This is a genomic window from Enterobacter cloacae complex sp. P1B (assembly GCF_014982345.1).
Taxonomy (GTDB): Bacteria; Pseudomonadota; Gammaproteobacteria; order Enterobacterales; family Enterobacteriaceae; genus Enterobacter; species Enterobacter bugandensis.
The window spans coordinates 1-57,671 of record NZ_JADCLF010000012.1 but is presented as its reverse complement, the minus strand read 5'-3'; the positions used below and the strand labels follow the sequence as shown (position 1 = coordinate 57,671).

46 protein-coding genes are annotated in these 57,671 nt (G+C 55.8%); 24 read left to right on the top strand and 22 right to left on the bottom strand.

Going from position 1 to position 57,671, the window contains the following annotated elements; all coding sequences use genetic code 11:
- Positions 1-56: 56 nt before the first annotated feature.
- Both INF77_RS12320 and INF77_RS12315 read left to right on the top strand, forming a co-directional pair.
- Positions 57-938 (top strand): LysR family transcriptional regulator, encoded by an 882-nt coding sequence (locus INF77_RS12320; RefSeq protein WP_063155485.1) that lies wholly within the window; start codon positions 57-59, stop codon positions 936-938.
- A gap of 32 nt (positions 939-970) precedes the next feature.
- On the top strand, positions 971-1,765 hold the full coding sequence (locus INF77_RS12315; RefSeq protein ID WP_193532573.1) for an SDR family NAD(P)-dependent oxidoreductase: 795 nt from the start codon (positions 971-973) through the stop codon (positions 1,763-1,765).
- 5 nt (positions 1,766-1,770) lie between these two features.
- On the opposite strand, the gene INF77_RS12310 is transcribed toward INF77_RS12315, so the two are convergent.
- On the bottom strand, positions 1,771-2,298 hold the full coding sequence (locus INF77_RS12310; RefSeq protein ID WP_028014725.1) for an NlpC/P60 family protein: 528 nt from the start codon (positions 2,296-2,298) through the stop codon (positions 1,771-1,773).
- 240 nt (positions 2,299-2,538) lie between these two features.
- On the opposite strand from INF77_RS12310, the gene INF77_RS12305 reads away from it, so the two are divergent.
- Positions 2,539-3,201: an HAD family hydrolase gene (locus INF77_RS12305; protein ID WP_028014726.1), complete on the top strand. Its 663-nt coding sequence runs from the start codon at positions 2,539-2,541 to the stop codon at positions 3,199-3,201.
- A gap of 60 nt (positions 3,202-3,261) precedes the next feature.
- On the opposite strand, the gene INF77_RS12300 is transcribed toward INF77_RS12305, so the two are convergent.
- A complete protein-coding gene (locus INF77_RS12300) occupies positions 3,262-4,287 on the bottom strand; it encodes a TerC/Alx family metal homeostasis membrane protein (protein WP_045259396.1) in 1,026 nt (341 codons plus the stop codon).
- Between the two features lie 576 nt (positions 4,288-4,863).
- On the opposite strand from INF77_RS12300, the gene INF77_RS12295 reads away from it, so the two are divergent.
- The 5 genes from INF77_RS12295 to INF77_RS12275 all read left to right on the top strand — a co-directional run bounded on the left by INF77_RS12295 (position 4,864) and on the right by INF77_RS12275 (position 11,688).
- On the top strand, positions 4,864-5,418 hold the full coding sequence (locus INF77_RS12295) for a fimbrial protein (RefSeq protein ID WP_045259397.1): 555 nt from the start codon (positions 4,864-4,866) through the stop codon (positions 5,416-5,418).
- Positions 5,419-5,473: 55 nt separating this feature from the next.
- The gene (locus INF77_RS12290) at positions 5,474-6,157 is read left to right on the top strand and encodes a molecular chaperone (RefSeq protein WP_041911869.1); all 684 of its coding nucleotides are present in this window, start codon (positions 5,474-5,476) and stop codon (positions 6,155-6,157) included.
- Between the two features lie 37 nt (positions 6,158-6,194).
- Positions 6,195-8,702, top strand: coding sequence for a fimbria/pilus outer membrane usher protein (locus INF77_RS12285; RefSeq protein WP_193532562.1), 2,508 nt, complete (start codon positions 6,195-6,197; stop codon positions 8,700-8,702).
- Positions 8,703-8,713: 11 nt separating this feature from the next.
- Positions 8,714-9,757 (top strand): fimbrial protein, encoded by a 1,044-nt coding sequence (locus INF77_RS12280; RefSeq protein WP_048960800.1) that lies wholly within the window; start codon positions 8,714-8,716, stop codon positions 9,755-9,757.
- Positions 9,758-9,864: 107 nt separating this feature from the next.
- Complete coding sequence (locus INF77_RS12275; RefSeq protein WP_193532563.1) at positions 9,865-11,688, top strand: integrin alpha; 1,824 nt, start codon at positions 9,865-9,867, stop codon at positions 11,686-11,688.
- Between the two features lie 53 nt (positions 11,689-11,741).
- On the opposite strand, the gene INF77_RS12270 is transcribed toward INF77_RS12275, so the two are convergent.
- Entirely contained in the window at positions 11,742-12,938 is a 1,197-nt protein-coding gene (locus tag INF77_RS12270; RefSeq protein WP_193532564.1) for an NAD(P)/FAD-dependent oxidoreductase, read from the bottom strand.
- A 228-nt stretch (positions 12,939-13,166) separates the two neighbouring features.
- Between INF77_RS12270 and pitA the strand changes: the two genes are divergently transcribed.
- The 3 genes from pitA to INF77_RS12255 all read left to right on the top strand — a co-directional run bounded on the left by pitA (position 13,167) and on the right by INF77_RS12255 (position 15,614).
- Positions 13,167-14,666, top strand: a complete 1,500-nt coding sequence (gene pitA / locus INF77_RS12265; RefSeq protein WP_028014734.1) for an inorganic phosphate transporter PitA — start codon at positions 13,167-13,169, stop codon at positions 14,664-14,666.
- Positions 14,667-14,839: 173 nt separating this feature from the next.
- The gene (locus INF77_RS12260; protein ID WP_059354438.1) at positions 14,840-15,229 is read left to right on the top strand and encodes a polymorphic toxin type 44 domain-containing protein; all 390 of its coding nucleotides are present in this window, start codon (positions 14,840-14,842) and stop codon (positions 15,227-15,229) included.
- Entirely contained in the window at positions 15,207-15,614 is a 408-nt protein-coding gene (locus INF77_RS12255; protein ID WP_028014736.1) for a hypothetical protein, read from the top strand. Before INF77_RS12260 ends, INF77_RS12255 begins: the two co-directional genes overlap by 23 nt.
- A gap of 43 nt (positions 15,615-15,657) precedes the next feature.
- Here the strand turns inward: INF77_RS12255 and uspB are convergent, their stop codons facing one another.
- Positions 15,658-15,993, bottom strand: a complete 336-nt coding sequence (gene uspB, locus INF77_RS12250) for a universal stress protein UspB (RefSeq protein ID WP_003861224.1) — start codon at positions 15,991-15,993, stop codon at positions 15,658-15,660.
- A 283-nt stretch (positions 15,994-16,276) separates the two neighbouring features.
- Between uspB and uspA the strand changes: the two genes are divergently transcribed.
- Positions 16,277-16,714 carry a universal stress protein UspA gene (uspA, locus tag INF77_RS12245; protein ID WP_003861223.1) on the top strand — a complete coding sequence of 146 codons (438 nt, stop codon included), beginning with the start codon at positions 16,277-16,279 and terminating at the stop codon, positions 16,712-16,714.
- A 61-nt stretch (positions 16,715-16,775) separates the two neighbouring features.
- Here uspA and rsmJ read toward each other — a convergent pair whose 3' ends face one another.
- Together rsmJ and prlC are read right to left on the bottom strand one after the other, a co-directional pair.
- Positions 16,776-17,528 (bottom strand): 16S rRNA (guanine(1516)-N(2))-methyltransferase RsmJ, encoded by a 753-nt coding sequence (rsmJ, locus tag INF77_RS12240; RefSeq protein ID WP_045259400.1) that lies wholly within the window; start codon positions 17,526-17,528, stop codon positions 16,776-16,778.
- Between the two features lie 7 nt (positions 17,529-17,535).
- Entirely contained in the window at positions 17,536-19,578 is a 2,043-nt protein-coding gene (gene prlC / locus INF77_RS12235; protein ID WP_193532565.1) for an oligopeptidase A, read from the bottom strand.
- A 179-nt stretch (positions 19,579-19,757) separates the two neighbouring features.
- Between prlC and INF77_RS12230 the strand changes: the two genes are divergently transcribed.
- From INF77_RS12230 to INF77_RS12220, 3 genes are all read left to right on the top strand, one after another.
- The gene (locus tag INF77_RS12230) at positions 19,758-20,600 is read left to right on the top strand and encodes a 23S rRNA (adenine(2030)-N(6))-methyltransferase RlmJ (protein ID WP_193532566.1); all 843 of its coding nucleotides are present in this window, start codon (positions 19,758-19,760) and stop codon (positions 20,598-20,600) included.
- 71 nt (positions 20,601-20,671) lie between these two features.
- The gene (gorA, locus tag INF77_RS12225) at positions 20,672-22,024 is read left to right on the top strand and encodes a glutathione-disulfide reductase (protein ID WP_069733657.1); all 1,353 of its coding nucleotides are present in this window, start codon (positions 20,672-20,674) and stop codon (positions 22,022-22,024) included.
- Between the two features lie 183 nt (positions 22,025-22,207).
- Positions 22,208-23,857, top strand: coding sequence for an alpha,alpha-trehalase (locus INF77_RS12220; protein WP_028014741.1), 1,650 nt, complete (start codon positions 22,208-22,210; stop codon positions 23,855-23,857).
- Between the two features lie 48 nt (positions 23,858-23,905).
- On the opposite strand, the gene INF77_RS12215 is transcribed toward INF77_RS12220, so the two are convergent.
- Positions 23,906-25,498, bottom strand: a complete 1,593-nt coding sequence (locus INF77_RS12215) for an STY4199 family HEPN domain-containing protein (RefSeq protein WP_041911859.1) — start codon at positions 25,496-25,498, stop codon at positions 23,906-23,908.
- Between the two features lie 147 nt (positions 25,499-25,645).
- Between INF77_RS12215 and INF77_RS12210 the strand changes: the two genes are divergently transcribed.
- Both INF77_RS12210 and INF77_RS12205 read left to right on the top strand, forming a co-directional pair.
- On the top strand, positions 25,646-26,185 hold the full coding sequence (locus INF77_RS12210) for a GNAT family N-acetyltransferase (RefSeq protein ID WP_193532567.1): 540 nt from the start codon (positions 25,646-25,648) through the stop codon (positions 26,183-26,185).
- A 71-nt stretch (positions 26,186-26,256) separates the two neighbouring features.
- Complete coding sequence (locus tag INF77_RS12205; protein WP_028014744.1) at positions 26,257-26,595, top strand: lysozyme; 339 nt, start codon at positions 26,257-26,259, stop codon at positions 26,593-26,595.
- Here INF77_RS12205 and INF77_RS12200 read toward each other — a convergent pair.
- Together INF77_RS12200 and INF77_RS12195 are read right to left on the bottom strand one after the other, a co-directional pair.
- Positions 26,574-27,176: a response regulator transcription factor gene (locus INF77_RS12200; RefSeq protein ID WP_028014745.1), complete on the bottom strand. Its 603-nt coding sequence runs from the start codon at positions 27,174-27,176 to the stop codon at positions 26,574-26,576. The genes INF77_RS12205 and INF77_RS12200 overlap by 22 nt on opposite strands.
- Positions 27,177-27,349: 173 nt before the next feature.
- A complete protein-coding gene (locus INF77_RS12195; protein WP_028014746.1) occupies positions 27,350-28,108 on the bottom strand; it encodes an SDR family NAD(P)-dependent oxidoreductase in 759 nt (252 codons plus the stop codon).
- Between the two features lie 119 nt (positions 28,109-28,227).
- On the opposite strand from INF77_RS12195, the gene INF77_RS12190 reads away from it, so the two are divergent.
- From INF77_RS12190 to INF77_RS12180, 3 genes are all read left to right on the top strand, one after another.
- Positions 28,228-29,127, top strand: a complete 900-nt coding sequence (locus INF77_RS12190) for a LysR family transcriptional regulator (RefSeq protein WP_028014747.1) — start codon at positions 28,228-28,230, stop codon at positions 29,125-29,127.
- A gap of 51 nt (positions 29,128-29,178) precedes the next feature.
- Complete coding sequence (gene yhjD / locus INF77_RS12185; RefSeq protein ID WP_193050686.1) at positions 29,179-30,204, top strand: inner membrane protein YhjD; 1,026 nt, start codon at positions 29,179-29,181, stop codon at positions 30,202-30,204.
- Between the two features lie 261 nt (positions 30,205-30,465).
- Positions 30,466-31,788, top strand: coding sequence for an MFS transporter (locus tag INF77_RS12180; RefSeq protein ID WP_028014749.1), 1,323 nt, complete (start codon positions 30,466-30,468; stop codon positions 31,786-31,788).
- 50 nt (positions 31,789-31,838) lie between these two features.
- Here INF77_RS12180 and INF77_RS12175 read toward each other — a convergent pair whose 3' ends face one another.
- Both INF77_RS12175 and pdeH read right to left on the bottom strand, forming a co-directional pair.
- A complete protein-coding gene (locus tag INF77_RS12175; RefSeq protein WP_047367228.1) occupies positions 31,839-33,881 on the bottom strand; it encodes an AsmA family protein in 2,043 nt (680 codons plus the stop codon).
- 65 nt (positions 33,882-33,946) lie between these two features.
- Entirely contained in the window at positions 33,947-34,720 is a 774-nt protein-coding gene (gene pdeH / locus INF77_RS12170) for a cyclic-guanylate-specific phosphodiesterase (protein WP_041911854.1), read from the bottom strand.
- A gap of 229 nt (positions 34,721-34,949) precedes the next feature.
- On the opposite strand from pdeH, the gene INF77_RS12165 reads away from it, so the two are divergent.
- The gene (locus tag INF77_RS12165) at positions 34,950-35,879 is read left to right on the top strand and encodes a sugar kinase (RefSeq protein ID WP_193532568.1); all 930 of its coding nucleotides are present in this window, start codon (positions 34,950-34,952) and stop codon (positions 35,877-35,879) included.
- A 47-nt stretch (positions 35,880-35,926) separates the two neighbouring features.
- Here the strand turns inward: INF77_RS12165 and INF77_RS12160 are convergent, their stop codons facing one another.
- The 9 genes from INF77_RS12160 to bcsR form a co-directional block, all read right to left on the bottom strand.
- On the bottom strand, positions 35,927-37,420 hold the full coding sequence (locus INF77_RS12160; protein ID WP_041911852.1) for a pitrilysin family protein: 1,494 nt from the start codon (positions 37,418-37,420) through the stop codon (positions 35,927-35,929).
- Positions 37,421-37,646: 226 nt separating this feature from the next.
- The gene (locus INF77_RS12155) at positions 37,647-38,933 is read right to left on the bottom strand and encodes a dicarboxylate/amino acid:cation symporter (protein ID WP_028014754.1); all 1,287 of its coding nucleotides are present in this window, start codon (positions 38,931-38,933) and stop codon (positions 37,647-37,649) included.
- A gap of 159 nt (positions 38,934-39,092) precedes the next feature.
- Entirely contained in the window at positions 39,093-41,099 is a 2,007-nt protein-coding gene (hmsP, locus tag INF77_RS12150) for a biofilm formation regulator HmsP (protein ID WP_028014755.1), read from the bottom strand.
- Positions 41,100-41,218: 119 nt separating this feature from the next.
- Positions 41,219-44,701 carry a cellulose synthase complex outer membrane protein BcsC gene (bcsC, locus tag INF77_RS12145; RefSeq protein WP_193532569.1) on the bottom strand — a complete coding sequence of 1,161 codons (3,483 nt, stop codon included), beginning with the start codon at positions 44,699-44,701 and terminating at the stop codon, positions 41,219-41,221.
- Entirely contained in the window at positions 44,683-45,789 is a 1,107-nt protein-coding gene (gene bcsZ / locus INF77_RS12140) for a cellulose synthase complex periplasmic endoglucanase BcsZ (RefSeq protein ID WP_193532574.1), read from the bottom strand. The genes bcsC and bcsZ overlap by 19 nt, the downstream gene beginning before the upstream one ends.
- 6 nt (positions 45,790-45,795) lie before the next feature.
- The gene (gene bcsB, locus INF77_RS12135) at positions 45,796-48,216 is read right to left on the bottom strand and encodes a cellulose biosynthesis cyclic di-GMP-binding regulatory protein BcsB (RefSeq protein WP_049000466.1); all 2,421 of its coding nucleotides are present in this window, start codon (positions 48,214-48,216) and stop codon (positions 45,796-45,798) included.
- Positions 48,217-48,226: 10 nt separating this feature from the next.
- On the bottom strand, positions 48,227-50,842 hold the full coding sequence (gene bcsA, locus INF77_RS12130) for a UDP-forming cellulose synthase catalytic subunit (RefSeq protein WP_028014759.1): 2,616 nt from the start codon (positions 50,840-50,842) through the stop codon (positions 48,227-48,229).
- Positions 50,839-51,591 (bottom strand): cellulose biosynthesis protein BcsQ, encoded by a 753-nt coding sequence (bcsQ, locus tag INF77_RS12125; protein ID WP_028014760.1) that lies wholly within the window; start codon positions 51,589-51,591, stop codon positions 50,839-50,841. Before bcsQ ends, bcsA begins: the two co-directional genes overlap by 4 nt.
- Before the next feature lie 11 nt (positions 51,592-51,602).
- Positions 51,603-51,791 (bottom strand): cellulose biosynthesis protein BcsR, encoded by a 189-nt coding sequence (bcsR, locus tag INF77_RS12120; RefSeq protein WP_028014761.1) that lies wholly within the window; start codon positions 51,789-51,791, stop codon positions 51,603-51,605.
- Between the two features lie 174 nt (positions 51,792-51,965).
- On the opposite strand from bcsR, the gene bcsE reads away from it, so the two are divergent.
- Genes bcsE through bcsG form a run of 3 tightly spaced genes read left to right on the top strand, consistent with a single transcriptional unit; the run spans position 51,966 to position 55,391 of the window.
- On the top strand, positions 51,966-53,528 hold the full coding sequence (bcsE, locus tag INF77_RS12115) for a cellulose biosynthesis c-di-GMP-binding protein BcsE (protein WP_048960024.1): 1,563 nt from the start codon (positions 51,966-51,968) through the stop codon (positions 53,526-53,528).
- A complete protein-coding gene (gene bcsF / locus INF77_RS12110; RefSeq protein ID WP_072201618.1) occupies positions 53,525-53,719 on the top strand; it encodes a cellulose biosynthesis protein BcsF in 195 nt (64 codons plus the stop codon). Before bcsE ends, bcsF begins: the two co-directional genes overlap by 4 nt.
- The gene (bcsG, locus tag INF77_RS12105; protein WP_028014764.1) at positions 53,712-55,391 is read left to right on the top strand and encodes a cellulose biosynthesis protein BcsG; all 1,680 of its coding nucleotides are present in this window, start codon (positions 53,712-53,714) and stop codon (positions 55,389-55,391) included. The genes bcsF and bcsG overlap by 8 nt, the downstream gene beginning before the upstream one ends.
- A 194-nt stretch (positions 55,392-55,585) precedes the next feature.
- Here bcsG and birA read toward each other — a convergent pair whose 3' ends face one another.
- Positions 55,586-56,548, bottom strand: a complete 963-nt coding sequence (birA, locus tag INF77_RS12100; RefSeq protein ID WP_047363553.1) for a bifunctional biotin--[acetyl-CoA-carboxylase] ligase/biotin operon repressor BirA — start codon at positions 56,546-56,548, stop codon at positions 55,586-55,588.
- On the bottom strand, positions 56,545-57,573 hold the full coding sequence (gene murB, locus INF77_RS12095) for a UDP-N-acetylmuramate dehydrogenase (protein ID WP_193532570.1): 1,029 nt from the start codon (positions 57,571-57,573) through the stop codon (positions 56,545-56,547). Before murB ends, birA begins: the two co-directional genes overlap by 4 nt.
- Positions 57,574-57,671 lie beyond the last annotated feature (98 nt).

Below are 57,671 nucleotides of genomic sequence, written 5' to 3'. Positions count from 1 at the left end.
AAAATGAATGAATAACGCTATGTTTTAATCAAATTCATCCAAATTTTAGATAAATTATGCACAAGACGACGCTGGAACAGTGGGCCTTACTGGAAAAAGTGGTGGATGCGGGCAGCTTTGCCAAAGCTGCGGAAGAAACCCACCGCAGTCAGTCCTCGGTGAGCTATAACCTGTCGCTGCTGCAGGAGCGGCTGGGCGTGGCGCTGCTGGCGCCGGAGGGGCGCAGGGCGGTGTTGACCCCGGCCGGTGAACTGCTTCTCGGCCAGGTGAAACCGCTGCTGAAAGCGTTTTCGTATGTCGAGACGCGCGCGGCGACCCTTCGTAACGGGATGCGCACGCGGCTGGACCTGGTGGTGGACTCGATTTTCCCACGCCGCCGCCTGTTCGCCATTCTGCGTCAGTTCCAGCAGCAGTATCCGCAAACTCAGGTCCGCCTCACGGAGGTGCTGGAAAATACCCGCGCCGATGCCATGAACAACGAGGCCGATGTGATGGTTTTAACCCGCCGCCAGGACATTACCGGGCTCGGCGAATGGCTGATGAACATTGACTTTGTCGCCGTGGCGCATCACCGGCATCCCCTCTTTAGCCTCGACGCGCCGCTGAATGATGAGATGCTGCGCCCGTGGCCGCTAATCCAGATTGCGGACAGCCAGAACGCCGCGCGGGCTGCCGGCGAGTCGTGGACGTTCTCGACCATCGACGCTGCCATAGAGGCGGTCGTCTCGCAGGTCGGCTACGGCTGGCTGCCAGAGGAACGCATTCAGCCCCAGCTGGAGCAAGGCGTACTAAAAATCCTCCCGCTGAGCCACGGCGTTCGTCGGGCCACGCCGCTGCATCTGATCGTGAAGCGCACCCTCGCCCCGCTGGATGAGCAGGTTGAAACCCTGCTGCGCCTTTTTAGCCAGGAGCCGTCATCATCACCTGCTACGCTTTAAGGTCCGAACGTTAAAACGATAAGGAGCTGATGATGAAAATCGACTTTGCGGGGAAAGTGGCCCTGGTCACCGCCTCAACCGGCGGGATCGGGTTTGCCATTGCCAGAGGCCTGGCAGAAAGCGGCGCGGAAGTGATCGTTAATGGCCGCAGCACCGACTCGGTGAACAAAGGTATTCAGCAGCTGCAGCAGGTTGTGCCTCGCGTGCAGGTGCGTGCAGCCATTGCCGATCTCAGCACCGCGGAAAGGGTTGAGTCGCTGCTGAAGGTCGCGAGCGACGTCGATATTCTGGTGAACAACGCCGGGATTTACGGCCCACAGGATTTCTATGGCACCGACGATGAAACCTGGGAGCGCTACTGGCAGACCAACGTGATGTCCGGCGTGCGCCTCTCCCGCGCCCTGCTGCCGGGCATGGTGAAAAAAGGCTGGGGCCGCGTGGTGTTTATCTCCTCCGAGTCAGCCTGCAATATCCCGGCAGACATGATCCACTACGGGGTGACCAAAACGGCCCAGCTCTCGCTGGCGCGCGGGCTGGCGAAGTTCGTGGCGGGAAGCGGCGTGACGGTGAACAGCGTGCTGCCGGGCCCGACGATGTCCGACGGTTTCGCTGAAATGATGAAAGATGAGATCGAGAAAACCGGTAAATCGCTGGAGCAGCTGGCGAAAGAATTTGTCATGACCAACCGCCCCAGCTCGGTTATCCAGCGCGCCGCCACCGTTGAAGAGGTGGCTAATATGGTGATTTATGTCTGTTCGCCGCAGGCCTCCGCCACCTCGGGCGCGGCATTGCGCGTCGATGGTGGCGTGGTGGACGACATTATTTAATGTCGTCAGGCGGCGCTGCCCGCGACACGACGGGCGGTAATGTAACGATCCTGCCAGTAGTCATCAGTCAGGGTTGAGACCGTTACGCCCTGGCTGCTGGAGGCATGAATAAACTGGCTGTTACCGATATACACGCCAACGTGCCTGCGGTTCGGTCCCGTCTGGAAGAAGACCAAATCTCCCGCCTTCAGACGGTATTGCGCTACCTGTACACCGCGATGGATCTGCTCGCTCGTCGTGCGCGGCAGATAAAGATGCGCCGCATCGCTGAACAGATGCTGCATAAGCGCGGAGCAATCCACTCCGCGGTGTGTGGTGCCGCCCCACTGATAGTGAGTCCCTTTCCATTTCTGGTATTGATCCAGTATCCGGGAGCGGAGTGGGCCTGTCTCCTGGTGAAGCAGGGCCGACTTCACCGGCGATTCCGCAAATGTGCTATCGGCGGAGATCATCGATGCGGGCAGCTGAAAACTCAGTGCGGAAAACGAAGCAAAACTTAACGTGAGGATTGAAATAAGCGATCTGAATGTCATATCTAAACAGGAGCTAAGAGTGAATTTATCCTTACCTGTGGGGGCCAACGTTCCCCCGAAATATCTTTCGATGTGGCGATAATATAGACTGCTCACTTTTTCACCAATCATTATTGAGGCCAAAATTGGACTCACTTTCAGATCGCAAGATTGAGAAAAAAAAGGGTGGTGATGTAAGGACTGTTCAGATAAAGCAGGTAAACTGATCGACAGAATGTGTAATTCAGCTAAGACGTATTTATGACCAATATGATTGCCGACGAGACGGTGGCGAAATCCAGCGTGCTCTCTGTCTTTGACTTTGACGGGACGCTCACGCACCACGACAGCTTTATCCCTTTCCTGCGTTTTGCCTTTGGGAAACGCTACTTTGCGGGTCGTCTGGTGCGCATGGCGCTGCCCACGCTCCACTGCGTGCGCCGCAAGCTGACGCGTGATGAGCTGAAGGAAGTGCTGATTAAAACGTTCCTGACGGGCGTGGACGAACACTGGCTACGCCAGCAGGCGGAAGCCTTTTGCGAAAAATACTGGAACAAGCTGATGCGCCCCGAAGGGGTTCTGGCGGTGGCGGCTGAGGTAAATTCCGGCGCGGAAGTGACGATCTGCTCTGCGTCGCCGGCGCTGGTGCTCCAGCCGTGGGCGGACAGGCTCGGCATTAAGCTGATTGGCACGCAGCTGGAAGTGAAGGACGGCAAGCTGACGGGACGCATTACGGGCAATAACTGCCGCTGCGCCCAGAAAGTGGCGAGGCTGGAGAAGGTGTATGGCGATCTGAACGACTATCATCTGCGAGCCTGGGGCGACACCCGCGGCGACCACGAACTGCTGGCCGCGGCGCAGGATCCACACTGGCGGCACTTCCATCACCCGCGCAAGCGCCGGAATTCACCGATTAAGGGTTAGGTGCGGTCTGTTGCCCTCACCCCAGCCCTCTCCCACAGGGAGAGGGAGAAAAGCGGTGCATCAGGCCTCACGTTTCCCCGGGAACAACACGCTCGCAATAATCCCCAGCGCCAGCACACCTAACACCACAAACAGGCTGGCCGTCGCGCCAATGCTGTAACCGTGGTGCCAGAAGTGATCGGTCGCATTCAGACCCAGCTTGAACGCCACGAAGAACAGCAGCAGCACCACCGCTTTCTCCAGGTGCACCAGATACTGCTTGAGTGCTTCCAGCACAAAGTAGAGGGTACGCAGGCCGAGAATGGCGAACATCATGGCGCTGTAGATAATCAGCGGCTCGCGGCTTACCGCAATAATCGCCGGTACGGAGTCAAACGCGAACATTACGTCAGAGAGTTCCACCACCGCCACGCAGAGCAGCAGCGGCGTTGCATAGCGCTTCGCCTTCTTCACGCGGCCAACCGTTACGTCCTGGTTTTCCGGCTTTTCAAGCTCCGCATCCACCTCTTTCTGCGTCAGGATAAACGCGTTGCTGCTGATTTTGGGCCAGACGGGATAGAAGCGTTTCACCAGGCGATAGGCAAGGTGACCCGAGTAATCTTCCACTTCGTCACTCTCTTCATTGCGCTTGAGCATCATCACCGCCGTCCAGCCGACGACCAGCGCAAAAATAACCTCCACGTAAGGCCCCAGGCTCAGCAGGCTGGTGCCGATCGCCACGAAAATACCGCGGAAGACAATCGCCCCAAGCACGCCCCAGTAGAGCACACGGTGACGGTACTTATCCGGCACGCCGAACCAGGCAAAGATCGCCATCATCACGAACAGGTTATCAATGGAGAGCACCTCTTCCAGCGCGTAACCGGTGAGGAACAGGCTCGCCATCTCGGCGCCGTGGTGGATGTACAGAAAACCGGCGAAGGCCATCGCCATCGAGAACCAGAAAACGGACCACATGGCCGCACTTTTCAGCGAAACAGGTTTATCGTGACGGTGCATGAAGAGGTCGATAAACATCGCCCCAACGGCCATCACCACAAAGACAACAACGGTTTCAGTCGGGAAACCGAGATGAGCAGAAGCCATGAATCTATCCTTAACCTTCATCTGCGCGCTGGCAGAGGCAACGTTTGCAACAAAAAAAAGAAAACGCCCGTATCACCGGGCAAGAGAATAATAATAACACTTCTTCGCGCCAGCCCGGCAATGTAAATGTGATGTTAAAAGTGCCTGGATTTCTCTTACGTCTTCCGGGAAGGCAACGTGTTCTTCCGGAGATTATTCTTTCATTATTATGAAAGTTTTATTATCTGAGCTGAACCTGACATACGGCAAGTAGTAAATAAGCCGTAAAATTCTCACACTGAATTGCTGATAAAACCCTGATAAAAACAACCTAACTCATTGATTTTAAAACAACCAAAGACAAATCATGACGTTCTCACTTTATTTTTTTTAAACGCTTGTTAACCTGACCCAGAAAAATATTCAGACTTCTTGTGATGGAAGTTTTTCACATGGACTGGTAAGCGATGATGAATATCCACCTTAATGTTTCATATTAACGGAATATCCACATCCCGTGACCACAACAACGCTTTCGAGTGACTAACCCGAAATAATACTGTTCTACCTTTTACACACTGAGGAATATTTTAAAAAATGAATAAATCCGTTATTACCATGGGATTTTTATTGGCTGCAATTGCCAGTCCTTCCAGCCATGCAGCGCCAGGTAAAGGCGCAGGGACGATTGAATTCACGGGTATGATTACCGCGAGCACCTGTGATGTCGATATTAACGGTCAGGGCGGGAACCCAACGATCGATATGGGTACCATCTCGTCTTCAGCATTTAAAGAAAAAGGTGACGTTGCGGGTATTCACCGTATCCAGATAGAACTGTCTAACTGCGATACCGCCGTCCTTAAATCAGCCGGAGCACGATTTGGCGGTGCCTATGATGCTAATGATAATAATCTGCTCGCGCTTAAAACCGGTGGCGACGCCGCAACGGGTTTGGGTATTGAATTCCTGAATGAAGATGGAACATCGTTAAAACTGGGCGACAACCCGAATAAGTTTGTTCCTATTACCGGTGATGGCACCACGGGGGCAGCCACCCTGCTGTATTCAGCCCGTTATAAAGCATCCCTGGATGCTGTGACCGCCGGTAAGGCAGATGCGGTTGCGGATTACACCATTATCTATAAATAAATCATTCAACTCAGTTCCGGGCAATGAATAACAGCCCGGAACGCAAGGACGTTTTATGTTAAGGAAACGCTATCTGACGCTGCTGGCTCTGCTCTTTGGCTCTTGTATGTCACACGCCAGTGTGACCTTATCCAATACGCGGGTGGTATATCATGCGGACAAGAAAGAGAGCAATATTACAGTCAGAAATAATACTGCCAGCCCGTTCCTGGTACAGAGCTGGGTACAGGGCAAAGATTCACAGGGCACCAAAGCCCCGTTTATTGTGACGCCACCGCTTTTTCGCATGGATGCAGGTAAGTCCAACGCGCTACGTATTATCTATAACGGCGCGCCTTTACCGCAGGATCGCGAGTCGCTTTTCTGGATCAACGTAAAATCGATCCCCTCCTCTTCCAGAGAGGATATTAATAAACTGCAGATAGCGGTAAATACCCGGATCAAATTATTTTATCGTCCGTCAAATTTAATGGATGAACCCACGGATATTAGTAAGAATGTGCAATGGTCTGTTAAAAATAACGAACTCATTGTACGCAACAACTCCTCTTATTACATTTCCTTTGCGGAGGTGAAGATCAATAACAAAGCATGGTCAGAGATTGACATGCTCGCGCCTAAAAGCAGCACAACATTCACGCTCAGGAACACGCTTTTGAAAAACAATGCCACCGTACAATGGAAATATATCAATGATTATGGCGGCAACAGCCAGTTAATCACACAAAAAATAGAATAACGATTTTAAAACAATAACCTCACAGGGGTATTTTTTCATGACTATATTTTGGGGCATTCGTCCAGCGCTTTGCTTTGCCTGGATATTACCCAGCGCATTATACGCCAGTGATTACTTCGACCCGGCCTTTCTGGAAACGGGTGGCGCGCCGCGTACCGCCGTCGATCTTTCTCTCTTTGAGAACAAAGAGAGCCAGACACCCGGCGTTTATCGTGTTGACCTGTTTCTTAACAATAAAATGTACGACACGCGCGATATCACGTTTCGACTCGAAGAGAACGCGCAGCATAAAAATATCCTCGCACCGTGCCTCAGCGAGGAGACGCTCCAGTCGTTTGGTGTTAAAACGGCGGCATTCCCGTTGCTCCGGGACGATACCCAGGGCTGCGCGAATCTGTCGGCGATCCCTCTCGCAAGCAGCGAATTTGACTTCAGCGAGCAGGCGTTAAGGCTCAGCATTCCCCAGGCGGCCCTGGACAGCCACGCTCACGGCTACATCGATCCTGCGCGTCGGGAACAGGGTATTCCGGGCCTGATGCTCAGCTACAACTACAGCGGCGCCACGTGGACCTCGCACAACGGGACGGGAACCGATAGCCAGTACCTCAGCCTGCGTCCGGGACTGAACGTTGGACCCTGGCGTTTACGCAATTTCTCGACCTGGAGTAACAGCCAGGGGCAAGCTGGGCGCTGGGAATCGGTTTATACCTATCTGCAGCGTGATATCAGCGCCCTGAATAGCCAGCTGATTGTCGGGGATAACAGTTCTACCGCAGAAGTCTTTGATAGCACCCCGTTTCGCGGCGTTCAGCTTTACTCGGATGAACAGATGCTTCCGGGCAGCCTGCGAGGCTATGCGCCGGTGATCCGCGGTATTGCTCGTACTAATGCCCAGATCACTATTTTTCAGAACGGCTACAGCATTTATCAAAGCTATGTCCCGCCCGGTGAATTTGTCATCAACGATCTTTACCTCGGCAGCAGCGGCGAGCTGAAAGTTGTGGTGAAAGAGGCGGATGGCAGCGAACAAGTCTCTTTAGTGCCTTACGCGTCGTTAGCGGTTATGCAGCGGGAAGGGCAATACAAATATGAAGTCATTAGCGGCAGCTATCGTTCCAGCAGCAGCGATGCTGAGAATGCCCTGTTTTCACAAGGGAGCCTGATTTACGGTCTGCCGTGGGAAACCTCGATATACGGAGGCATGCAGGCTGCCAGCCAATATCAGTCCCTGCTTTTTGGCATGGGTAAAAACATGGGCGATTTTGGTGCACTGTCATTTGATATTACCCAGGCCTGGGCCACCACTAAACAGGCAGAAAAAAACCGGGGACAGTCGCTACGCCTGCGCTATAACAAAAATTTGCTGTCTACCGGCACTAACGTTGCGATTGCGGGCTATCGCTACTCGACGTCCGATTTCTACACGCTCGGTGAAACCCTGAGCAGCTATCACTCGCAACCCTCGCGCCTGGATCGACGCCGTAGCCGTACAGAACTGACGCTAAACCAAAACCTGGGAGAAAACCTCGGCTATCTCTCCGCCATGCTGGTCAGCGAGGACTACCACACGAGCCAAAAACGCACGACCTCCGCCACGCTGGGCTATGGCAACAGCTGGAACGGGATCAGCTATAGCCTGAATTACAACCACTATCTGAACGTGACAAAAGAGGATAACCAGCGTCTCTATAATCAGGACAATCTGTTCAGCCTGAGCGTGAGCGTCCCTCTGGACAAATGGCTCCGCTCCACGCGTGCCGGTTACACCTTCTCTGCGGCGGAAAAACGCTCGCCAGGCCACAGTGTTTCCCTGAGCGGCAGCGCCCTTGAGGACAATAACCTGAACTGGAGCGTACAGCAGAATATCAACCCAGGGAGCCAGGCAAACAGCAGCGATGCCTCGCTTAGCTATAACGGACGCTATGCGCAGGTTGGCGCCGGGTATGGCTATAGCCGGGACGCGCAGCGGCTGAATTACAGCCTGCGCGGGGGCGTGCTGGTTCATCCTCATGGCGTCACGCTGGCGCAGTCGCTGGGTGAAACGGTCGCTCTGGTTGAAGCGCCGGATGCCGCAGGTGTCAGCGTCCGTAACCACACTGGCGTGCGCACCGACCCCTGGGGCTATGCGGTGGTGCCTTACCTGACACCTTATCAGGAGAGCAATATCCAGCTGCGTCCCGATACATTACCTGACGATGTCGAGCTGGAAAGTAACAGCCATAAAGTCGTTCCTACCCGGGGGGCTATCGTTCGGGCACGTTTCACCACGGCGGTGGGTAAACGCCTGATGATGACGCTGAAAGATGCGCAGGGCAAACCCGTTCCGTTCGGTGCCATTGTTTCTCAGAATACCACCAGCAGCATTGTGGGTGATGAAGGCAGCGTATTCCTCACCGGGATGGCAGAAAAAGGGACGTTAGACGTGAGCTGGGGTAAGAAACCCGATCAGCGTTGCCAGGTTCACTATCAGCTTTCTGGCCAGGAACCCACGATTAGCGGAATTGTGCAGTTAACGCAGACATGCAAATCATCCGTTAATAAATAAAGGAATTAAAAATGAAAAAATTAACGTTACTCGCGTGCCTGGCAGCAGGGGGATTGATGGGCGCGCCAGCTTATGCTGATGTTGTAGGAAGCTGCTGGCCGACATCAACCGTATCTGGCCAGGCGCACAAGTTTGATATTATCGAAAACCTTACTGCTGACGACGTACCCGGCACAACCCAATCCACATGGAATAATAAAGGTAATTTTAATGGTATCTGCCTCTGTCAGGACTCCAGCGTGCCAGAAAGTATCTTATTTCGATTTACCAGTACGAAACTGGGCACAGGAGGCGGCAAACGTAACGCAGACTTTATCTATTATCCTCTGGATGCGGAAAAGGGTATTAATATCGGTATAAATGTCGTTCTCGGTGGCGAGGATGAATTGCGGTATATCCCGGTTGATTTGAGTAATACCGCCGGTGTTGATAATGGACGTCCTGCGACAAATAACTGTGATGATAAAAACGACCATACTCTGTTCGCAACCGGCTCCAGCGGGACTGTCTCTCTGGAATTAACTAAACCGCTTCCTTCAGGCCGCATTGATATTCCTATGCAGGAATTAGTGACCATTTTTGCTAAAAAACAGACGGGGAGTTATGACACCTCCAGACCTTTTGTCACACTTAATTTCCAACTGTCAATTGATATTCCACCACAATGCATGATTAATGACGGGCAAACCATCAAGGTTCCGTTTGGCAGTATTACCGCGAATGAATTTAAGCCCGAGGCCACCAGTAAGCAAAAAAACGTGGATATTCGTGTGACTTGCAAAAATCCTGAAGATGAAAGCAAGGTGAGTATTAAGTTCCGCGCGTCCGATTTTAATGGCTCTGGTTTTATCAAGACCCATAATGATGAAGGTGAGCGCAATGATTTAGGGATAAAACTTGAACACAACGGGAATAAAATTGATGGCAGCAGTTCGGCCGTACCAACGCAGGAGGGGAATGTCACTATTATAGCAACACCTGTCCAACAAGGAGAAAAGTCTCCACAACCGGGAAAATTCGAAGCCACATCCACGCTGGATTTCGAGTTTAAATAAAGAAAAAACTTAATACAGCGTAGAAACCTCTTATTTCCCGGCAACACATAGCGCTATACAAATGAGTTGCCGGGTATGAAAAATGGATTTGTATAAGGATATATACTATGAAACTCAAAACGAAAACGCGTGTAGCGCTTTGCGTTGCAGCTTTATCAGGTACTGGCATCACGGCATCACAGGTTATCGCCAGCGATATCGAGCCTTATTCTGTCCCTGTATCTATTAAGGGTGAAAAACAAAAAGACTATTTCGGTATGACGATGACCACGATCGGTAAGTTTTCCGATAAGGACAATGGTTCGCATATCGCGGGTGAAGATATTGTCATTACGGCCCCCTGGGGGGATGGCGCAAAAGGGATCGCGTACGTCATTTTCGGGACTTCCGGTGGGAAACCCATGCAGCAAGTCAATAACGTAGGTGAATTCGATCCGCAAAACGCGCTTAAAATTATCCACAGCAATAAAGCGAATAAGCCTGGCTCAGTGACGACAAAATGGATGGGCGTCGCGGTACGTAAAATAGGTGATATTAACGGCGATGGATATGATGATTTAGTCATCGCCTCCCACTGGCATGATCAGGTCTATATTATCTGGGGCGGACCGCATCACCGTACCGGCGCGCGTCTTTCTAATCAGATTGACCTCAATGATATCGACAACGGCGACGCTCGCCTGGGTATTCGCATCCGTACGGTGAATTCTTCAGTCAATGCGAATACCGGCGGCTGGTTTGGCGCCGCGGTAGGCCCAATTAAATATAAAAATTCTGCAGTGGCTAACAAGATGGTCGATCTTGCTATCGGCGATATCGAAGGCACGGGAGGACGCGGCGGCGCCGTCATTATCTACGGCGCTCAAAAGCCAGGCGATCAGTGGCAGAACATTGATATTAAGCGCAACAACTTGGGCGACTGGGAGATCCCTGCCGCGACCGGCGCCTATATTCGTCCGCAGATGACCGCCACCAACGGCCCGGATAAACCCCTTAACTACAACCTTGGGCAGCAGATCAGCGATGTCGGGGATATTAACGGCGACGGCTTCAGTGATTACCTGATCGTCGACCCGGAATCGGTCAATGAAGGCCGTAAATCAGAGGACAGCGGCACTGATGGCCGCGGCACGGCCTATCTCGTCTACGGCAGCAGCTTCAACCAGGGGAATCTCGACATCGCCTCGCTAAACGCGACGCAGGCAACCCGCATTCACGGTATGGGGGCGGCTTTCTTGGGTGGTCAGTCCGGCGGAGGTGAAGGAAGTAACGATCATAGCGCGTATACGCAGGATAAGCCCAATAACGGCACTATTACGCCATTAGGTAACTTCCTGAATGCTCACGCTAACGCTTTTGCGATTAGCGCCCCTGCCGACATGGGTATTGATAAAAAACGTTCCGGGCTGGTCTGGATTATTAAAGGTAAGGCCGACGGCAGTAAGCTGCCATCGTCTCTGTTCCTCGATGCGGCGCACACCCGGCTGAACTACAACAAAACATTTAGCGTACACAATGGCTATGCTATTTACGCCGACAGGCCTGGCAGCAAGCTGGCAGGGTTCGGGAACAGCATTCTCGGTAATGTGGACTTGAACGGCGACGGTAAAAAAGACCTGGTGATCGGCGATCCGAATGCGGTGAACGGCAGCGGCACGCAGGTGGGCGCCGTGTACGTCATCAACGGCGGTAAAAGCCTGGATGACTACGCTGACGATGAAGAAGGCATGATCAATATTAATACGCTGGTGAGAGAAGGCGTTGCGAAAGTCTACTGGGGTAAAAATCAGTATGAAAAATTCGGCGCGTCCATTGCGGCCGGGAGCTTCAATGGCTTCACTCAGGACAGTCTCGCCATTGGTTCTTACCGTGATAACACCTGGACGGGTAAGGTCACCTTCCGCATTGCGGATTACGCTATACCGGATTAATGCTTACATCATCTGAATGGGCAACACCGCCGGGGAGGAGACTCCCCGGCAATTTATTGCGCATTTTGCAGCGCCTGCGCGCACGCCCAGGCGCTCGACCACGCCCACTGGAAATTATATCCGCCGAGCCAGCCGGTTACGTCCATTACTTCGCCAATAAAGTAGAGCCCCGGTACGTTGCGCGCTTCCATCGTGCGTGAAGAAAGCTCATTCGTATCAACGCCGCCCAGCGTCACTTCCGCCGTGCGATACCCCTCGGTACCGTTTGGCTGAACGCGCCAGTTCGTTAGCGTATCCACCAACGTCTCCTGCTCGCGGCTGTTAAGCTGCTTGAGCGACACATCCGGGATCTGCCCCAGCCCCTGCAAACACTCCACCAGACGCTTCGGCAGCTGCATCGCCAGGGTATTTTTCAGGCTCTGATTCGGGTGTGCGGCGCGCTGTTCGTTGAGGAACGCGTCCAGATCGCTGTCCGGCAGCAGATTCACCGTGACAAATTCCCCCGGCTGCCAGTAGCTGGAGATTTGCAGGACCGCCGGGCCGGAGAGACCGCGGTGGGTAAAGAGCAGGTTTTCGCGGAACACCGTCCCGTCTTCGGCAGTAATAACGGAGGGAACAGAGACGCCGGACAGCGTCTGAAGCTGTTCCAGCAGCGGCTTATGCAGCGTGAACGGCACCAGCCCGGCGCGGGTTGGCAGCACCTTCAGGCCAAACTGCTCGGCAATCTTGTAGCCGAACGGTGACGCGCCCAGCCCCGGCATCGACAGACCGCCGCTGGCGATCACCAGGTTATCGGCGCTGACGGTGTCACCGTTCAGCTGCAGCGTGTACCCCTGCTCGTCGCGGGCCACCTCCAGCACTTCAGTGCGCAGGCGCATGACCACGCCGCCCTTCTCGCACTCGGCCACCAGCATATCGACAATCTGCTGCGCGGAGTCGTCGCAGAACAGTTGCCCGAGCGTCTTTTCATGCCACGCGATGCCATGCTTACCCACCAGGTCGATAAAGTCCCACTGGGTGTAACGCGCCAGCGCTGATTTGCAAAAATGGCGGTTCTGGCTCAAATAGGCCGCGGGTTCCACATAAAGATTGGTGAAGTTGCAGCGCCCGCCGCCTGACATCAGGATCTTGCGGCCTGGCTTTTTCCCGTTGTCCAGCAACAGCACGCGACGACCCGCCTGTCCGGCCATCGCCGCACAAAACATACCCGCCGCACCGGCGCCAATAACCACGGCATCAAACCTTTCCACGTCAAAACCCTCTTCGTTAACTGCCGCGGATTGTAAAGTTTCCTCTGTGGTCACACCAGCGTAAAAAGATATTACAAAGCCATTCCATTGAAATTTAACGATTATCCTTTCAGGCACTTTTCCCAAATCAGGTGGTATGTCAAAAAAAGTCTATATTTCACTTTGCCCGTTGCGCATTTGTCCTGGATAATGCGCCGCGTTCATGTCCTCAAAATGGCGTAACGTCCTATGCTACATTTGTTTGCCGGCCTGGATTTACATACCGGGCTTTTACTATTGCTTGCTCTGGTTTTTGTACTGTTTTACGAAGCGATCAACGGCTTCCACGACACTGCAAACGCAGTAGCAACGGTTATCTACACTCGCGCAATGCGATCGCAGCTTGCGGTTGTTATGGCGGCGGTATTTAACTTTTTTGGTGTCCTCCTGGGCGGACTGAGCGTTGCGTATGCGATCGTGCATATGCTGCCAACGGATCTGCTGCTTAACGTGAGTTCCGGTCATGGCCTCGCCATGGTGTTCTCAATGCTGCTTGCTGCCATTATCTGGAACCTCGGTACCTGGTATTTTGGCCTGCCTGCATCCAGCTCTCACACCCTCATCGGCGCGATTATCGGTATCGGGTTAACCAACGCCCTGATGACCGGGACATCGGTTGTTGATGCGCTGAATCTGCCTAAAGTACTGGGCATTTTCGCTTCTCTCATCGTCTCCCCTATCGTGGGTCTGGTGGTTGCGGGTGGATTGATTTTCATCCTGCGTCGCTACTGGAGCAACACGAAGAAACGTGCGCGTATCCACCTAACGCCAGCAGAGCGTGAGAAGAAAGACGGCAAGAAAAAGCCGCCGTTCTGGACGCGTATCGCCCTGATCATTTCCGCTATCGGCGTGGCCTTCTCTCATGGCGCGAACGACGGGCAGAAAGGCATTGGTCTGGTGATGCTGGTTCTGATCGGTGTCGCACCGGCGGGCTTCGTGGTGAATATGAACGCCTCGGGTTACGAAATCACCCGTACCCGTGATGCGGTCAACAACGTTGAAACCTATTTCCAGCAGCACCCTGAGCTGCTGAAAAAAGCGACCGGCGTTGACCAGCTGATCCCTTCTCCGGAAGCCGGTGCCACCACCGCGCCTGGCGAATTCCACTGCCATCCGGCTAACGCGATTAACGCGCTGGAACGTGCCAAAGGTATGCTGGGCAACATCGAAAGCTACGATAAACTGGCCGTTGAACAGCGTGGTCAGCTGCGTCGTATCATGCTCTGTATCTCCGACGTGACCGATAAAGTCGCGAAGCTGCCAGAGGTGAATGGTGACGACAAGCGTCTGCTGAAGAAACTGAAAAGCGATATGCTCAATACCATTGAGTACGCGCCAATCTGGATCATCATGGCGGTCGCGCTGGCGCTGGGTATCGGTACGATGATTGGCTGGCGCCGTGTGGCGACCACCATCGGCGAGAAGATCGGTAAGAAAGGCATGACCTATGCGCAGGGTATGTCCGCGCAGATGACGGCAGCAGTGTCTATCGGTCTGGCGAGCTACACCGGTATGCCGGTATCCACCACCCACGTACTCTCCTCGTCCGTGGCAGGTACCATGATTGTTGACGGCGGCGGTCTGCAGCGCAAAACCGTGACCAACATTCTGATGGCCTGGGTGTTTACCCTTCCGGCTTCTATCCTGCTGTCAGGCGGGTTGTACTGGATTTCGCTGAAGCTGATTTGATTGGCTGAAGGCGACAAAAAGCGGGTCAGGAAACTGACCCGCTTTTTTTATGGCTGTTATTTGCAATCCAACAGTTTATAACATTAGGATTTTCTGAACATTTTTTGCTCAAAAGAGTTGCGAAAATAACACTATGATGACGGCCAGAAGAAAAACCAGGCAAAGGAGAATGTATGGCTTCTGTCCCAATTTCAGGACCTGGCTCAATAGTTATAGCAAATAATATGCGTGAAGCACGTCTCCATGGCATGTCGCGTAACATGGCCACTCCCTCAACGTATTACTGGTTCTACCAAAAAGTCCGAAATGGTGGTCCCTGGGATTACAAAAAATTCGACCCTTATTTTGCTGCATTTGGTAATTTCAACTTCGGAGCCGCCGGAACTGCAGCAGGCATACCTGCAAACATCCTTCTTATGGGCGCTGGTTGGGCTCAAGGCCGTGCTGGCACGTCAAAACCTGAATGGGGAAAATGGCACGAAAAGCCGCCTTACGGGGACGATCCAACGGACCAACGCAATATCAGAGAAGGAATAGAGTATGCCATTCAAAACGGCTACTAAATGGATTCATCGCCTTGTTACTGTTTCGCTTCTGGCTCTGGTCATTGGATTTGTGTGGCTCAACCACCAGCCCAACCAGCAAGAGGGCGATAAACTTCAACGCGTTTATAAATTATCTGACAGCGTCTGGCTCTATATGACCGTGAACAATCAGGGTGGCGCCACCGTACCCACAATCTACCGTTACTATCTCTCGGAAAAGATAACAGGAAAAGACACCGACATTATCCATCAGTTGGCAATGAAGCATCCTGTCATTGAAGGTACGGGTACAATCACTGCGGCCAGCATTGATACAAACGGACACGTTAATATCGCCTATAGCGGGAAGGTTATTTCGATTGAGACCAATATCTCCAATCTGCGGTTCTCAGTGAAGCCCTGAACCAGAGGAAAGCAGGCGGGGTTATCCCCGCCTGCTGAGGTACTCAGTGCCAAATCATCAACGCAATCATACTGACCACGACCAGTCCACACAGGGCGCTGGTTAAAATGAACTGACGACGCAGACGCTCGCAGCGACGGATAAACTCTTCATCGTGATGATCGCGGTAGCGCTGGTAGTAGATATACCCCACCAGACGCATCTGCTTGCTGGGCTGTCCATGCGAGGTGAAGAACCCTCCACCGTCCACATACTGATACAGCAACGGATCGCAACCACGAAGTACCACTAACAGCGCACGTAACGATGAGAAGTAGCGCGCCATATTCACTATGCAAACTACGCATAACGCCCAAAACAATGCGACGGTGCTAATCATACATCCTCCCCGGCGTCCGCCCACGAAGCAAGGCTCCTGAGCTACCGCACCCCAATGCCCTGACAGACAGTTCAGTGAAAGAATGACTAAAAGTCGATCCGGTTCGCGTTTTAATATCCGAACGGCTCATTAAATAGTGTAGGAGATCCGTTAATTTTTTTGCCACAAGGTTAATCGTTATCAACACCAAAGCTTGAAAAATATGTTTAACTGGGCCGTAATGAAAGCATCAGACGACGGCTTTCCCATTTAGTCATCGATAACTTAAGGAAGGAGTAACACTATGGCTTACAAACACATTCTTATCGCGGTAGATCTCTCCCCGGAGAGCAAAGTGCTGGTTGATAAAGCGGTATCTATGGCACGTCCCTACAACGCGAAAGTCTCCCTGATTCACGTTGATGTGAATTACTCCGACCTCTACACCGGTCTGATCGACGTCAATCTGGGCGATATGCAGAAACGCATCTCTGAAGAAACGCATCACGCGCTGAGCGAGCTCTCCACCAACGCGGGCTATCCGATCACCGAAACCCTGAGCGGCAGCGGCGACCTGGGTCAGGTGCTTGTTGATGCGATTAAGAAATACGATATGGATCTGGTGGTATGCGGTCACCATCAGGACTTCTGGAGCAAGCTGATGTCTTCAGCACGCCAGCTGATTAACACCGTTCACGTGGACATGCTGATTGTTCCGCTGCGCGACGAAGAAGACGAGTAAGTGCAAAAAAAAGCGGCACTGAAAGTAGGCCGGGTAAGGCGAAGCCGCCACCCGGCTTTTTTTATTCCGGCGTCCCCGAATAAATATCAAACCGATGCCCTTTCGTGGTCACCGCGTTGGTCGTAGCAACGTCCGCCAGCGGCGGCGCGTAGTCCGGGCGCTTCACCACCACCCGCTTCGTCGCGAGCTGACGAGCAGGCTCCAGCAGGCCATCTGCGTCTAAATCCGGCCCCACCAGCGACTGAAATACCCGCATCTCTTTCTTCACCAGCGCGCTTTTCTGCTTATGCGGGAACATCGGGTCGAGGTAGACCACCTGCGGACGCGGGGTGATGTCCGTCAGCGCCGTCAGGCTTGACGCGTGGATAAGCTGCAAACGCTCCTGCAGCCACGGGCCGATTTCCGGGTCCGCATAGCCTCGCGTAAGCCCGTCGTCGAGCAGCGCGGCGACAACCGGATTACGCTCCAGCATCCGCACATGACAGCCCACCGACGCCAGCACAAACGCATCGCGTCCCAGCCCCGCCGTGGCGTCCACCACGTCCGGGAGATAGCTCCCCTTAATGCCGACCGCTTTGGCCACCGCTTCGCCGCGACCGCCGCCGAACTTACGCCGGTGCGCCATCGCGCCGCCAACGAAGTCGACAAAAATCCCGCCGAGCTTCGGTTCATCGCGCTTGCGTAATTCGAGATGTGCTGATGTCATTACCAGCGCCATCAGGTTCTCTTCATCGTGCTCCAGCCCCCAGCGGGCCGCCAGAACAGATAAGGCGCCGTCTCCGGCGCCCGTTTCATCCACTAAGCAGATCTTCACGTAACAATCAGCCTTTGATCCCGTAATGCTCAAGCATCGCATCCAGCTGCGGCTCGCGGCCACGGAAGCGTTTGAACAGCACCATTGGCTCTTCAGAACCGCCGCGGGTCAGGATGTTGTCAAGGAACGACTGGCCGGTTTCGCGGTTGAAAATCCCCTCTTCCTCGAAGCGAGAGAAGGCATCCGCCGCCAGCACGTCGGCCCACAGGTAGCTGTAATAGCCCGCCGCGTAGCCGCCCGCGAAAATGTGGCTGAACGCGTGCGGGAATCGGCCCCAGGTTGGCCCTGGAATAACGGCAACCTGCTTTTTAATCTCGGCCAGCGTTTCGAGGATTTTCGCCCCCTGCTCCGGGCTGAACTCGGCGTGCAGGCGGAAATCGAACAGGCCGAACTCCAGCTGACGCAGAATGAACATCGCCGCCTGGTAGTTCTTCGCCGCCAGCATTTTATCCAGCAGCTCTTTCGGCAGCGGTTCGCCGGTCTCGTAGTGGCCGGAGATAAACGCCAGCGCGTCCGGCTCCCAGCACCAGTTTTCCATAAACTGGCTTGGCAGCTCGACCGCATCCCATGGCACCCCGCTGATACCGGCGACGCCGGCGGTTTCGATGCGGGTCAGCATGTGGTGCAGGCCGTGACCGAACTCGTGGAACAGGGTGATCACTTCGTCGTGGGTGAACAGCGCAGGTTTGCCGCTTACCGGACGGTTGAAGTTACAGGTCAGATAGGCGACCGGTTTTTGCAGGGAACCGTCTGCTTTACGCATCTGGCCCACGCAGTCGTCCATCCACGCCCCGCCGCGCTTGTTCTCACGCGCGTAGAGATCGAGGTAGAAGCTGCCGCGCAGTTCGTTTTTCTCGTCATACAGTTCAAAGAAGCGCACGTCCGGATGCCAGACGTCGATATCGGTACGCTCTTTAGCGGTAATGCCGTAAATGCGTTTAACCACTTCAAACAGGCCGTTGACGGCTTTGTTTTCCGGGAAGTACGGGCGCAGCTGCTCGTCGCTGATGCTGTAGAGGTGCTGCTTCTGTTTTTCGCTGTAGTAAGCAATATCCCACGGCTGCAGCTCGTCCACGCCAAACTCCGCTTTCGCGAAGGCGCGCAGCTGGGCCAGCTCTTTCTCACCCTGAGGACGAGCACGTTTGGCCAGATCGGTCAGGAAATCGAGCACCTGCTGCGGGTTCTCGGCCATTTTGGTGGCGAGGGATTTATCCGCGTAGCTGTCGAAGCCCAGCAGCTGAGCCAGCTCGTGACGGAGGGCGAGGATTTCCGCCATCACCGGACTGTTGTCCCATTTACCCGCGTTCGGCCCCTGATCGGAGGCGCGGGTGCTGTAGGCGCGGTACATCTCTTCACGCAGGGCCTGGTTGTCGCAGTAGGTCATCACCGGCAGATAGCTCGGGATATCCAGCGTTAACAGGAAGCCTTCCTGCTCTTTCGCTTCGGCCTGGGCTTTCGCCGCCGCCAGGGCGCTTTCCGGCATTCCCGCCAGCTCGGCTTCGTTGGTAATCAGCTTCGTCCAGCCCATGGTGGCGTCAAGGACGTTATTGCTGTACTGGTTACCCAGTTCGGACAGTCGCGCGGCGATTTCACCGTAGCGGGTCTGCTTCTCTTTTGGCAGACCGATACCGGACAGCTCAAAATCACGCAGGGCGTTATCAACCGATTTTTTCTGCGCCGTGTTCAGTTCGGCATAATGGTCGCCGTCGCGCAGGTCGCGGTAGGCTTTGTAGAGCCCTTCGTGCTGGCCGACCCAGGTGCTGTACTCAGAGAGCAGCGGCAGGGTCTGTTCGTAGGCTTCGCGCAGTTCCGGGCTGTTTTTTACCGAGTTCAGGTGGCTTACCGGAGAGAAGATACGCCCCAGCACGTCGTCCACTTCGGCCAGCGGCTGACACAGATTTTCCCAGGTGTACGGCCCGCCCTGCGCGACCACGCTTTCTACCGCCGCGCGGCAGTTGTCCAGCGATTGCGTAACGGCTGGGACTACATGCTCGGGGAGGATTTTAGAAAACGGCGGCAACGAAAAAGGCGTCAGTAATGGATTGGTCATAAACGCTGTCCTGTTGAAATAGGTGAATGAAGCGCGCATCCGGCGCTGTGCATATTGTTTTCAGTAATGGGGTTAAGTGTAGAGGATTTCAATAGCTGCGCTTACCGGGCCTGCGGGTAATCTGTGCCGTTCTGCTGTAAACTGTGGCAAATCGTCAATTCAGCGGAATACCATTACCCATGCTCAGTTATCGCCACAGCTTCCACGCTGGCAACCATGCCGACGTCCTCAAACACACCGTTCAGAGCCTGATCATTGAATCGCTTAAAGAGAAAGAGAAGCCGTTTCTCTATCTGGACACCCATGCGGGCGCGGGCCGTTATCAGCTGAGCAGCGAGCATGCCGAGCGTACCGGCGAATACCTTGAGGGCATCGCCCGCATCTGGCAGCAGGACGACCTGCCCGCCGAGCTGGAGCCGTACATTGGCGTGGTGAATCACTTCAACCGCAACGGCCAGCTGCGCTACTACCCTGGCTCACCGCTGATTGCCCGCCAGCTACTGCGCGAGCAGGACAGCCTCCAGCTGACCGAACTGCACCCGAGCGACTTCCCGCTGCTGCGTTCGGAATTTCAGAAAGACAGCCGCGCCCGCGTCGACAAAGCCGACGGCTACCAGCAACTGAAAGCCAAGCTGCCGCCGGTTTCCCGTCGCGGCCTGGTGCTGATCGATCCACCGTACGAAATCAAAACCGACTATCAGGCGGTAGTGACCGGCATTCACGAAGGCTACAAACGTTTTGCGACCGGAACCTATGCCCTGTGGTACCCGGTGGTGCTGCGCGCTCAGATCAAGCGCATGATCAAAGACCTTGAGGCGACCGGCATTCGTAAAATCCTGCAGATTGAGCTGGCGGTACGCCCGGACAGCGACCAGCGCGGCATGACCGCTTCCGGCATGATCGTCATTAACCCGCCGTGGAAGCTGGAAGCGCAGATGAACAACGTGCTGCCGTGGCTGCACAAAACGCTGGTGCCAGCCGGAACGGGCCACGCCACCGTCAGCTGGATCGTGCCGGAGTAATTGCAGCCATCGGTGGAAACTATTGATTTCAGGTATACAATCGCGGCAATTCACGATTAAGGACAAAAGCTATGACTAAGCATTATGACTACATCGCAATCGGCGGCGGCAGCGGCGGCATCGCCTCCATCAACCGCGCGGCCATGTACGGCCAGAAATGTGCGCTGATTGAAGCCAAAGCGCTGGGCGGCACCTGCGTGAACGTGGGTTGTGTACCGAAAAAGGTGATGTGGCACGCGGCGCAAATTCGTGAAGCGATCCATATGTACGGTCCGGACTACGGCTTTGACACCACCATCAACAATTTCGACTGGGACAAGCTGATCGCCAGCCGTACCGCCTACATCGACCGCATTCACACCTCGTACGACAACGTGCTGGGCAAAAATAACGTCGACGTGATTCACGGCTTCGCCCGCTTTGTGGACGCGAAAACGATCGAAGTGAACGGCGAGACGATCACCGCCGATCATATCCTGATCGCCACCGGCGGCCGCCCGAGCCACCCGAATATTCCGGGCGCGGAATACGGCATCGACTCTGACGGCTTCTTCGAGCTGCCTGCTCTGCCTGATCGCGTGGCCATTGTGGGCGCAGGTTACATCGCGGTTGAGCTGGCTGGCGTGATTAACGGCCTGGGTGCAGAAGCGCACCTGTTCGTGCGTAAACACGCACCGCTGCGCAGCTTTGACCCGCTGATCGTCGATACGCTGGTTGAAGTGATGAACACCGAAGGCCCAACCCTGCACACCAACGCCGTGCCTAAAGCGGTCGTTAAAAACGCGGACGGCAGCCTGACCCTTGAGCTGGAAGATGGCCGCAGCCAAACCGTTGATTGCCTGATCTGGGCGATTGGCCGTGAACCGGCGAACGACAGCTTTAACCTGGCGGTGACCGGCGTGAAAACCGACGAAAAAGGCTACATCGTCGTCGATAAGTTCCAGAACACCAGCGTACCGGGCATTTACGCCGTCGGTGATAACACCGGTGCGGTTGAACTGACGCCGGTGGCCGTTGCGGCGGGCCGTCGTCTCTCCGAGCGTCTGTTCAACAACAAGCCGGACGAGCATCTGGACTACAGCAACATCCCGACCGTGGTCTTTAGCCACCCGCCAATCGGCACCGTCGGCTTAACCGAGCCGCAGGCGCGCGAGCAGTACGGCGATGACCAGGTGAAAGTGTATAAATCCGCGTTCACCGCGATGTATACCGCCGTCACCTCTCACCGTCAGCCGTGCCGCATGAAGCTGGTCTGCGTGGGCCCGGAAGAGAAGATTGTCGGTATCCACGGCATCGGCTTCGGCATGGATGAGATCCTGCAGGGCTTTGCGGTGGCGCTGAAGATGGGTGCGACCAAGAAAGACTTCGACAACACCGTGGCTATCCACCCAACGGCGGCGGAAGAGTTTGTCACCATGCGATAATGCAGAAGCCCCTCTCCGGAGGGGCTTTTTTTATTCACATACATAAATCGTTGCAAAACGAATGCTCCGAAAAGAGTGATCTACCGCACATATCCCTCCACATCTACCGAAGCGAATGTCTACGCTTATAGGACGCCCGGAGAAACCTGTCTTCAGAATACACAACCGGAGGTCCCTATCACCATGTTCAACCAGAAACTACAGGCTACCGAGAACATCGAATTCGAGATTGCAGAAGAGCTGCGCTACGAGACCGATCCCTGCGAGTTAAAACTGGATGAGATGATTGAGGCGGAGCCGGAACCCGAAATGATCGAGGGGCTACCCGCCTCCGATGCCCTGACGCCCGCCGATCGCTACCTTGAACTGTTCGAGCACGTCCAGTCGACGCGGCTGTTTGCGGACAGCAAAACCTTCCCCGACTGCGCGCCGAAGATGGATCCGCTGGATATTCTGATCCGCTACCGTAAGGTCAGACGGCACCGGGATTTCGACCTGCGCCAGTTCGTTGAGAACCACTTTTGGCTGCCTGAAACCTACAGCACGGAATATGTCTCCGACCCCGGACTGTCGCTGAAAGAGCACATTGATAGCCTGTGGCCCGTCCTGACGCGCGAACCGCAGGACCATATTCCCTGGTCGTCCCTGCTGGCGCTGCCGCAGGCCTATATCGTGCCCGGCGGGCGATTCAGCGAGACCTACTACTGGGATTCTTACTTCTCCATGCTGGGGCTGGCGGAAAGTGGCCGTAACGATCTGCTGAAGTGCATGGCGGATAACTTCGCGTGGCTGATCGAACGCTACGGCCATATCCCTAACGGCAACCGCACCTATTATCTCAGCCGCTCGCAGCCGCCGGTCTTTGCCCTGATGGTGGAGCTGTTTGAAGAGGACGGCGTGCGCGGCGCGAAGCGCTACCTCGACCACCTTAAAATGGAGCATGCCTTCTGGATGGACGGCGCGGAGTCGCTGCTGCTTAATCAGGCCTACCGCAGCGCGGTGCGCATGCCGGACGGCTCGCTGCTGAACCGATACTGGGACGACCGTGACACCCCGCGCGACGAATCGTGGATTGAGGACGTGGAAACCGCCCGCCACTCGGGCCGTCCGCCGAATGAGGTCTATCGCGATCTGCGTGCGGGGGCAGCGTCTGGCTGGGATTACTCCTCCCGCTGGCTGCGCGATCCGGCGCGGCTCGCCAGCATTCGCACGACGCAGTTTATCCCCATCGATTTGAACGCCTTCCTGTTTAAGCTGGAGAGCGCGATTGCCAATATCTCGGCGTCGAAAGGGGATAAAGAGACGGCCGAGCTGTTCCGCCAGAAGGCCACCGATCGCCGCGCGGCGGTGAACCGCTATCTGTGGGACGAGGAGAGTGGCTGTTACCGCGATTACGACTGGCGACGCGAGCAGATGGCGCTGTTTTCTGCCGCCAGCATTGTGCCGCTGTATGTTGGAATGGCGACGCACGAGCAGGCAGAACGTTTATCTGACGCGGTAAAAGCGCGTCTGCTGACGCCGGGTGGGATTCTGGCAACCGAATACGAAACCGGCGAGCAGTGGGATAAACCCAACGGCTGGGCGCCGCTGCAGTGGATGGCGATTCAGGGGTTCAAGCAGTACGGCAACGACTCGCTGGGGGATGAAATCGCCTGGAGCTGGCTGCATACGGTGAACCACTTCTACAAGACGCACCACAAGCTGATTGAGAAGTACCACATCGCCAGCAGTACGCCGCGCGAAGGGGGCGGCGGGGAGTATCCGCTACAGGATGGCTTCGGCTGGACGAACGGCGTGGTGCGACGGTTGATTGGGTTGTATGGGGAGCCTTGAGAAGGGTGCGATCTGGCCCCTCTCCCCTCTGGGGAGAGGGTGAAAACTTTAACGAATCACCTCATAAATGGCGGTCTGAATAGACTGCCATTTTTTCGTGGTGGCATCCGGCTGTGACTGCGCGCGTCGCGTTGCCATCTCAAGATCGTGCTTCTGGCGCTTCACCACGGCCGGCACGGTACAGAAGGCTTTCAGATACTCTTTACGTATTGACGTCAGGGACTCGCCGTTTGACATGGCGTGGCTGAGCGTATTGATGAAACGACGACACGGCTTCTCTTCTGCCATGTTCTGCCGATAGCGCAGCATAAGCTCCAGAACGTCGTCATAGCCTGCCGACATCGCCTCTTCGGTCCATGACAGCTTCCAGTCCATCCCACCCTGCAAAAAGAGCAGCGCCACGCGGGTATCGTTGCGGTTAATCGCCGAACGGAAATTACTCTCGTCCCAGGTCACTCCCATGCGCGTCAGCGTCTCGCGCGAGGAAGGGGTTTCGCGCATCTCCTGCGGCGGAGCCGCCGCTTGCGCCGTATTTTCGGCCGCAGGCTGCGGTTTGCTGCTGGTCACCAGCCAGAAGCCGCCTACCACGATGGCAATCACCATCACGCCGACCGCTCCCCATAGCGCACCGGAGATAAGCTGCTCACGCTGTTCGGGCGTGCGCGGGGCGCGCTGGGTCGGCTTTTCAATCGTGTCGCGGACTTCAAATAGATCCCCACCGGTAACCCGATCCATTTTTTGCGCCTTTTCCCAGAACGCGTGCAGCTCGCTGGCATCCACCGCCATGAATCCGGCCGGGTTGACGCGCGTTCTCCCCTCTTCAAACGCGCGTTGAACCGGACGGGAGATCTGCATGTAGTAGTTATCCAGCAGCTGAATTTGCGCCGAACTTAACGTTTTCTGCACCGTAATGCTGTTGCGGATTTGCCGGATGTCGTCGAGGAAGGTTTGCAGCGTTTTGCGCGGCTCCACCAGGAGCGTCAACATGGACGGGTCGTTAAACAGCGAGGCGTAATAACGGCTGAACTCTTTTTTATCCACCAGCATTTGCGCCAGTTCACTGAACATCATGCCGCTCAGGACATCGTTGATTTCGCCATGCTTCAGCCAGCGCCGTACGCGGTCAGCGTTAAATAAGGTTTTAAGATGATTATTGAGCCGCACCTGATCGGGCCAGGCCTGCTGAATGAGGCCTTTAATCATTAATTCAATTGCGCGTACCTGCTTGTGCGCCTGCTGTTGCTGGAGTTCGCTTCCCGGGGCCAGCTCGGTGCTGTAGGTCAGAAGCGGCTGCTGCAGACGAAGATGTTCCAGCGTAGTCACAAACCGCATCGCCGCAATAAGCTGGTTTTCACTGACATCCTGCCCGCTCTCGTACTGCGGGACGCGCTGCTGCAGCAGGCGCAGCTGCAGCGTAAATTCCGACATCTCGGCATCATTCAGGTTAAGCTTCTTCGCAACCGTAGCCCATCCCCCGAGGCCTAAACGCGCGCTGTCCAGCTGTTCCAGAAACCAGCGTGGATCTTTCCCCTCAGAAACATGTACATTCAGAAGAAGCAAGATTTCCACCGACGCCTGGCGAATGACCGCCAGACAGTGTTCAAACTGTTCGCGGATATGATGTGATGTGCTGAGAGTCATTGTTTTCCTTAAGCGACAGCGAAGACATCCGGAATGGGCACTAACGGCCGTTTTTCTTTTTATTTATACGCGCTTAACCATACCTGACTTTCTGTTGAAATAAAGTGACAACCCTAAAATCATTTAAAATGCTTCAGGAGAATCTTAATGCCAGTTTTAATGACCTCACGCCTGAACTGTTCGCCCCTGCAGGAGCAAGACTGGCTCTTTTTTCTGGCGTTGCAGCAACACCCCGAAGTCATGCGCTTTGTGGCGGAGAACCGCCCCGTCGCAGCGATCCGGGAGGCTTTTGATTCGCGCCTGACGCCCTGGACGCCTGGCAGCGCGCACTGGCTGTGCCTCGTCGTACGTGATGCCCTCTCACAGGCCCCGCTGGGCGTTACCGGGTATATTCATCGGGAAGAAGATTGCGCCGAAGTGGGCTTTCTTTTTGCCCCCGAGGCGCAGGGCAAAGGTTACGGCTTCGAATCCCTGCAGGCGCTTTGCGATTACGCCTTTCATCAGGGCGGTATTCGTCGGCTCACCGCCACCGTCACCGCGGGAAACGTCGCCTCCAGGCGCCTGCTGGAAAAAGCTCGCTTCCAGCTGGAAGGCGAGCTACGTGAAAGCTATTACCTTTCCGGTCGCTGGCAAAATGACTGGTTATTTGGGTTATTACGGCAGGAATACCTGAACAATAATTCCTGATCAACAGCCATTTGGCGGATATTGCTCGTACCGCGATTCCTCTACAGTATCGCCATTAAGAGGAAACGAATATGAACGGTCATGCGCTAAATATATCTTCTGCCGCCATAGAATTAATAAAGAAACATCAAGGGCTTTCACTGGAGAAATATCGTGATGAAAAGGGTGTATGGGTTATCGGCTATGGGCATGTGATCCGCGAACGGGAAAATTTTCACGGCCTTATCACGCCTCTTCAGGCGGAATATTTACTCCATGAAGATATTCAGTTGTGTGAAACGCTGCTGCGGGAAAAGTGTATACATCCATTAACCCAGCAGCAGCATGACGCGCTGGTACTGATGATACTGAGTTTCGGCGTGACGTCTTCACTCCCGAAAGCGCTGCTTCAGGCCGTCGCCCGGGTGTAGTACATGGCTGCCTGGGTTCGGTTTTTTACCTCCAGCCGGCGAAAAAGCGCTTCCAGATGCGCTTTTACCGTGGCCGCACTGATGTTGAGATTGCGACCAATTTCTTTGTTTGATTCGCCCGCCGCCAGCAGCTTCAGCACCTCACGCTGACGCTCGCTTAAGGAAAGTAACGCCTGCGCTGACGATTGCTGGCTGACCCACTCAGCGGGAAAGCAGACCATCCCTCTGGACACGGAATCCAGCACGGCGGCAAACCGCTCAGGGTTAGCGTTACGGGGGATAATAGCCATCACGTTTCGCTGCATGAGTTGTTCAACCCATCGGGTCTCTTTTTTTGCCAGAACCATCATCACCCGTACCGACGGGAAGCGATGCATGATTTCATCCAGGAAAGAACTCTCCTCATCCTGAATTAAATTGCCGTCAATCATGACGATAGCAGACGGTGACGCGGATATTTGCGTCCATAAATCGTCTGCCTGACAAGCCCCCGTTATATTTATTTCAGGAATTAATTTCTGCAAACCGTGTATCGCTCCATGAATAAATATCGACTGCCTGTCAAACATGATTACTCGCATCGTATTTCTCCCTCTGAGAATAGCGAAGGGGGATTCTACATAGGCGCTATTTAAGAAAAAACTCAATGAATGGAGAGGTTACAAATCCGCCAGTGGTTTTTATATTTACCCGCATTTTGACACATCCATATTAAGGATTTCCTTAAGGGGTTCCCTCCCCTTAACATCAGACATCACAGGAACATACCGCCTGACACTTCAATACGTTGCGCGTTCATCCAGCCAAGCTTATCGCTAAGTAGCGCCGCAATGGCATCCCCGATATCGTCCGGCAAACCTACCCGCCCCAGCGCCGTCTGCGACGCCAGCATCTGGTTAAGCTGCGCGTTGTCGCGCACGCGCCCACCGCCAAAGTCGGTTTCGATCGCGCCTGGTGCGATAATATTGACGGAGATACCGCGCGCTCCAAGCTCCTTCGCCTGATAGCGGGTGAGCACTTCCATCGCCCCTTTCATGGCCGCGTAGGTTCCTGAACCTGGCTGGGTGAAGCGGGCCAGTCCGCTGGAGACATTGAGGATCCGCCCCCCGTCGTTAAGCAGAGGCAGCAGGCGCTGCGTCAGGAAGAAAGGCCCTTTGAAGTGAATGTTCAGCGCCTCATCAAACTGGGCTTCCGTCGTTTCGGTATAGGGTGCGTATAAACCCGTTCCGGCATTGTTCAATAAATAATCAAATGTTTCGCGCTGCCAGACGCTCTTCAGGATCTCCTGAAGCTGTTGAGCAAAATTTTCGAAACTGGCGATATCCCCGACGTTGAGCTTTAATGCCGCCGCCTTGACGCCTTTTTCCTGAATTTCGCGCACAACTTCCAGCGCTTCCTGCTGGCTACGATTGTAGGTCAGGATAATTCCCGTGCCGTCAGCAGCCAGCTTTAACGCAGCGTTTTTACCTAAGCCGCGGCTACCACCCGTCACTAATGCGATACGTTCAGTCATCATAAACCTCGTTTTGGCTGTTATGGAGATTGAGAAAGAGCTTATTAGGTGATAGAAGATCAATAAAGATGGGTAATAACGCTTCACTGTTTCAGTGCAAACAACAATGAGCTTCATCTATGGATAAAATTCACGCAATGCAGCTGTTTGTTCGCGTCGCGGAACTGGAGAGTTTTTCCCGCGCGGCAGAGACATTAACGCTGCCGAAAGGCAGCGTTTCCCGGCAAATTCAGGCACTGGAAAACCGGCTTGGCACCCAGCTACTGCACCGTACCACGCGCCGCGTCAGCCTGACGCAGGACGGCATGGTCTATTACGAACGGGCAAAAGATCTGCTGGCGAACCTGGATGAGCTTGACGGTATGTTTCAGCACGATCCCTCCAGCATCAGCGGAAGGCTGCGCGTGGATATGCCCGTTGGCGTTGCTCGAAATGTCGTCATCCCCAAACTGCCTGCGTTTTTACAGCAGTATCCGGGTATCGAACTGGAGCTCAGCAGCAGCGATCGTCTGGTGGATGTGGTCCGGGAAGGGTTTGATTGCGTGGTCCGCGTGGGTTCCCTGAAGGACTCAGGGCTGATAGCCCGTCCGCTGGGCAAGCTGTCGGTGATCAACTGCGCCAGCCCGGATTATCTGGCGCGTTTTGGCTACCCTGACACGCTGGACGATTTGGGCTCGCACGCCGTGATTCATTATGCCGCGATGCTGGGAAGCCGCCCTCAGGGCTTTGAATTTTATAACGGAAGCACGACGCAGTGGATAAAAACGGGCGGGGTGCTAACCGTCAACAGCACGGAAACTTACCAGGCCGCCTGCCTTGCCGGGCTGGGGATCATTCAGGCCCCGCGCGTTGGGGTGCGCGACCTGCTGCGCGCAAAGAAACTGATTGAGATCCTCCCGCAGTATCGCGCGGAACCGATGCCTGTCTCCCTGATTTACCCCCACCGGCGCAACCTCTCTCGCCGGGTTCACCTGTTTATGGAGTGGCTAACCGAACTCACAAAAGCTTACGTGGACTAGTCGCAAGCTATAATTCAGTAACATCCAGCCAAACGAAAAAGGAAAAGACGCGTGACGCCGGAAAATAACCCGCAACGACCCACCCAACATTTAGATTATGAACCCATCAAGAAGATGGAAACCGAGCCGGAAGAGGCTAAAGCCCCTGGTACCGCCAGCAAGGCGCTGGGCACCGTCACCAGCCTGGCGGAGAGAATTCAGCAGTTTCCCATGGTTGCGCATCTAATACGTGCGACCGAGCGCTTTAATGACCGCATGGGGAACCAGTTCGGTGCCGCGATCACCTATTTTTCGTTCCTGTCGATGATCCCCATCCTGATGGTGTCGTTTGCTGCGGCCGGTTTTGTACTCGCGTCGCATCCAACGCTGCTGCAGGATATTTTCAATAAGATCCTGAATAACGTCAGTGACCCAACCCTCGCCACCACGCTGAAAAGCACGATTAACACCGCCGTTCAGCAGCGCACCACCGTCGGGATCGTCGGTTTGCTCATCGCCCTTTACTCCGGCGTTAACTGGATGGGCAACCTCCGCGAAGCTATTCGCGCCCAGTCCCGCGAGGTGTGGGAGCGTAAACCGCAGGATCAGGAGAAAATTTGGGTTAAATATTTCCGCGACTTTATTTCGCTGATTGGCCTGCTTATCGCGCTCGTCGTCACGCTCTCCATTACCTCCGTGGCGGGCTCCGCGCAGCAGATGATTATTTCTGCGCTCTATCTTAATTACATCGAATGGCTGAAGCCCGCCTGGCGCGGCATCGGACTGGCGATTTCCATCTTCGCCAACTACCTGCTGTTCTTCTGGATTTTCTGGCGCTTGCCTCGGCATCGTCCGCGTAAGAAGGCGCTGCTCCGCGGCACATTGATTGCGGCGATCGGCTTTGAAGTGATTAAGATCGTGATGACCTACACCCTGCCGTCGCTGGTGAAATCCCCGTCCGGCGCGGCATTTGGCTCGGTGTTGGGGCTGATGGCGTTCTTCTACTTCTTCGCGCGTTTAACCCTGTTCTGCGCGGCGTGGATTGCCACCGCCGAGTACAAAGGCGACACGCGAATGCCCGGAAAAACACACCGTTAATTCCGCTCTCGGGCTGATATTTCAGCCCGACTCATCATTTCAGCATATAAATCCAGTCCGTAACTTTTATTTAACCGAAAACCAGTTTTATCAACCAATATTTAAAAAACGTGAAGCATTTCATGGAAGCATTTTGGCTGGCCTGAACATTATCCGCTTTTTGTTGATTTTATAATCAGGAAGCGGCTTTGTTACAGATTGAAATGTCGCTTTTGCTGTGCGTAATATGGCCTTTCGTTCGACAAAAAATAAGAAAATATTATGCAATCAACAGCCACAACACTCGACTCTGGTGCGGAAAACGTCCCGGTAAACTCGCGCAATAAAGTTGTCGTCGCATCGCTGATTGGCACCGCCATTGAGTTCTTCGACTTTTACATTTACGCCACCGCAGCGGTCATCGTTTTCCCGCATATTTTCTTCCCGCAGGGAGACCCGACGGCGGCGACGCTACAGTCTCTGGCGACCTTTGCTATCGCATTTGTGGCGCGTCCGATTGGCTCCGCGCTGTTTGGACACTTCGGCGATCGTATTGGGCGTAAAGTCACCCTGGTGGCCTCGCTGCTGACAATGGGCATCTCCACCGTGGCGATCGGCCTGCTGCCGACCTACGAAACCATCGGCATTCTGGCGCCGGTCCTGCTGGCGCTGGCGCGTTTTGGTCAGGGTCTGGGGCTGGGCGGTGAATGGGGTGGCGCGGCGCTGCTGGCGACCGAGAACGCCCCGCCGCGTAAACGCGCGCTGTACGGTTCATTCCCGCAGCTTGGCGCGCCGATTGGCTTCTTCTTTGCCAACGGGACCTTCCTGCTGCTCTCCTGGCTGCTGACGGATGAACAGTTCATGAGCTGGGGCTGGCGTATCCCGTTTGTCTTCTCGGCCGTGCTGGTGCTGATTGGCCTGTATGTGCGTGTTTCCCTGCATGAGACGCCGGTGTTCGCAAAAGTAGCCGCGGCGAAAAAACAGGTAAAAGTGCCGCTGGGCACCCTGCTGACCAAACACGTGCGCGTGACCGTGCTGGGCACGTTTATCATGCTGGCGACCTACACGCTGTTCTACATCATGACGGTGTACTCCATGACCTACAGTACCGCCGCCGCACCGGTTGGGCTGGGCCTGCCGCGTAACGAAGTGCTGTGGATGCTGATGATGGCGGTAATTGGGTTTGGCGTGATGGTACCGATTGCCGGCCTGCTGGCGGATAAGTTTGGTCGTCGTGCGAGCATGATTACGATCACCACGCTGATCATTCTGTTTGCTCTGTTCGTCTTCCCGCCGCTGCTGAGTTCAGGTAGCCCGGCGCTGGTGATGGCGTACCTGCTGATTGGCCTGAGCCTGATGGGGCTGACCTTCGGCCCGATGGGCGCGCTGCTGCCGGAGCTGTTCCCGACGGAAGTACGTTATACCGGCGCGTCGTTCTCCTATAACGTCTCGTCTATTCTGGGCGCGTCCGTGGCACCGTATATCGCCACCTGGCTGCAGGCAAATTATGGTCTGTTCTACGTGGGCGTTTATCTGGCGGCTATGGCGGCGCTGACGTTGATTGCGCTGCTGCTGACGCATGAGACTAAGCATCAGGCGCTGTAAGCTAATGCCGGGTGGCGGCTACGCCTTACCCGGCAATAACAAACCGCACCTTACTTCTTCATCTGCGACAAAATCGTCCGGCATTGATTCGCCTCGCCTTCTGACGGCGAAATCAACGCCAGCAGCGCGGCGGCCGGGGTGACCAACGTCGCGAGGGCTGCGGCCACCGCGCCACGCGCAATCAGCGGCCCGGGCTTGACGCCCGCCTGCGGATTTTTGAAGGTCCCACGCACGTAAAGCGGCGAGCGCAGGGTAATAATACGAATCCCCTTACTTTCCGGATCGATGGTCAAATCCAGCTGTTCGGAGGCCATGCTGGCGGTACCGGTCACGTTAATCACCGCGTTTTCCGTGTCGAAGGCAAAAATCTGCGGACGCGCCACGCCATTAACCAGATCCACATTCGCCGCCGCGCAGTTAACCCGCACCTCGTCATCGCCAAAGATTTGCCCGATGATAAAGTTACCGACGTTCAGCCCCAGGATCTCCATCAGGTTGCGGCTGACCAGACCGTCGTTCATTAGCAGTTTCAGGTTACCGTTGCCGCTGCCCAGCAGTGCCGCCACGGAATTCCCCACCCCGCGAATGTCCGCATCGCCGTTCATTTCACCGAGGGTTTTCTGCATCAGCTCCACGTTCGGCATCAGCTCTTTCAGCTTCAATCGACGCGCCTGGATCTCCGCCCGCCCCTGCATCGGCTTTTTATCGCCTTCCAGGTGAATGTTAGAGGAAATCGTCCCGCCCGCCATGCCAAACTTCAGCGGCTGCAGGCGCAGGTCGGCATTTTTCAGGATGATATGCGTCGAGAGATCGCTCAGCGGCAGCGTGCTGCCATGCTCAATCTTGCGTCCTTTGAAGCGCACATCTGCATCCATCACGTCCCACTTATCGGTTTCAAAGCGATCGTAAGGCAGCACTTTTCCCGCAGGCTGAACGTCCTTTTTGACCTCTTTTGACTTTGTCCCTTTACCCGAATCCACGCCTATCAGCGGGCCAAGATCGGCCAGACGCAGCTGGCGGGATTCGACATCCCCTTCCAGTTTTGGCCGTGGTTTTCCGGTGGTATAGGTCAGCGTGCCGTGAATATCGCTGTCGCCGATGCGGCCGTTGAAATCCCGGTAGTCAAAAACGGACGATTTTTCGGTATCAATTTTGGCAACCAAATGCCCGTCCGTTTCGAACGGCGGGGTATCCGGCAGCAGTACGCCGGTCAGTTCATACAGTTCGCCAAGCGAGTCACCGGCGAACTTGAGCTGCAGGTCGACGCCCCCCATATTCATCGGGTCGTTGACCGTCCCCACAAACGCCACGCGCGTATTCCCCGAGCGGAAATCCGCCTGCACCGGGAATGGCGTGCCTTCGCTCCGGAGCGCCAGCATGCCGCCGATTTTCCCTTTCCCGTTAAGCGGCTGACCGTTGTAGCGCCCTTTTGCCGTCAGGCCGAAGACATAATCACCCGCTTTGGCGCTATCGCCTTTCGCTTTATTGCCCGTGACTTCGCTAAACGGCAGCGGTTTACCCAGCGGATCGACCAGGATCTCCACGTCTGCCTTGCTGACCTTATCGTCGATGGCGATCCGCCCACGATCGAAAAGAATATTGTCCAGACGGAATGACCACGAAGAAGGCTGGGCATTCGGATCTTTTTCGCCGTCGCTGGCAAGGTTAAACGTCCAGTTATTGTTTTTTTCAGAGAGGCGGATCAGGCGCGCATCGGGCTGCTGGAGCTTGATCCACGGCAGATAGACGGTTTTGGTCAGGAGCGCTAGCGGCGCCAGCGTGGCTTCCACGCGCGGCAGATGCACCATAGTCACTTCGGGGATATCCGGAGGGTTGCCAAGAATAATGTCGTCGGCGTGGACGTGCGGCCAGGGGATCCAGCTTCGCCAGCCGGTCTCCTCTTTCTGACGTTCCCATACCACACCCAGATCGCCACGAATGGCGAAGGGGCGGTTCAGCTCAGTTGAGACTTTCTGGTTGATGGTCGGCTTAAGGCGGTTCCAGTCAAACGTCGCGATAATGATGACGACGATCGCGATCAACAACAAGAAAATCCCTGTAATCCAGGAAATGACCCTGGTTGTTTTTGTCATTGTTATCCCCTTTCCTGATGACCTGTCCTGTAAAACTATAGTCCAGACAAAGGGAAACGGGGCTATCAGAGGGTCGTTCTGGCGCTTTCGAGGAGATCCATTGGCACGGGGCGAGAGAGGAAATAGCCTTGCGCCGCCGCTGCGGGAGAGTTTTGCACATCACGCCACTCTTCCAGCGTTTCCACGCCTTCAACGATCACCCCCTGGCAATAGCGATTCATCAACTGCAATAACAGCGTAAACAGATTCCGCCCTTCCGGGGTCTGGCGTAGCATGATGAACAGATCGCGCGCCACCTTGATGTAGTCATAGCGCACTTCGCTGAGGGCCGAGAAGTTCGCCATACCAGTGCCAAAGTCATCCAGCCACAGCGGGCCAAATTCACACATTGACGCAAACGAGGAATCCTGCGGCAGGCGCACGTGCTCCACCAGCTCAAAGCGCAGCCACGGCAGGGTGGCGATCAGCTCCTGCAGCTTCGCGTTCTGACGCAGTGCCAGCAGAGTTGGGCCATCCACGTTCACCGAGGCGAGGATCGTATGCTGCTCGAAAAAGGCCTGTTTCGTCGCCAGCATACGGAGCTGCTCTTCCAGCACGTCCAGACGCTGGCGAACGGCAACTTCGGCAAAATAGCGATCCGGCGCGATGCGCTGAGTAGGGTTTGAGGGATGCGTAACGACGGTCAAAATTTCAATTGCCATCAGCCGACCGTCCGTTCGATAGATCGGCTGCCAGGTGTACGCGCGCTCACATTGCAGCCAGTAGCGATGCTCCTGCAAGTTCTCAATACTTGCCTCAGGCGTAGTGCTCAGCCGCTGGATAACCTGCTCTGACTTCATTTCAGATGTCCTGTTGTTGGGATAGCCTTTCTGGACTCGTCACAGGATTATCGGCGCGATAATTGAGAACTTTATGTTCAATTCACCGTGAAAATGAAATTAAGATGACAGAAATTTGCCGGAACACGCGCTGGCTCAAATAAAATAATGGAACACCGTTTTAATATAGTTGACCATCTAATTCACTCGGCGCACACTGCTGAAAATTCTTCTGTTCAGGTTCACGACTATGTCCAAAAAAATTGCCGTGATTGGCGAATGCATGATTGAGCTGTCACAAAAAGGCGCGGAAGTCAGCCGCGGATTTGGTGGCGATACGTTAAACACCTCGGTTTACATTGCCCGTCAGGTTGCGCCTGAGGCACTCACCGTGAACTACGTCACCGCCCTTGGTACGGACAGCTTCAGCCAGCAGATGCTGGAAGCCTGGCAAAGTGAGCATATTGACACCTCGCTGATCCAGCGTATGGAAAACCGCCTGCCTGGGCTTTACTACATCGAAACTGACAGCACCGGCGAACGCACGTTTTATTACTGGCGTAACGAAGCCGCGGCCAAATTCTGGCTGGAGAGCGACGCCGCTGGGGCCATCTGCGAAGAGCTGGCGACGTTTGACTATCTCTATCTGAGCGGCATTAGCCTGGCGATTTTAAGCCCGACCAGCCGCGAAAAGCTGCTCTCGCTGCTGCGCGAATGCCGCGCCAACGGCGGGAAGGTGATTTTTGATAACAACTACCGCCCGCGCCTGTGGGCCAGCCGCGAAGAGACGCAGCAGGTTTATCAGCAGATGCTGCAGTGCACGGACATCGCCTTCCTGACGCTCGATGATGAAGACGCCCTGTGGGGTGAAAAGCCGGTAGAGGACGTGATTGCCCGCACGCAGGCGGCAGGCGTGAGCGAAGTGGTGATTAAGCGCGGCGCGGAGTCGTGCCTGGTCGCGATTGCGGGTGAAGCGGTGGTTGAGGTCCCTGCGGTGAAGCTGGCCAAAGAGAAAGTGATTGATACCACCGCGGCGGGGGATTCCTTCAGCGCGGGCTACCTGGCGGTACGCCTGACGGGGGGAACGCCGGAAGCGGCGGCACAGCGTGGGCACCTGACGGCCAGCACCGTGATTCAGTATCGCGGGGCGATTATTCCGCGCGAGGCGATGCCTGTTTAGTTTCCCCTAACCCTCTCCCCAAAGGGGAGAGGGCCAGCGTGAGGGGGTTACTGCCCCTGCGGAATATCCGACGCGTCCTGGTGTAGATCATCAGCCGTTGCAGCCTGCGCCGGCTGCGACGCGGTGGCCATAATGGAATCCCAGGTCTTCTGAAGTTCCTTCATGTCATATTCCGGCTCGCCTTTCGGCTGCAGAAGGATCAACGCCATATCCTGCGACAGCTGCTGACGTAAATCCTGATTCAGCATATTCACAGTCAGACCGTTCAGGAAGTCCTGACGCAGCTTCTGGTACTGCTCAGGCGCAATGTCGACAACCTGATTCTGCAGGGAGCGAATCCGCTGGCTGATCAGAATGTCGGTATCGGCGCGAGCGTAGGTGGCAAACAGCTTCTGCAGCTCCAGTTTTTTCTGGGCCAGCAGCGCGTTGAACTCCTCTTCAGAGAGCCCCTCTTTACGCACTTTTGCCAGCTCTTTCGCCACCACACCCAGGTTCGCATTCAGTTTATCGCCCGGTGATTCAACGTTAATGGCACATTGCGCACGCTGGAACAGCACGCGGCAGTCAAAGCCAAGGCCAATGTTCTTCACGTTGTTTTTGCTGAGCGTCTGCTGAACGTGCCAGAACAACGCTTCACGCGCCAGATCGGCACGCCAGTAGCGCAGCAGCGCCGCAGACTCGCGAATAGGCTGCCAGGCGTTATCCCACATCACGGAGAGCCTGTCCTGGCGCACGGTGTCCGTCATAATGCTGACAGGCTCGGCGCGCAGCGGAGAGAGCGTCGGGACAGGGGCTGGCGTTTCACGTTTGCCCTTCAGATCGCCAAACGCTTTGTTGATCTGCTCAACCACCGCGCGGCTATCCACATTGCCGACGACGATCAGCGTCATCGCGTCCGGGGTGTACCATTTCTGGTAGAACGATTTTACCTGTTCGACGTCCACCGGCTGCTTCAGCGGCTCTGCCGGATCGTGCCCCAGCAACGTTGAGCCTTTCAGACGGTAGCGCCACCAGCCCTCTTTGGTGTCCGCAGGCCAGGTCGCCACCATGTCGCCGTTGCTCAACGCATAGTTCACGGTGTCCGGCGTAATCGCCAGGTTGCCAGAGGCATCGGAGAGATAGGTAAGGGCTTCTTTAAGCAGGTCGTTACGGTTATTTGGCAGGCTCAGGTTAAACATGGTGTAGTCATAGGAGACCACAGCCGGAGGAAGGGGACGTTTCGGATCGATGGCCTGTTGCCACAGCGAACGCACCTGTACTGCCTGCAAGCTGCCGCTCTGCGTGAGCGCCAGCCGGGGAATAAAATGGCTAAAACCGGTTTGCTGAGTGCTTTCCGTAAGGGAGCCGGTATTTACGGACAGACGGATTTCAATACGATCGCTGGGACGCTGTGGAGTAGATAACACCTGCCACTGAAAACCGTTCGCTAACGTGCCTTGTTGCCAGGCCGGGTCTGGCTGGAGCGCATCTGCCTGCACATAACTGGCTGCTGCCATCATCAGCAAACCGCCGGTTAAGAGTCGAATTTTTGTGCCCTGCATGTGAACCCCTGATCAACATTCCTGGTTAAAAAGAGTGTCTCGCGACGCGCTGCACTCTAAAAGATGACGATGAAAACACGTCGATTAGACCGCGCGTTCGGCAAAACGTCACGGTCCGAAGTGAAATATACCCAAAAAAAATCTTGTCGAATTATGACAGGTATGAACAGTTATTATGCGCAGGAGCCCGCATCCCGACAAGGGAATGCGGGCAATTGTGACAAGATTAGGAGGTTAAACCAGGATTTTTGCTATCAGACGCGCGATTATTCAGCGTATCGTTGAGCTTCTTGTGATCCAGCTCTTTCACCCATTTCGCGACCACCACCGTGGCCACGCCGTTACCCACCAGGTTGGTAAGGGCACGCGCCTCAGACATAAAGCGGTCAATACCAAGAATCAGTGCCAGACCCGCCACCGGCAGATGCCCCACCGCAGAAATGGTGGCCGCCAGCACGATAAAGCCGCTGCCTGTCACGCCCGCCGCCCCTTTAGACGACAGCAAGAGCACCACCAGCAGGGTGATTTGATGGAAAATATCCATATGGCTGTTGGTCGCCTGGGCGATAAACACGGCCGCCATCGTCAGGTATATCGAGGTACCGTCAAGGTTGAAGGAGTACCCCGTCGGGATCACCAGGCCGACCACCGATTTACGGCACCCGAGCTTTTCCATCTTGTCGAGCATACGCGGCAGCGCCGATTCTGAAGAGGAGGTCCCCAGAACAATCAGCAGCTCTTCACGGATGTAGCGGATGAATTTGAAAATGCTGAAGCCTGTCGCACGGGCGATGGAGCCCAGCACCACCACCACGAAAAGAATACAGGTGATGTAGAAGCAGATGATCAGCTGACCCAGCTGCACCAGCGTGCCAACGCCATACTTGCCGATGGTGAAGGCCATCGCACCGAAGGCACCGATCGGCGCCAGGCGCATGATCATATTGATGATGCCAAAGATGACCTGCGAGAAGCTTTCAATCACGTTGAAGATAAGCTGGCCTTTGCTGCCCAGACGGTGCAGGGCGAAGCCAAACATCACGGCAAACAGCAGCACCTGCAGAATGTTTCCGCTGGCGAAGGCGCCGATGACGCTGCCAGGGATGACGTCCAGCAGGAAGGCGACCACGCCCTGATCCTTCGCCTGTTCGGCATAGACCGCAACCGCTTTGGCATCCAGCGTAGAGGGATCAACGTTCATACCCGCGCCAGGCTGTACCACGTTGACGATGACCAGACCAATAATTAGCGCAAGGGTACTGACCACTTCAAAGTAGAGAAGCGCCACTGCACCGGTACGGCCCACCGCCTTCATGCTTTCCATGCCAGCGATGCCCGTTACCACCGTACAGAAGATCACCGGGGCGATGACCATTTTAATGAGCTTAACGAACGCGTCGCCAAGCGGTTTCATTTGCGCGCCCAGCTCCGGGTAATAGTGACCCAGCAGAATACCGATGGCGATGGCTGTCAGGACCTGGAAATAAAGACTTTTGAAGAGTGAGGTTTTCATAGGGTGTCCTTGGGAAGAAAAACCACAGGCTTTGTAAGGTTATGGTTAACCTGCGGCTCTAAAATAACACCCGTATAACAGGACAGAAATAAACCCGGTTCAAATTTGAAACACAAATGTTAAGAACTTTGAACTGGCTCGCACAAGCCAGCAACAAAATTACACTTTTGCGTTATGGTCAGCGCCAGAAAGGTATCGCTGCTCGAAGACATCCGGCGGCACCGCGGGGGCAAAAAGGTAGCCCTGGCCGCTCTCGACGCCCGCCTCTGCCAGCCAGACGCGTTGCGCTTCGGTTTCAATCCCCTCGGCAATAAGATGCACCTTGAGGCTACGCGCCATCTGGACGATGGCCTGCACCATGCTGCTGTCCTCCGGCAGCCCGTCGACAAACGATTTATCGATTTTGAGCACGTCCACCGGCAGAGCTTTCATGTGCTGAAGCTGGCGCAGCCCGGCGTACCCCATACCAAAATCGTCCAGCGCGATGCGAATGCCGGCATTGCGCAGCGGCTTCAGGATGGCCACCGCGTCGTTAGGATCGTCAATGCGCCGGCTCTCCGTCACTTCCAGCGTCAGCGTATCAGGCTTGATCCGGTAGCGGTGGATCAGCTCCAGCATCTCGGAGACCATCGTCGGATGCATAAGCTGCAGGGCAGACAAGTTGACCGACAGCGGCAGCGTAACGCCGCGCTCCTGCCAGGCGGCAAGCTGGCGGCACGATTCCTCCAGTACCCAATAGCCAACGGTGACCATCAGGCCGCAGGATTCGATGCGCTCAATCAGCCCCTCCGGCAGCTCCCAGGAGCCATCCGGCTGCTGCAGGCGGAGCAGCGCCTCGGCGCTTTTCACTTCCCCCGTCTGTAAATTCACCTGCGGCTGTAGCCAGAGGGCGAACTGACGGTTATCCAGCGCGGTCAGGATATCGCTCTCTTCCGTCAGGCGCTGCTGCGCCTTTTCCATCTGCTCCGGGTCGAAGAACTGGATCTGATTTTTCCCTTTGCGCCGGGCGGTAAACGCCGCCGAGAACGCGCGGCGGTACAGCTGCTCCGCCGTTAAATCACCGTAGTACATGGCGATACCGATACTGGCGCTCGGACGAAGCTGGATGCCCTGCACGGGCAGCCGCTCATTTATGACAGTAAGTACTTGCTGACCTAATGTGATGGCGTGCCACGGCTCTTTCACGCCGTTGGCAATCACCACCAGGTCGTAACCGCTGACCTGGGTCAGCACCATGCGCGGGGCAAGGACAGACTTCACCTTTTCCACCAGCGTCAGCAGCAGCATTTCACGCTGGCTCTCCTTGAGCACGCCCGCCGTGTCCTGCAGGGTTTCACAGGCAATCACCATCAGCGCCGTGGTTTGCTGCCGCGCAACGGTCTGCTCCAGCATTGCCATCAGAAACGCTTTATTAGGTAGCTCCGACACAGGGAAGCGCGTGGCGCTGTTATTTAGCTCATCCTGATGACGCTGGATGCGCTGCTGGTTGAGGTTGTAGCTGCGCACCAGCATACCGATCTCATCGTCCTGGTGCAGACGCGGCAGCTCAAGCTGGTGCCCCAGTTGATCCTGCGGCGAAAGCCCATTCAGCTCGCGGGCGATACGGCGCAGCGGGTGGACAATGAGGCGGTTTATACACCACGTCAGCGCTACGCTGATGATCAGGGTCATAAGTAAGCAAGTGGTCACTAACGTAACCACCCAACTCATGACGAATTTATACATCCGGTACGAGTCCGCCTGCAGAACCAGGTAGGCCAGTGGCTGCGGATTGGCAGGACGTTCCAGCGAATAGAGAGGCAGAGAAATTTGCACCGGCAGCTCAAACAGGCGCATCACCATCATCGGGACGGGACGCTCCGGGATAAAACTCATCCGCAACGCCTGGAACTGGTTGGGTAAGACGACATCGGCGCGGCTAACGACCCCGGCAGGCTGAATGCGCTTTAAGATGGTTTCCGCTTCGGGAATGTCCCCTTTCAGGATCGAGGCGGAGAGCGGGCCGCGCACCGAGCGGGCGATACTTTCTAACTGCGAAGCCGTGTTATAGCGATTCTGCTGTACGGAATGAAACAGCAAAATTACGCAGAAGAGCAGTACAAACAGCATAGTGACGGCAGAGACCATCGCCATTTGTTTGATCGTTAAGGAACGGCTGACACGCAAAATGACTCTCCACAAAACTCGAAGCGCAGGGCGCGCCAGGGTGTAAACCTGGCGCGCCTGAGTATACCCGATTGCCGCGCTATTAAGAGAGACTTACAAATGGATTAAGGAAAATCCGATTACCAGTCCGCGTAAGGAATAAGCGGCTGCGGCGGTAAGTCCATATCGCCCTGCCAGCCTGCAGCAGAGTAGCGCACATAAATTAGCGCATGGCTTGGGGTGTAATCTTTCGCTTCCTGAATATCCACGCCCATGCCCACAAACCAGTTGGAGGTGACCCGGCGTTCGATAATTGCCCGCGCGGTATAACCCGTCCCGGAGGAGGAGCTGCCGGTTTCCATCGCGCCACGGTCGGTATAGCGGCCTGGCTCATCGGTCGGGATCAGGCTCTGGATCGGGTAACGCAGCTCGTCTTTGGTTTTGGAGTGGGACCAGGACACCGAGCCACCCAGCTCCCAGGACCAGTTTTCCGTACGCTTACGCCAGGTCACCGGCAGCGCGAAGGAGACATACTCCTGTGGGCTGTAGTAGCCGCCCTGACCGAGGGAATAGCCGCTCAGATCCTTATCGTAGTGCCAGAGCATATTGGAGACGCCGACCGTCAGGCGCTCGTTGTTTTTATTAATGAGCTTGTAGTAATAACCCGTCATCCAGCGGACGCGCCAGTTATCTTCCACATTTTTACCGGTCAGCGTTTCCGCGTTCAGGCTTGACCAGACGCCGTTCGCCTCGCCTTTGTCATAGCTGATGCTTACCCCGCCGCCCGTCGCGCGCACGCCGCCCCAGGTGGTGCCGGTATTGGTATCTTTTTGCCCGGCGAACGCCAGCAGAGAGCTGGAGATAGGCCGACGATGGGCGTTGACGGTGTAGCCGATGGGGCCTAAATCGCTGCTGTAGCTGATACCGCCCACCACGTCGACGACGTCAAAGCCCATTGGCGTGGTACCAATATCCATCGCCCAGGTTTTATTCTGCCAGCCAACGGCGACGCTGGCGCCGCTGTCGCTCTGGCTGGTGTTGCCGCTACACGGCGTGTCGTAGCAGGTCCCCCATTTAGGGTCGTAGGTTCCGTTATTGTTATCAAAGGTGCCGGCGTCCATGTTGACCAGATCGCTTCTGAAGAACATGCGCCCGTCAGAGAGCGGGGCGTCCACCTGGAGCATGGTGGTATGCGCTTTCAGGTCGGAATAGCCGCCCGTGCCGCTGGAGCCCCAGTAGTCGTGCTGCAGCGTGACGTTAATATCCTGCTGACGGTACAAATCACCGGCGTCACTGCGCACGCCGCGCTTCAGCCAGTCATCTTTTTCATCGTTGCGCGTCAGACGGGTGAAACTGTCATTGTCCACCGGACGCGTCGTGGTGATGCCGGACGACACCATCGCATCTTTATACGTCTCCAGCGCCTGCTGCGGCTGGCCGTTTTGCGTCTGGAAGCGGGCAGCATCACGCAGCACCAGCGCGCTTTCCATGGAGGCGGGCTGCGATTTAGCCTGCGGAATGATTTTGCTGAAGGTCTGTTCTGCAGCAGCGGAATCGCCCAGACCTGCCTGCGCCATCGCGATCCGGCGCTGCATATTGAGCGACGGCGGCTGGTCGTTTTGCGCGGCGGGCAGTTTCGCGAGCTCCGCACGGGCGGCATCTTTGTTACCTTCCGCGCTGTAAATTTCGGTCAGACCGAGGATCGCGTCTTCGTTCTGCGGCTCACGCTGCAGGACGGCGCTGTACGTCGTTTTCGCCGCGTTCAGATCGCCACGCTGCTGCGCCCAGTCCGCCAGCGTGAGGTCGATACGCGTGGAGGCTGGCTGCTGGCGAAGGAGATTCTCTGCCTCCTGCTCTTTGCCGCTGTCGCGCAGGCGGTTGGCGGTTTCCAGCACCTGATTGCTTTGCAGACGGTCGGCAAGCTCCTGAATGTTGCCGTTCCACTGGCTGCGCGGCAGGGTATTCAGATGCGCCAGCGCGGCCCGGTCCTGATCGTTTCCGGACAAGTAGAGCCCGTTGGCATACACCTGCTCCGGGTCAGACGGTTTCTGGCTGGCAAGCTGGCGCATCAGGGTATCCGCCTGGCTGCGCTGGCCCGCGCTGTAGAGATCGCGCGAGAGACGATACGTTATCCAGACGTCACCGGGCGAGAGTGCCAGACGGCGACGCTGAATGTCTGCCGCCTGAGCGTATTTCCCCTGACTCTCCAGCTGTTCTGCCTGGGCGGAAAGCTGCTCGTTAGTCAGGCTACGCTCAATATCATCAATACTCCGGCGCTGGCTGGCGGAGAGAGACTGGATAAACTGCGAGGCTTTCTCCGGGGACTGCGCGCGGTAAACATTGGCAAGGCCGCGAACCGCATTGCTGTTGCTGCTGTCCATACGTAACGCCTGGCGGTAATAACGCTCCGCCGCGTCGTTATCTTTACGCGCCGCAGCGGCATCTCCCAGCCCCAGCACCGCATAGCTGTCGGTATTGTCGACGTTGCGCGCCTGCTGATAGTAACGCTCCGCCTGCGCCGGGTTATTCGCCTTCAGCGCCGCATCCCCCTGCTGGATCAGCAGCCAGTAGCGGTTAACCTTCAGCAAGCTGTCCCATTTCCCGCGGTTATCGCTCTGCGGATCGAGGGCAATCGCCTTTTCAAACTGTGCCACCGCGCGGGCGCGGTCGCCTTTCTGGGAATAGGCCTGCCCAAGGGCACCCACCGCTTCACTGTCGGCATGGTTGGCGCTGACGGCTTTTTGCAGCTCCGCCACCGCCTTACTCCCCTGCCCGGCATCCACCGCCGCCAGCCCTTCCGCTTTCGCGCGGAACGCCGGGTCAGCGAGCTGCTTTTGCTGCGCCTCAAGCTGGGCGCGCGCCGCCGCGACGCTATCGCCGTCGCTGAAGACGGTCAGGTATTTTTGCAGCGCGGTGACGCTGGCGCTGCTGGCTGGCTGGTCTTTGATCTGCTCATACCACATGTCAGAGGCCTGGCCGCGGCCGGCGGTGGATTTAGCCATCTCCTGCAGCACCGCAAAGCCTTCATCACGGCGTCCGCTCTGGAACAGAAGCTGGGCCAGCGTCGTCTGGAGCTGGGTATTCCCGGGGCTGCTGCTGTTTATTTTTTTCAGCTGGTTGATGGCCGAAGCGCGACGGGCAGGATCTTTCGCCACCACATTCCAGTATTCCGTCGCCACGTCGCCGCCCGGCGGGTTGCCGTCAAAGAGCTTGTCATAGGCGGCAATCGCCTCCTGCGTGTGCCCTGTCGTAGCGAGTAAGCGCGCCTGCTGAAGCTGCTGGCGGCCATCCGGGGTGGAAAGCAGCATGGTATTGCGTGAGGACTGGTACGCGCCGGAGTCAGGGGCGATCCCCTTCAGGCGGTCCAGCTCTTTTTGCGCTCCGGCGTTATCGCCCTGGCGCAGCAGGTAGCGAAAGCGGGCGGCAATGACGTCAGGGTTGTTCGGATCGATCAGCTCAAGACGGTAGAGCGACTGACGAACCAAATCCTCGCGATGGGTCGATTCGCCCAGCCGAACCTGCTCCAGCAGCTGTTTCTGCTGCGGAGAGTTAACGGCCTGCGCCAGCGGCATCAGTGCCAGCCCAAGCGATAGAGTGAGTAGATTTACTGTGAACTTGCGCATTCCTGGCCCCAATCCGGTATTAATTCACCCTTAGCGGTGAAGCGAAAACGATGCTGATCCCATCCCTGACCAAAAAGAGTCAATACATAGCTGTAGTAGGCATTGTTATCGGGAAAATGATCTGCCACGCGCTGGCGCTGAACCGCCTGGGCATCGCGCTGCTGTAAAAACGGCAGCATCGCGGCAGAGAACCCGACCGGGCCATTGCCGGTGTGTTTACCCGTCGCCACATCTACTTGCTCCGGCGGCACGCCCTGTTTAATTGTCTTTGCCGCCATCGGCTGGAAGCGCGTCAGCAGCCGGGCTTTTTGAGGATCTTTATCGCTCATCATGCCCACCCAAAGATAGACACGGATGGCGTCATAGCCCCCTTCCAGCGTTTTATCCTGCTGTAGCTGCCAGCCTTTGTTTTTCTGATACTGCACCCAGTTCGGCGAGAATCCCTTCGGCGCGCTTTCCAGCAGCAGACGCAGATTGGTTTCACGCAGCGTGGTCCACGGGGCACCGTAGCGGGTGAAATAGCTCGCTAACTGTGGAGGAAGGTAGCTGGGGTTAAAGCGCCAGGCGTTTTCTTCGGCAAAACCGACTTTACCGGGAAGCAGCATTGAGCCGAGCCCCGGCACTTTCACTACTTCCTCGCTGGCAATGCGTTTTAGCAGTGCCTTGCCCGTTTGGGTATAGTCCGGGTCTTTCCATAACCGGCCCGCTTCGAGCAGCGACCAGGCAATCCAGACATCGGCATCTGAGGCGGAGTTGGTATCAATCACCCCCCAGTTTTCTTTGTCTTTCTGTCCCCAGAGCCAGGCGGGCAGACGATCGTTGAGATTGCCGCTGGCGAGGTTATCGCGCGTCCACGTCAGCAGCTGGTCAAACGCCTTGCGATCGTTAGCGGCCAGGGCAAAGAACAACGCATAGCTTTGCCCTTCCGACGTTGTAATTTTGCGTGTGTCGCTCGGATCGATGACGCGCCCGCCCTCGCTGATGTAATCCTTTTTAAACTGTTCCCAGGCAGGCCAGGTACAGGCGGCGCGAAGAGGGATCGCCGCCAGCATCAACGCTGCGACTACACACCAGCGAAAGGCTTTCATCACGTCTTACTCATCCGGGTTAAGGCGACGACGGCTGATGATGCGCAGCAGACGCCACAGCACCCATGCCAGCAAGACCACGCTGACCGCAGCCAGGATGGCGAGCAGAACCGGATGGTTCGACAGCGCATACCACAGGCGCTCGAACCACGGCAGATGGCCGACGTAATACACATCACCCACGCGCAGGCTGTTGACGCCGGACTCGCGGATCACCGACACAGAACCAAACATCGCGGCACGTTTGCCGCTGTCGTTCATCGCGGTATTCAGCAGCTCATAGCCACGCGGGCTGTCCGCCAGCAGGGCTATCACGCTACGCTGATCGTTGTAAGGAGACTGGAAGCCCACCACCGCAGCCATCGCCCCCTGAGAGGTTACGGCCGTCTGCGCGCTGGCCTTACGGTCGTTCACGTCCGGCATAATGCTTGGGAACTCGGTCTGGCGAAGCGGCGTGTTAACCCACGACTCGGTGGCTTTCACCAGCAGGTCGATACGTTTTTCATCCTTCAGCTTGTCCGGGATGGTGCCGATCACCATGATATCCGCATCTTTGTTCTGGATCTGACTGCCATCGTCCGTCAACGTGACGTTAACTGCCGGTAATCCGGTTTGCGCGCCTACGGTTGCCATGGTGTCGAGCAGGGTCGTCACCTGACCTTCGTTTGGCGCTTTTGGCATCACCACAATGGATTCAGAGAGATCGGCCATGCGGCTGAACGGGAAACCCGCGTTAGCAAAGGCACGCAGATCCGGCATCGCCAGGAAATGGTAGTACTTCGAGAAGTCGATGGTCGACTCATCGCCGATCACAACGTGGTTTTGTACCGGCTGGAAGGTGATGCAGTTATCCACCGAACCGCCAGGCATCGGGTTCATGTACTGGAAATCAAAACGCAGCTGGTTGATCGCGCCAAGCTTCAGCGCCGGAATAGAGACGTCCGTTTTTCCGTCCAGCAGCCCCTGCAGCACCGGCAGGCGGAGCATCAGACGGTTGGTGTCCTGGGTACTTTGCAGACTGAACGATTGCAGGAACTGGTTGTTCAGGCTGATATCCATGCGCGAGCTGTCTTTCGTCGCCGGCGCGGTATAGCGGTAGTTGAGATTGATATCAATGCCGTTGGTGCGCAGCAGGTACAGATCCGGCGGCAGGTTCAGCGACAGGCTAATCGGCGATGGCTCCAGCCCGGACGCCTGCAGCTGCTCTTCATAGGTTTTCAGTTCACCAAACGTCACGGCGCGGTCGGTACGCACCCAGTTTGGCGCGTCATAAGGTTTACGCGCCAGCAGCGGCTTAACTTCGTCCACCACCACGCTGTTGCCGCGGAAAAGGACGTTGCCCTGAGCAATCGCCTTCGCGGCCTGGACCAGATCTTTATCATCACGACCAAAGACCACCAGCAGCTTCACGTACGGGTTATCCGGGTGGCTTACCATCTCAATGGTTGGCGCTTTGACTTCCGGGTGGTCGCGCAGGAAGCCCGGACGCTTCGCGTTGGTTGCAAAGACAATCGCGTTCCTGTCCGGCATTTTGTCATACATCACCGGGAAGTTCTGACCGCGCCAGCCGGAGCGGGAGCCAAACCAGGAGGCCACAATGGTCGCCGCCAGCTGCTCGGTTACGTCAGGGGACGATGCAAACACCATCGGCAGCGTGAGCGGACGGTTATCACGCGGGTCGAAGAACGGAACCGGGAACGCCGACAGATCGTTTTTCAGCGCCAGCGGCTGGTAGGTCATCTGCAGCGAGGAGTTACGCCCGACGTCCAGCCACAGCGTGTTGCTGGCGGGGTTTTCGCAGACATCGCGGTAGTGACCAACAAACTCCAGACGGATACGGTTAAAGTCGGTGATGAACAGCGGGTTAATCGGCACCTGCGCCTGTGTTTTCTTACCCAGCTGCTCTTTGGTCACCGGCAGAACGTCCATCAGTTCATCGTTCAGGTAGACCTTCAGCTGAGACTGCGTCGGCAGCAGGGATGGCGACGGGGTGTATTCAAGGTTCAGTACCGCATTTGAAACAACCTCATCGCTGCGCATACCAAATTCAATGCTGCCGTTAGGGTTGACGCCGCGCAGCACCATGCTGCCCGGCGGCGGCGCAATTTGCGCGAAGGTCAGCTTCACGTCCCGCGACGGCACATTATCCGCGACAACGGGCGCGTTAGCCCCCCGCACGCCCGGCATCACCTGCCCGATGACCGGATTCTCGGCCGGCAGGGTGTTCCCCTCCGTTGGCTGGTTCGGAATGATGTTTTCTGTTTGACCGGGTGCCGCCGTAACAACCGGATCGGTTGCCTGCGCGACGACAGGGACCGTCGGCGCAGGCGTCGCCGCTGCGTTACCGGGTGCTGCGTTAGCCATTGTTGCGGGAAGTGCACTCACTCCCATTGCCACTGCACATAACCAGGAAAGTTTTGTTTTCATCGCGTTATCATCATTGTTGAGCCATAACCGGGTCCGCCTGCTTCGTCTCATCCCGCTCGGGACGACGAGGAATGAACGACACGACCCAGGAAACCAGCGAAGTAAGTGACCGGAAAATTAATTTCACCGACGACGGGGCAAATTCTGCAAGGTGACGATAGCCACGGAACCCCAGCTTCAGAATATCCAGCAGGCTTTCCAGTGGTTTATCTTCCGGGAAGCTGTCCTGCCAGAGAGCCCATGTATCCGCACGGGCAAACGTACACTGCACAAAATCAATGTGTTGCTTTTTGGTCAACGGCATCAGCTGCAGACCCACTTCACTGCCTGCCACACGCACAACCTGCGTCGGGAAGACATACTCCTGCTGACCGCGCTTAAGCAGTAGGTTAACCTTCTGCCCTTCCAGCACTTTCGCCTGGCCGTTGATTTTGATCCCCAGGCCACCGTCAGAGAAGTCGTGCACCGTACAGGAGAAGAGGTGACCATCTTCACGGGCGATCGCCGCAGGCATGCAGATTTCAACGCGATGCGCGCGACGAACCTGTTTACTCTCTACCGACACCGCCACCGCGCCGCCGAGGATAATCAGGTTGTAGAACACCCAGGCCATACTGACAAAGACGGTCAGGATTTCGTTTTCCGGGCCGTAGAAGTAGCGCCAGATACCGGCGATCACGCCGACAATATTCAGCAGCACGAGGAAGATATACGGGCGGGAGATCACCCAGTCGACGTACTCCTCTTCCACCAGACCGCCCTTCGCGGTGACGTTGAATTTTCCTTTGTGCGGGTTAATCAGCGCGACCATCGTCGGCGGCGCGATGTACCACGCCAGCACCGTTTCGTAGATTTCACTCCAGAAGGAGTGCCGGTATTTGCCCTGAATCTTCGAGTTCGTCAGGCTCGCGTGGATCATGTGCGGCAGAACGAACAGCGCAATCATCAGCGCGGGGGCGTAAATGATATAGGCGTGAAGGAGCAGAAACGCCAGCGGCGCGGTCAGGAAGATCAGCCGCGGGATGCCGGACAAGAAGTGGAACATGGCGTTGACGTAGCAGAGACGTTGCGCCAGCTTGAGCCCTTTGCCTATCAGCGGGTTATCGAGGCGGAAAATCTGCACCATGCCGCGCGCCCAGCGAATACGCTGACCGATGTGCGCCGAGAGAGATTCCGTCGCCAGACCGGCGGCCTGAGGGATACGCATATAGGCAGAGGTATAGCCGCGGCGGTGCAGGCGCAGCGAGGTATGCGCATCTTCCGTTACCGTTTCAACGGCTATTCCGCCAATTTCATCGAGCGGCTTACGGCGGATAACCGCACACGAGCCGCAGAAGAAGGTGGCATCCCACATGTCGTTCCCGTCCTGCACCAGGCCATAGAACAGCGTGCCTTCGTTCGGGGTTTTGCGGAAGCGGCCAAGGTTACGTTCAAACGGGTCCGGCGAGAAGAAGTGGTGCGGCGTCTGCATCATCGCCAGCTCTTTCTCTTTCAGGAACCAGCCCATGGTCATCTGCAGGAACGAGCGCGTCGGCACGTGGTCACAGTCAAAAATCGAGACGAACTCCCCGGAGGCATACTTCAGGGCGTTGTTGATATTCCCGGCCTTCGCGTGCTCGTGAGTCGGGCGGGCGATGTATTCGACGCCGACCTCTTCCGCAAACTGGCGAAACGCCGGACGGTTGCCGTCATCCAGGATCCAGACTTTGAGCTTATCTTTCGGCCAGTCGATGCCCAGCGCGGCATAGATGGTGTTTTTCACCACGCTCAGGTCTTCGTTGTAGGTCGGGACGAAGAGATCGACGGTCGGCCACTGCGTGGTGTCTTTAGGCAGCGGAACCGGCTGGCGGTTGAGCGGCCAGATCACCTGGAAATAGCCTAGCACCAGCACAATCCACGCGTAGGTCTCAGCAAAAAGCAGCACCAGACCGCACACCAGGCTGACCGGGTCGTCCCAGTTCAGCGTTGAGGTGTAACGCCACCAGATGTAGCGGCAGGAAACCGTCAGCGACAGCACAATCAGCATCAGCGCCGAGAAACGGCCCGGAATACGACGAACCAGCAACGCCACGCCCCACAGCAGGATCAGGAAGATGAACTGCGCCAGGGGGTTGAAAGGTTGCGTAATACAGACCAGCGCCAGAATGAGCGAGAACACGACAATCACGCCGAGAATAAAACGCCGCAAGCCTGGGTGGAGATGCCCAAGCTCTTTATGGTTATCCAGATGGCTGGTCTTATCGCTGACGCTAGCGGGCAGTTTATCCAGCCACTGGTGATAGCGTTCACGTAACTGCTGTACGCGGGAATAGCTGCGCCAGTGCGGCGTTATTTTCTCCGTTCGGGATGACGATATTGCCAGCCAGACGGCCTGAATAAGATAGCGCGCCGGGTCCAAAGGCCGTGGTCTGTCGGGGTTAATGTGTGGGTATAATTCGCCGTGACGCGCACGGATGCGCTGCCAGCGCGGGTGCTCGAGTGGAATGAACGTCCAGGCCAGAATCAGCCAGAAACAGCCGAGCGCGGCGCTGAATGCCGGAGCACCATGCCGGCGAAAGTGCCGGTAATGATCGCTCAAACGCGAACTGACCGGCGGGATGAGAAGCCAGCTGGCGAGTCGACTCATACCGAACTCCCGGCAGGCTCCGCCTTGCTGGCGAAGTTCAGCAGACACCAGTTCGCCAGCGTCAGGATCTCTTCTGCTGCCAGCGAGTCGCTGCGGTATTCGCCCAGCGGCTGCTTGGAGGCGAGGCATTCCGCCATCCCCTCATCCCGATGAATCACAATGGGAAGCAGGCGTCTCTGGCTTTGCAGCCACACCTGATAGAGATCGTCCTGGATTTGGCTACCGATACGTAAATCGTTAATCAGGAGGTGCGCGTTCTGAGGCAGCCCCTGCTGATGCAGGCGAATATGGCAGTTCGCATCGACGTTCACCACGGAAAGTACATGATCGCACTGGGCGATGAGCTGCCGGGTCAGCGTCCCGGCGCCGTGCGGCAGATCCAGCAGGATCCACTGGTAGTGCCCCTTTTCTTTCAGGCTCTGCAGCGCAAGCGTGAACTGCGAAAACAGACGCTGATAGGCGGCTTCATTCTCGCGTTCTGTGGTGGTCAGTTGGCCAAAAGGCAGTAAATCCAGCTGGGAGGTATAGCGTAGCCCCGCATCCCGCCAGTCTTTGTCATCAAGCAGCGCGCGGGCCCAGCCCTCTTCGCGAGTGAAATCGACGTTGAACGACATACGCAGCAAATTATCGGCGCAGGCGTCAATCACCAGCACCGATTCACCTAAAAGCTGTAATGACCACGCCAGCGCCGCGGTAACAGATGTGGTACCCACACCGCCACGGACGCCCTGTAATCCGAGTATGGCCATCAATGGCTCCCTTAATGTTGATGGGCGAATTCAGCTAATAACGGCCAGCGTTTAATAGCAGCAGCCAACTGTTCCCGCTGGGAAATATCGGTGTAATCTATTTCAGGTAGAGAAAAGGCCTGCGCCAGCGCCAGAAAATCGTTTTGGAATGTGTAACCCAGAGTCGAGTCGACTGGGGTTGCAGGTTCGTTATTATCCATTCTTATTCCATCCCTTTGAGGAAAATCGCACGCTCGGAAGTTGCGGGGCATCCTGCCCTGACAAATTTCATTTACATGCTAAATCTGATGTTCTTTAATTTCAATGTTAGGTTTATTTCTACGCTTTCGCTAGTAAACTGAGATACAGGCAAATTAGACGAAAAGAGGGACATCGTGGACTCCATATTTTCTATTGGCATCCAGTCATTATGGGACGAATTGAGCCACATGCCAGTCGGTGGAGTCTGGTGGATTAATACGGATCGTAATGAAGACGCTATCAGCCTGGTAAACCAGACAATTGCCGCTCAGGATAAGGATTCCCGCGTGGCCGTCATTAGCATGGGCGAAGAGCCGAAGAAAATAATTACGCTGGAAAGCGACAGCGGCCCCCAGAAAGTACGTTTGTTTTCTATGTCAGCGGAAGCGGATAGTCTATACTTTTTGTCCCGCGACGTTCAGTGCTCTATAGATCCGGATCACTATTTAGTGATTCTTAAATGTGCAAATAACATACTGCAAAATATTCCTGCTGAAAAACTGCTGTCGTGGCTGGAAAAAATCAATAAATGGGCAAAGTTTCAAAATTGCACGCTATTGGTCGTCAACCCCGGCAGTAATAACGACAAGCTGTTCTCACTTTTGATGGGCGAATATCGCTCCCTGTTCGGGCTGGCAAGTCTTCGTGACCAGGCAGGCAGCTATCTCTACGATATTGCCTTCTGGTGCAATGAAAAGGGCGTGAGCGCCAGGCAACAGCTGACTCTTAAACATATTGAGGGGAAATGGCACCTGGCACAGCAGGAAGAAACCGTGGTGCAGCCGCGCAGCGATGAAAAGCGCATCCTGAGCCATATTGCGGTTTTAGAGGGCGCGCCCGCGCTTTCGGAAAACTGGTCACTGTTTGAGTCTAACGAAGCGCTTTTTCATGAAGCCCGCACCACCCAGGCAGCCACCCTCGTTTTCTCGTTGATGCAGAATAATCAGATTGAAACGCTGGCGAGACAAATTCACACCCTGCGCCGCCAGCGCGGCAGCGCGTTAAAAATTGTGGTGCGCGAAAATAATACCAGCCTGCGCGCTACCGATGAGCGTCTGCTTCTGGGCTGCGGGGCAAATATGGTTATCCCCTGGAATGCGCCACTGTCACGCTGCCTGACGCTTATTGAAAGCGTTCAGGGTCAGCAGTTCAGTCGCCATGTCCCGGAAGATATCTCCACGCTGCTCTCCATGACCCAGCCGATGAAGCTGCGTGGCTACCAGAAATGGGATACGTTCTGCGATGCCGTCGGCAACATGATGAGCAACACGTTACTTCCGGCGGACGGGAAAGGGGTTATGGTTGCCCTGCGGCCGGTCCCGGGCATTCGCGTTGAGCAGGCGCTCACCCTGTGTCGCCCGAACCGTACAGGGGACATCATGACCATTGGCGACAATCGCCTGGTGCTGTTTTTGTCGTTTTGCCGGGTCAACGATCTTGATACCGCGCTTAACCACATCTTCCCCCTGCCTACCGGGGATATTTTCTCGAACCGTATGATTTGGTTCGAAGATAATGCTATCAGCGCAGAGCTGGTGCAAATGCGCGCTCTCCAGCCTGAACAATGGGTTAAACCGCTCGCAATCACGAGCGATGTAAAACCGCTCCTCAATGCCAGACATGACGGACATGTCTGGCGTCGGGTTCCGGAACCCCTTCGCTTATTAACTGAGAACGGGGAGAACGCACCATCATGAATATCAGCGATATCATCCAACTGGTCGTATTCTGCGCGCTGATCTTTTTCCCGCTTGGCTACTATGCACGCCATTCCATACGCCGTATCCGTGATACGGCCAGAGTGATGTTTGTAAAACCTCGCTATGTAAAACCAGCCGGAACACTGACACGGGCATCACACGTCAAGGCAGACCGTAAACATGACTAATTCTTCCTATACCGCTTCGTCACCCTCGCCGCTCTGGCAATACTGGCGCGGCCTTTCCGGCTGGAACTTCTACTTTCTGGTGAAGTTTGGCCTGCTTTGGGCAGGTTATCTGAATTTCCATCCCCTGCTTAACCTGGTGTTTATGGCCTTCCTGCTGATGCCTCTGCCGAACATCAGGCTGCATCGTTTACGCCATTGGGTGGCCATCCCCATCGGCTTTGCGCTGTTCTGGCACGATACCTGGCTGCCTGGTCCGGAAAGCATAATGAGCCAGGGATCGCAGGTCGCGGGCTTTAGCGCAGACTATATGCTTGACCTGGTTGAGCGTTTCATTAACTGGCAGATGATTGGCGCCGTCTTTGTCCTGCTGGTTGCCTGGCTGTTCCTGTCTCAGTGGATCCGCGTCACGGTATTTGTCGTCGCCATTATGATCTGGCTTAACGTGCTGACGCTGGCGGGGCCAAGCTTTTCGCTGTGGCCTGCCGGCCAGCCGACGACAACGGTGACCACGACGGGAGGAAGCGCAGCGGCTACCGTTACAACGGCAGGCGATACGCCGGTGGTGGGCGATATTCCAACGCAGACTGCACCGCCGACCTCCACCAATCTTAATGCCTGGCTCTCCAGCTTCTATACCGCTGAAGATAAGCGACAGACGAAATTCCCGGATGCGCTGCCAGCCGATGCGCAGCCGTTTGAGCTGCTGGTGATTAACATCTGTTCCCTCTCCTGGGCCGACGTGGATGCCGCCGGTTTGATGTCTCACCCGCTGTGGTCCCACTTTGACATCCAGTTTAAAGATTTTAACTCTGCCACCTCATACAGCGGCCCGGCGGCAATCCGCCTGCTGCGAGCAAGCTGCGGTCAGGCATCGCATAAAAACCTGTATCAGCCCGCTGGCAACCAGTGTTATTTGTTCGATAATCTCGCGAAGCTGGGCTTTACGCAGCACCTGATGCTGGGGCATAACGGTCAGTTCGGTAACTTCCTGAAAGAGGTACGTGAACAGGGTGGCATGCAGGCGCCACTGATGGATCAAACCGGTCTTCCCGTTACGCTGCTGGGCTTCGATGGCTCGCCGGTTTATGACGATACTGCCGTGCTGCAGCGCTGGCTGCAGACCATCGAAAAAGACAGTAATCCGCGCAGTGCAACGTTCTATAACACCCTGCCGCTTCACGACGGTAACCACTTCCCGGGGGTGAGTAAAACGGCGGATTACAAAGTGCGGGCGCAGAAATTCTTCGACGAGCTGGACGCGTTCTTCACGGAGCTGGAAAAATCTGGCCGTAAAGTGATGGTGGTCGTGGTACCTGAGCACGGTGGCGCGCTGAAAGGCGACAGAATGCAGGTATCCGGTCTGCGCGATATCCCAAGCCCGTCCATTACCAACGTGCCTGCAGGCATTAAATTCTTTGGTATGAAGGCACCGCACCAGGGCGCACCAATTGAGATTACCCAGCCAAGCAGCTATCTGGCGATTTCAGAACTGGTTGCCCGCGCCGTTGACGGGAAGCTGTTTGTGGAAGATAGCGTGAACTGGGATCAGCTCACCAGCAACCTGCCGCAAACGGCTGAAGTCTCCGAGAACGCCAACGCGGTAGTGATTCAGTATCAGAACAAACCGTACGTTCGCCTGAACGGCGGGGACTGGGTACCGTATCCGCAGTAACTGATTTACCCCTCTTCCCACAGGGGAGAGGGGATAGTCAGTGCGTCATTATTGCGCTGAAATCCACACCTGCATTTTCAGACTTGCCGAATCGTCGTCGTCTTTAGAGGTGATTTCGGGCTCTCCGGAAGGCTGCCCCATCGTTAAATGCCAGGGTAGCGCAGAGGGATTGTCGCATCGTTCACTCCATCCGGTTATTCGGCGCTTCGCAGGGAAATCTCACCGCCCACCCAGGGCTTGATCGCGCCATCCTGCTCCAGAAGCAGCGCGCCCTGTGCGTCAATACCGCGGGAAATGCCGTAAATCTCTTTATCACCAATCAGCAGCTTCACCGGACGGTTGATGAAGTTATCCAGCTTTTCCCAACGAGACAGGAACGGTGCCAGGCCTTCCTGTTCAAAAAGCGTGAGTGAGCTGCGCAGCTCTTTAATCATGCGCACGGCAAGGGTGTTACGATCGATGACGATCCCCGCCTCCTGGAGATTGGTCCAGGCCTGATTCACCACATCATCCTGGACAGTACGCATCACCATATTGAGGCCCGCGCCAATAACAATTTGCGCCGCATCACCGGTTTTACCCGTCAGTTCGACCAGAATACCGGCAAGTTTACGATCGTTAAGGTACAGATCGTTTGGCCACTTAACTCGGACCCGATCGGCACCCAGATCGTGCAGCACTTCCGCCATGACGATACCAATGACCAGACTCAGGCCAATGGCTGCGGCAGGCCCCTGCTCCAGACGCCAGTACATGGACAGATAGAGATTGGCGCCAAATGGCGAGAACCATTTGCGACCGCGACGGCCACGACCGGCCTGCTGGTATTCAGCAACACAGGCATCGCCGGACGAGAGTTCGCTCAGCCGATCCATAAGGTACTGGTTCGTCGAATCAATCACCGGCAGCACCGCAACGTTGCCGTGTCCAAGCTGGCTGCGGATGACGTCTTCATTCAGCAATTGAATTGGCTCCGGCAGGCTGTAGCCTTTTCCCGGCACCGTGAACACATCGACGCCCCAGTCGCGAAGCGTCTGGATATGCTTGTTAATGCCGGCACGGCTCATGCCCAGCTGCTCGCCCAGCTGTTCGCCAGAGTGAAACTCCCCGTCAGCAAGGATGCTAATCAGGGTTAACGGAATGGTATTGTCCTTCACGCAATGGTCTCCACGGCATTCACTTCACCTGTGCGGCCAATGAAGCGGACTTCTGGCTCCAGCCAGACGTTAAACTTTTCGCCCACACGTTGACGAACATAATGCGCCAGCTGTACAACATCATCGCTGGTCGCATCGCATTGATTAATCAGTACCAGAGCCTGCTGCTGGTGAACGGCAGCGCCACCTACGGACGTGCCTTTTAACTGGCATTGATCGATCAGCCAGCCAGCGGCCAGCTTCACGCTGCCATCTGCCTGAGGATAATGTGGCGCAGTGGGCCATCCTTCAAGAAAGGCTTTTGCATTTTCGCTGCTAATAACCGGATTTTTGAAGAAGCTTCCTGCATTTCCGTTTACTTTCGGATCGGGAAGTTTGGTCATTCGCATATGGCAAACTGAGTCAAATACGTCGCGGGCAGTGACGGTTGCCGGATCGAGACGCGTTAAATCGCCATAGGTCAGCACCGGCTGCCAGTTCTTTGGCAGACGCAGGCCCACGGCGACAATCACGTAGCGATCCTGATATTCATGCTTGAAGATACTGTCACGATAGCCAAACCGACACTGTTCTGCCGTTAAGCGCTTAGCCGTTCCGGTCGCCAGTTCGATGCAGTCGACATATTCACAGACATGTTTCAGTTCGATGCCGTAGGCACCGATGTTTTGGATGGGTGACGATCCGGCGCAGCCTGGGATCAGCGCCAGGTTTTCCAGACCCGGCATCCCTTTTTCGAGGGTAAATTGCACCAGCTGATGCCAGTTTTCTCCGGCCCCCACGTGCAGATGCCAGCTATCGGCATGCTCTTCCACACCAATGCCCATGATGCGGTTAACGATTACCGTTCCCGCGAAATCGTCGAGAAACAGGACATTGCTTCCTTCGCCCAGAATCAGTACGGGTTCGTTATTTTCTGTTGCGCTTTGCCATGCATCCAGCAGCTGCTGTGCAGTATCGGCACGTACAATTTGATTAGCATTACGTTGAATGCCAAAGGTATTCCAGGGCTTAAGGGAGTGGTTCATAGACGCTATCCTGATGCAAAAACGCAGGTAGTTTACCGTATAAGCAGGGTGTTGGGGGATCTGTTTGTGCAGCGCAGAAACGCAAAAAGGCCATCCTT

What these genes read in the sequence shown, in the direction of transcription:
- INF77_RS12320 (WP_063155485.1), top strand. Translation starts at nt 57, where the DNA reads ATGCACAAGACGACGCTGGAACAGTGGGCCTTACTGGAAAAAGTGGTG.
- INF77_RS12315 (WP_193532573.1), top strand. Translation starts at nt 971, where the DNA reads ATGAAAATCGACTTTGCGGGGAAAGTGGCCCTGGTCACCGCCTCAACC.
- INF77_RS12310 (WP_028014725.1), bottom strand. Translation starts at nt 2,298, where the DNA reads ATGACATTCAGATCGCTTATTTCAATCCTCACGTTAAGTTTTGCTTCG.
- INF77_RS12305 (WP_028014726.1), top strand. Translation starts at nt 2,539, where the DNA reads ATGACCAATATGATTGCCGACGAGACGGTGGCGAAATCCAGCGTGCTC.
- INF77_RS12300 (WP_045259396.1), bottom strand. Translation starts at nt 4,287, where the DNA reads ATGGCTTCTGCTCATCTCGGTTTCCCGACTGAAACCGTTGTTGTCTTT.
- INF77_RS12295 (WP_045259397.1), top strand. Translation starts at nt 4,864, where the DNA reads ATGAATAAATCCGTTATTACCATGGGATTTTTATTGGCTGCAATTGCC.
- INF77_RS12290 (WP_041911869.1), top strand. Translation starts at nt 5,474, where the DNA reads ATGTTAAGGAAACGCTATCTGACGCTGCTGGCTCTGCTCTTTGGCTCT.
- INF77_RS12285 (WP_193532562.1), top strand. Translation starts at nt 6,195, where the DNA reads ATGACTATATTTTGGGGCATTCGTCCAGCGCTTTGCTTTGCCTGGATA.
- INF77_RS12280 (WP_048960800.1), top strand. Translation starts at nt 8,714, where the DNA reads ATGAAAAAATTAACGTTACTCGCGTGCCTGGCAGCAGGGGGATTGATG.
- INF77_RS12275 (WP_193532563.1), top strand. Translation starts at nt 9,865, where the DNA reads ATGAAACTCAAAACGAAAACGCGTGTAGCGCTTTGCGTTGCAGCTTTA.
- pitA (WP_028014734.1), top strand. Translation starts at nt 13,167, where the DNA reads ATGCTACATTTGTTTGCCGGCCTGGATTTACATACCGGGCTTTTACTA.
- INF77_RS12260 (WP_059354438.1), top strand. Translation starts at nt 14,840, where the DNA reads ATGGCTTCTGTCCCAATTTCAGGACCTGGCTCAATAGTTATAGCAAAT.
- INF77_RS12255 (WP_028014736.1), top strand. Translation starts at nt 15,207, where the DNA reads ATGCCATTCAAAACGGCTACTAAATGGATTCATCGCCTTGTTACTGTT.
- uspB (WP_003861224.1), bottom strand. Translation starts at nt 15,993, where the DNA reads ATGATTAGCACCGTCGCATTGTTTTGGGCGTTATGCGTAGTTTGCATA.
- uspA (WP_003861223.1), top strand. Translation starts at nt 16,277, where the DNA reads ATGGCTTACAAACACATTCTTATCGCGGTAGATCTCTCCCCGGAGAGC.
- prlC (WP_193532565.1), bottom strand. Translation starts at nt 19,578, where the DNA reads ATGACCAATCCATTACTGACGCCTTTTTCGTTGCCGCCGTTTTCTAAA.
- INF77_RS12230 (WP_193532566.1), top strand. Translation starts at nt 19,758, where the DNA reads ATGCTCAGTTATCGCCACAGCTTCCACGCTGGCAACCATGCCGACGTC.
- gorA (WP_069733657.1), top strand. Translation starts at nt 20,672, where the DNA reads ATGACTAAGCATTATGACTACATCGCAATCGGCGGCGGCAGCGGCGGC.
- INF77_RS12220 (WP_028014741.1), top strand. Translation starts at nt 22,208, where the DNA reads ATGTTCAACCAGAAACTACAGGCTACCGAGAACATCGAATTCGAGATT.
- INF77_RS12215 (WP_041911859.1), bottom strand. Translation starts at nt 25,498, where the DNA reads ATGACTCTCAGCACATCACATCATATCCGCGAACAGTTTGAACACTGT.
- INF77_RS12210 (WP_193532567.1), top strand. Translation starts at nt 25,646, where the DNA reads ATGCCAGTTTTAATGACCTCACGCCTGAACTGTTCGCCCCTGCAGGAG.
- INF77_RS12205 (WP_028014744.1), top strand. Translation starts at nt 26,257, where the DNA reads ATGAACGGTCATGCGCTAAATATATCTTCTGCCGCCATAGAATTAATA.
- INF77_RS12200 (WP_028014745.1), bottom strand. Translation starts at nt 27,176, where the DNA reads ATGCGAGTAATCATGTTTGACAGGCAGTCGATATTTATTCATGGAGCG.
- INF77_RS12195 (WP_028014746.1), bottom strand. Translation starts at nt 28,108, where the DNA reads ATGACTGAACGTATCGCATTAGTGACGGGTGGTAGCCGCGGCTTAGGT.
- INF77_RS12190 (WP_028014747.1), top strand. Translation starts at nt 28,228, where the DNA reads ATGGATAAAATTCACGCAATGCAGCTGTTTGTTCGCGTCGCGGAACTG.
- INF77_RS12180 (WP_028014749.1), top strand. Translation starts at nt 30,466, where the DNA reads ATGCAATCAACAGCCACAACACTCGACTCTGGTGCGGAAAACGTCCCG.
- INF77_RS12175 (WP_047367228.1), bottom strand. Translation starts at nt 33,881, where the DNA reads ATGACAAAAACAACCAGGGTCATTTCCTGGATTACAGGGATTTTCTTG.
- pdeH (WP_041911854.1), bottom strand. Translation starts at nt 34,720, where the DNA reads ATGAAGTCAGAGCAGGTTATCCAGCGGCTGAGCACTACGCCTGAGGCA.
- INF77_RS12165 (WP_193532568.1), top strand. Translation starts at nt 34,950, where the DNA reads ATGTCCAAAAAAATTGCCGTGATTGGCGAATGCATGATTGAGCTGTCA.
- INF77_RS12160 (WP_041911852.1), bottom strand. Translation starts at nt 37,420, where the DNA reads ATGCAGGGCACAAAAATTCGACTCTTAACCGGCGGTTTGCTGATGATG.
- INF77_RS12155 (WP_028014754.1), bottom strand. Translation starts at nt 38,933, where the DNA reads ATGAAAACCTCACTCTTCAAAAGTCTTTATTTCCAGGTCCTGACAGCC.
- bcsC (WP_193532569.1), bottom strand. Translation starts at nt 44,701, where the DNA reads ATGCGCAAGTTCACAGTAAATCTACTCACTCTATCGCTTGGGCTGGCA.
- bcsZ (WP_193532574.1), bottom strand. Translation starts at nt 45,789, where the DNA reads ATGAAAGCCTTTCGCTGGTGTGTAGTCGCAGCGTTGATGCTGGCGGCG.
- bcsB (WP_049000466.1), bottom strand. Translation starts at nt 48,216, where the DNA reads ATGAAAACAAAACTTTCCTGGTTATGTGCAGTGGCAATGGGAGTGAGT.
- bcsA (WP_028014759.1), bottom strand. Translation starts at nt 50,842, where the DNA reads ATGAGTCGACTCGCCAGCTGGCTTCTCATCCCGCCGGTCAGTTCGCGT.
- bcsQ (WP_028014760.1), bottom strand. Translation starts at nt 51,591, where the DNA reads ATGGCCATACTCGGATTACAGGGCGTCCGTGGCGGTGTGGGTACCACA.
- bcsR (WP_028014761.1), bottom strand. Translation starts at nt 51,791, where the DNA reads ATGGATAATAACGAACCTGCAACCCCAGTCGACTCGACTCTGGGTTAC.
- bcsF (WP_072201618.1), top strand. Translation starts at nt 53,525, where the DNA reads ATGAATATCAGCGATATCATCCAACTGGTCGTATTCTGCGCGCTGATC.
- bcsG (WP_028014764.1), top strand. Translation starts at nt 53,712, where the DNA reads ATGACTAATTCTTCCTATACCGCTTCGTCACCCTCGCCGCTCTGGCAA.
- murB (WP_193532570.1), bottom strand. Translation starts at nt 57,573, where the DNA reads ATGAACCACTCCCTTAAGCCCTGGAATACCTTTGGCATTCAACGTAAT.